48 protein-coding genes and 1 rRNA gene are annotated in these 51,287 nt (G+C 62.6%); 31 read left to right on the top strand and 18 right to left on the bottom strand.

The window, feature by feature from the left end:
• Both IAG25_RS38510 and IAG25_RS38505 read right to left on the bottom strand, forming a co-directional pair.
• Positions 1 to 106 (bottom strand): 16S ribosomal RNA (locus IAG25_RS38510); the annotation flags it as partial.
• A gap of 472 nt (positions 107 to 578) precedes the next feature.
• On the bottom strand, positions 579 to 1,355 hold the full coding sequence (locus IAG25_RS38505) for an enoyl-CoA hydratase (RefSeq protein WP_187609523.1): 777 nt from the start codon (positions 1,353 to 1,355) through the stop codon (positions 579 to 581).
• A 138-nt stretch (positions 1,356 to 1,493) separates the two neighbouring features.
• Between IAG25_RS38505 and paaN the strand changes: the two genes are divergently transcribed.
• The 4 genes from paaN (at position 1,494) to paaK (ending at position 5,974) form a co-directional block, all read left to right on the top strand.
• Entirely contained in the window at positions 1,494 to 3,203 is a 1,710-nt protein-coding gene (gene paaN, locus IAG25_RS38500) for a phenylacetic acid degradation protein PaaN (protein ID WP_187609522.1), read from the top strand.
• Between the two features lie 154 nt (positions 3,204 to 3,357).
• Positions 3,358 to 4,149, top strand: coding sequence for a 2-(1,2-epoxy-1,2-dihydrophenyl)acetyl-CoA isomerase PaaG (gene paaG, locus IAG25_RS38495; RefSeq protein ID WP_187609521.1), 792 nt, complete (start codon positions 3,358 to 3,360; stop codon positions 4,147 to 4,149).
• A gap of 64 nt (positions 4,150 to 4,213) precedes the next feature.
• Entirely contained in the window at positions 4,214 to 4,600 is a 387-nt protein-coding gene (gene paaI / locus IAG25_RS38490; RefSeq protein ID WP_255504303.1) for a hydroxyphenylacetyl-CoA thioesterase PaaI, read from the top strand.
• A 69-nt stretch (positions 4,601 to 4,669) separates the two neighbouring features.
• The gene (gene paaK, locus IAG25_RS38485; RefSeq protein WP_187609519.1) at positions 4,670 to 5,974 is read left to right on the top strand and encodes a phenylacetate--CoA ligase PaaK; all 1,305 of its coding nucleotides are present in this window, start codon (positions 4,670 to 4,672) and stop codon (positions 5,972 to 5,974) included.
• A 65-nt stretch (positions 5,975 to 6,039) separates the two neighbouring features.
• Here the strand turns inward: paaK and mltA are convergent, their stop codons facing one another.
• Together mltA and apaG are read right to left on the bottom strand one after the other, a co-directional pair.
• Complete coding sequence (gene mltA / locus IAG25_RS38480; protein ID WP_187609527.1) at positions 6,040 to 7,281, bottom strand: murein transglycosylase A; 1,242 nt, start codon at positions 7,279 to 7,281, stop codon at positions 6,040 to 6,042.
• A gap of 95 nt (positions 7,282 to 7,376) precedes the next feature.
• A complete protein-coding gene (gene apaG, locus IAG25_RS38475; protein ID WP_035510926.1) occupies positions 7,377 to 7,751 on the bottom strand; it encodes a Co2+/Mg2+ efflux protein ApaG in 375 nt (124 codons plus the stop codon).
• A 231-nt stretch (positions 7,752 to 7,982) separates the two neighbouring features.
• Here apaG and rpe point away from each other — a divergent pair, with 231 nt between their 5' ends.
• The 8 genes from rpe (at position 7,983) to IAG25_RS38435 (ending at position 15,159) form a co-directional block, all read left to right on the top strand.
• Positions 7,983 to 8,678: a ribulose-phosphate 3-epimerase gene (rpe, locus tag IAG25_RS38470; RefSeq protein WP_187609518.1), complete on the top strand. Its 696-nt coding sequence runs from the start codon at positions 7,983 to 7,985 to the stop codon at positions 8,676 to 8,678.
• On the top strand, positions 8,675 to 9,415 hold the full coding sequence (locus IAG25_RS38465; RefSeq protein ID WP_187609517.1) for a phosphoglycolate phosphatase: 741 nt from the start codon (positions 8,675 to 8,677) through the stop codon (positions 9,413 to 9,415). Before rpe ends, IAG25_RS38465 begins: the two co-directional genes overlap by 4 nt.
• Positions 9,416 to 9,786: 371 nt before the next feature.
• Positions 9,787 to 11,283 carry an anthranilate synthase component I gene (gene trpE, locus IAG25_RS38460; protein ID WP_187609516.1) on the top strand — a complete coding sequence of 499 codons (1,497 nt, stop codon included), beginning with the start codon at positions 9,787 to 9,789 and terminating at the stop codon, positions 11,281 to 11,283.
• Positions 11,284 to 11,295: 12 nt separating this feature from the next.
• Positions 11,296 to 11,880: an aminodeoxychorismate/anthranilate synthase component II gene (locus tag IAG25_RS38455; RefSeq protein WP_187609515.1), complete on the top strand. Its 585-nt coding sequence runs from the start codon at positions 11,296 to 11,298 to the stop codon at positions 11,878 to 11,880.
• 4 nt (positions 11,881 to 11,884) lie between these two features.
• Positions 11,885 to 12,919 carry an anthranilate phosphoribosyltransferase gene (trpD, locus tag IAG25_RS38450; RefSeq protein ID WP_187609514.1) on the top strand — a complete coding sequence of 345 codons (1,035 nt, stop codon included), beginning with the start codon at positions 11,885 to 11,887 and terminating at the stop codon, positions 12,917 to 12,919.
• A gap of 11 nt (positions 12,920 to 12,930) precedes the next feature.
• Entirely contained in the window at positions 12,931 to 13,716 is a 786-nt protein-coding gene (gene trpC, locus IAG25_RS38445) for an indole-3-glycerol phosphate synthase TrpC (protein ID WP_187609513.1), read from the top strand.
• A gap of 19 nt (positions 13,717 to 13,735) precedes the next feature.
• Complete coding sequence (locus IAG25_RS38440; protein ID WP_187609512.1) at positions 13,736 to 14,383, top strand: CYTH domain-containing protein; 648 nt, start codon at positions 13,736 to 13,738, stop codon at positions 14,381 to 14,383.
• Entirely contained in the window at positions 14,380 to 15,159 is a 780-nt protein-coding gene (locus IAG25_RS38435; RefSeq protein WP_187609511.1) for a uracil-DNA glycosylase, read from the top strand. Before IAG25_RS38440 ends, IAG25_RS38435 begins: the two co-directional genes overlap by 4 nt.
• A gap of 48 nt (positions 15,160 to 15,207) precedes the next feature.
• Here the strand turns inward: IAG25_RS38435 and IAG25_RS38430 are convergent, their stop codons facing one another.
• The 4 genes from IAG25_RS38430 to IAG25_RS38415 all read right to left on the bottom strand — a co-directional run bounded on the left by IAG25_RS38430 (position 15,208) and on the right by IAG25_RS38415 (position 19,868).
• Positions 15,208 to 15,804, bottom strand: coding sequence for an FMN-dependent NADH-azoreductase (locus IAG25_RS38430; RefSeq protein ID WP_187609510.1), 597 nt, complete (start codon positions 15,802 to 15,804; stop codon positions 15,208 to 15,210).
• A 145-nt stretch (positions 15,805 to 15,949) separates the two neighbouring features.
• The gene (locus tag IAG25_RS38425; protein WP_187609526.1) at positions 15,950 to 17,749 is read right to left on the bottom strand and encodes a M61 family metallopeptidase; all 1,800 of its coding nucleotides are present in this window, start codon (positions 17,747 to 17,749) and stop codon (positions 15,950 to 15,952) included.
• A 159-nt stretch (positions 17,750 to 17,908) separates the two neighbouring features.
• Positions 17,909 to 18,640: a DsbC family protein gene (locus tag IAG25_RS38420; protein ID WP_187609509.1), complete on the bottom strand. Its 732-nt coding sequence runs from the start codon at positions 18,638 to 18,640 to the stop codon at positions 17,909 to 17,911.
• A gap of 55 nt (positions 18,641 to 18,695) precedes the next feature.
• Entirely contained in the window at positions 18,696 to 19,868 is a 1,173-nt protein-coding gene (locus IAG25_RS38415; RefSeq protein ID WP_035510938.1) for a UbiH/UbiF family hydroxylase, read from the bottom strand.
• 200 nt (positions 19,869 to 20,068) lie between these two features.
• Here IAG25_RS38415 and ychF point away from each other — a divergent pair, with 200 nt between their 5' ends.
• The 4 genes from ychF to IAG25_RS38395 all read left to right on the top strand — a co-directional run bounded on the left by ychF (position 20,069) and on the right by IAG25_RS38395 (position 24,707).
• Complete coding sequence (ychF, locus tag IAG25_RS38410) at positions 20,069 to 21,163, top strand: redox-regulated ATPase YchF (protein ID WP_187609508.1); 1,095 nt, start codon at positions 20,069 to 20,071, stop codon at positions 21,161 to 21,163.
• Between the two features lie 135 nt (positions 21,164 to 21,298).
• A complete protein-coding gene (locus IAG25_RS38405) occupies positions 21,299 to 21,619 on the top strand; it encodes a DUF3761 domain-containing protein (protein ID WP_255504296.1) in 321 nt (106 codons plus the stop codon).
• Between the two features lie 144 nt (positions 21,620 to 21,763).
• Positions 21,764 to 23,431, top strand: coding sequence for an energy-dependent translational throttle protein EttA (ettA, locus tag IAG25_RS38400; protein WP_187609507.1), 1,668 nt, complete (start codon positions 21,764 to 21,766; stop codon positions 23,429 to 23,431).
• A 148-nt stretch (positions 23,432 to 23,579) separates the two neighbouring features.
• The gene (locus tag IAG25_RS38395; protein WP_187609506.1) at positions 23,580 to 24,707 is read left to right on the top strand and encodes a DUF748 domain-containing protein; all 1,128 of its coding nucleotides are present in this window, start codon (positions 23,580 to 23,582) and stop codon (positions 24,705 to 24,707) included.
• Between the two features lie 18 nt (positions 24,708 to 24,725).
• Here the strand turns inward: IAG25_RS38395 and IAG25_RS38390 are convergent, their stop codons facing one another.
• From IAG25_RS38390 to IAG25_RS38380, 3 genes are all read right to left on the bottom strand, one after another.
• Positions 24,726 to 25,349 carry an HAD family hydrolase gene (locus IAG25_RS38390; RefSeq protein ID WP_187609505.1) on the bottom strand — a complete coding sequence of 208 codons (624 nt, stop codon included), beginning with the start codon at positions 25,347 to 25,349 and terminating at the stop codon, positions 24,726 to 24,728.
• Between the two features lie 24 nt (positions 25,350 to 25,373).
• Positions 25,374 to 27,161 (bottom strand): aminopeptidase P family protein, encoded by a 1,788-nt coding sequence (locus tag IAG25_RS38385; RefSeq protein ID WP_255504302.1) that lies wholly within the window; start codon positions 27,159 to 27,161, stop codon positions 25,374 to 25,376.
• A gap of 127 nt (positions 27,162 to 27,288) precedes the next feature.
• A complete protein-coding gene (locus IAG25_RS38380; RefSeq protein ID WP_035509921.1) occupies positions 27,289 to 27,561 on the bottom strand; it encodes a hypothetical protein in 273 nt (90 codons plus the stop codon).
• 406 nt (positions 27,562 to 27,967) lie between these two features.
• Here IAG25_RS38380 and IAG25_RS38375 point away from each other — a divergent pair, with 406 nt between their 5' ends.
• The 7 genes from IAG25_RS38375 (at position 27,968) to IAG25_RS38345 (ending at position 34,178) form a co-directional block, all read left to right on the top strand.
• The gene (locus tag IAG25_RS38375) at positions 27,968 to 28,786 is read left to right on the top strand and encodes a galactosyltransferase-related protein (protein ID WP_187609503.1); all 819 of its coding nucleotides are present in this window, start codon (positions 27,968 to 27,970) and stop codon (positions 28,784 to 28,786) included.
• Positions 28,787 to 28,976: 190 nt separating this feature from the next.
• On the top strand, positions 28,977 to 30,272 hold the full coding sequence (gene hemA / locus IAG25_RS38370) for a glutamyl-tRNA reductase (RefSeq protein ID WP_187609502.1): 1,296 nt from the start codon (positions 28,977 to 28,979) through the stop codon (positions 30,270 to 30,272).
• Positions 30,273 to 30,372: 100 nt separating this feature from the next.
• Entirely contained in the window at positions 30,373 to 31,455 is a 1,083-nt protein-coding gene (gene prfA / locus IAG25_RS38365) for a peptide chain release factor 1 (RefSeq protein WP_187609501.1), read from the top strand.
• Positions 31,452 to 32,288 carry a peptide chain release factor N(5)-glutamine methyltransferase gene (gene prmC, locus IAG25_RS38360; RefSeq protein ID WP_187609500.1) on the top strand — a complete coding sequence of 279 codons (837 nt, stop codon included), beginning with the start codon at positions 31,452 to 31,454 and terminating at the stop codon, positions 32,286 to 32,288. Before prfA ends, prmC begins: the two co-directional genes overlap by 4 nt.
• An 84-nt stretch (positions 32,289 to 32,372) precedes the next feature.
• Positions 32,373 to 32,684, top strand: coding sequence for a Grx4 family monothiol glutaredoxin (gene grxD / locus IAG25_RS41830; RefSeq protein WP_035509911.1), 312 nt, complete (start codon positions 32,373 to 32,375; stop codon positions 32,682 to 32,684).
• A gap of 10 nt (positions 32,685 to 32,694) precedes the next feature.
• Positions 32,695 to 33,297, top strand: a complete 603-nt coding sequence (locus tag IAG25_RS38350) for a UbiX family flavin prenyltransferase (protein WP_187609499.1) — start codon at positions 32,695 to 32,697, stop codon at positions 33,295 to 33,297.
• 95 nt (positions 33,298 to 33,392) lie between these two features.
• Positions 33,393 to 34,178, top strand: coding sequence for a DODA-type extradiol aromatic ring-opening family dioxygenase (locus IAG25_RS38345; RefSeq protein WP_187609498.1), 786 nt, complete (start codon positions 33,393 to 33,395; stop codon positions 34,176 to 34,178).
• A 73-nt stretch (positions 34,179 to 34,251) separates the two neighbouring features.
• On the opposite strand, the gene IAG25_RS38340 is transcribed toward IAG25_RS38345, so the two are convergent.
• Complete coding sequence (locus tag IAG25_RS38340; RefSeq protein WP_187609497.1) at positions 34,252 to 35,844, bottom strand: APC family permease; 1,593 nt, start codon at positions 35,842 to 35,844, stop codon at positions 34,252 to 34,254.
• Positions 35,845 to 36,247: 403 nt separating this feature from the next.
• Between IAG25_RS38340 and IAG25_RS38335 the strand changes: the two genes are divergently transcribed.
• On the top strand, positions 36,248 to 36,451 hold the full coding sequence (locus IAG25_RS38335; RefSeq protein ID WP_007000074.1) for a cold-shock protein: 204 nt from the start codon (positions 36,248 to 36,250) through the stop codon (positions 36,449 to 36,451).
• 73 nt (positions 36,452 to 36,524) lie between these two features.
• Here IAG25_RS38335 and IAG25_RS38330 read toward each other — a convergent pair whose 3' ends face one another.
• A complete protein-coding gene (locus IAG25_RS38330) occupies positions 36,525 to 37,775 on the bottom strand; it encodes an Hsp70 family protein (RefSeq protein ID WP_187609524.1) in 1,251 nt (416 codons plus the stop codon).
• A gap of 204 nt (positions 37,776 to 37,979) precedes the next feature.
• On the opposite strand from IAG25_RS38330, the gene IAG25_RS38325 reads away from it, so the two are divergent.
• Positions 37,980 to 39,467, top strand: coding sequence for an MFS transporter (locus tag IAG25_RS38325; protein ID WP_187609496.1), 1,488 nt, complete (start codon positions 37,980 to 37,982; stop codon positions 39,465 to 39,467).
• Positions 39,468 to 39,473: 6 nt separating this feature from the next.
• Here the strand turns inward: IAG25_RS38325 and IAG25_RS38320 are convergent, their stop codons facing one another.
• Both IAG25_RS38320 and IAG25_RS38315 read right to left on the bottom strand, forming a co-directional pair.
• Positions 39,474 to 40,070, bottom strand: coding sequence for a nitroreductase family protein (locus tag IAG25_RS38320; protein ID WP_187609495.1), 597 nt, complete (start codon positions 40,068 to 40,070; stop codon positions 39,474 to 39,476).
• A gap of 103 nt (positions 40,071 to 40,173) precedes the next feature.
• Positions 40,174 to 41,457, bottom strand: coding sequence for an MFS transporter (locus IAG25_RS38315; RefSeq protein ID WP_187609494.1), 1,284 nt, complete (start codon positions 41,455 to 41,457; stop codon positions 40,174 to 40,176).
• Positions 41,458 to 41,579: 122 nt separating this feature from the next.
• Between IAG25_RS38315 and IAG25_RS38310 the strand changes: the two genes are divergently transcribed.
• Both IAG25_RS38310 and IAG25_RS38305 read left to right on the top strand, forming a co-directional pair.
• On the top strand, positions 41,580 to 42,230 hold the full coding sequence (locus tag IAG25_RS38310) for a TetR/AcrR family transcriptional regulator (RefSeq protein WP_187609493.1): 651 nt from the start codon (positions 41,580 to 41,582) through the stop codon (positions 42,228 to 42,230).
• Positions 42,223 to 42,780: a DUF1415 domain-containing protein gene (locus tag IAG25_RS38305; RefSeq protein WP_187609492.1), complete on the top strand. Its 558-nt coding sequence runs from the start codon at positions 42,223 to 42,225 to the stop codon at positions 42,778 to 42,780. The genes IAG25_RS38310 and IAG25_RS38305 overlap by 8 nt, the downstream gene beginning before the upstream one ends.
• Here IAG25_RS38305 and IAG25_RS38300 read toward each other — a convergent pair whose 3' ends face one another.
• The gene (locus tag IAG25_RS38300; RefSeq protein ID WP_051627222.1) at positions 42,781 to 43,656 is read right to left on the bottom strand and encodes a class I SAM-dependent methyltransferase; all 876 of its coding nucleotides are present in this window, start codon (positions 43,654 to 43,656) and stop codon (positions 42,781 to 42,783) included.
• A gap of 374 nt (positions 43,657 to 44,030) precedes the next feature.
• On the opposite strand from IAG25_RS38300, the gene IAG25_RS38295 reads away from it, so the two are divergent.
• The gene (locus tag IAG25_RS38295; RefSeq protein WP_035509889.1) at positions 44,031 to 44,351 is read left to right on the top strand and encodes a hypothetical protein; all 321 of its coding nucleotides are present in this window, start codon (positions 44,031 to 44,033) and stop codon (positions 44,349 to 44,351) included.
• Positions 44,352 to 44,399: 48 nt separating this feature from the next.
• On the opposite strand, the gene IAG25_RS38290 is transcribed toward IAG25_RS38295, so the two are convergent.
• On the bottom strand, positions 44,400 to 45,098 hold the full coding sequence (locus tag IAG25_RS38290) for a FadR/GntR family transcriptional regulator (RefSeq protein ID WP_187609491.1): 699 nt from the start codon (positions 45,096 to 45,098) through the stop codon (positions 44,400 to 44,402).
• A gap of 220 nt (positions 45,099 to 45,318) precedes the next feature.
• On the opposite strand from IAG25_RS38290, the gene IAG25_RS38285 reads away from it, so the two are divergent.
• From IAG25_RS38285 to IAG25_RS38275, 3 genes are all read left to right on the top strand, one after another.
• A complete protein-coding gene (locus tag IAG25_RS38285) occupies positions 45,319 to 46,443 on the top strand; it encodes a mannitol dehydrogenase family protein (protein WP_187609490.1) in 1,125 nt (374 codons plus the stop codon).
• A 94-nt stretch (positions 46,444 to 46,537) separates the two neighbouring features.
• Positions 46,538 to 47,824 carry an MFS transporter gene (locus IAG25_RS38280; protein ID WP_035509880.1) on the top strand — a complete coding sequence of 429 codons (1,287 nt, stop codon included), beginning with the start codon at positions 46,538 to 46,540 and terminating at the stop codon, positions 47,822 to 47,824.
• Positions 47,825 to 47,834: 10 nt separating this feature from the next.
• Positions 47,835 to 49,376, top strand: coding sequence for a UxaA family hydrolase (locus tag IAG25_RS38275; RefSeq protein ID WP_187609489.1), 1,542 nt, complete (start codon positions 47,835 to 47,837; stop codon positions 49,374 to 49,376).
• A gap of 56 nt (positions 49,377 to 49,432) precedes the next feature.
• Here the strand turns inward: IAG25_RS38275 and IAG25_RS38270 are convergent, their stop codons facing one another.
• On the bottom strand, positions 49,433 to 51,067 hold the full coding sequence (locus tag IAG25_RS38270) for an NAD(P)/FAD-dependent oxidoreductase (RefSeq protein ID WP_187609488.1): 1,635 nt from the start codon (positions 51,065 to 51,067) through the stop codon (positions 49,433 to 49,435).
• Between the last annotated feature and the right edge of the window lie 220 nt (positions 51,068 to 51,287).

The following is a 51,287-nucleotide window of genomic DNA, read 5'->3' as shown; positions in this document are numbered from 1 at the left end:
CCGTTCGCCACTCGCCACCAGGGTTGCCCCCGTGCTGCCGTTCGACTTGCATGTGTAAGGCATGCCGCCAGCGTTCAATCTGAGCCAGGATCAAACTCTTCAGTTCAAACCTGTTACTGTTTTCGGTTCCGTTAGAAACCGGTCGCTCACTCAACGTTCTGACGATGATTGTTCATCCAAAGATGAAAAACCTTCCTCTGATACTTCGTGTGAGACTCTTGATACTTTTGCTTGTTGTCTCAGCCCCAAAGGACTGAAACCGCACTCGCTATCAAGCGCCCACACTTATCGGCTGTTAGTTTTTAAAGAGCACATCGCAAGACATTCGCTACATCAACTTCTGTCTTGCGTCGCTGCATCAGCAGCAGAGAAACGAGATTATGAACAACGTTTCGGTTCGTGTCAACAAGATTCGAAGCGTTTTCTCTTCTTGCCAACCGCGCTCAGAACCTTCTACAACCCACCCCGAGCGCACCACCGATACCGCCTATTCCCGCTTCCTTCGCGTTCATCGAATCGCGAAGGAACGGAATTCTAGTGAGTGACATCGAGAAGTGCAAGCGCTTTCCCGAAGAAGGTCACCGATGCTTGAACGTTGGCTTCCGCTTTTCGACAAACGCCGCCATGCCTTCCTTCTGATCTTCGGTGGCAAACAGCGAATGGAACAAACGCCTTTCAAAATGCACACCCTCGGCAAGCGTCGTTTCGTAAGCGCGGTTGACTGCCTCCTTGGCCATCATCACGGCGGGAAGCGAGAATCCGGCGATGATCGTCGCGGCTTCGACGGCCTCATTGAGAAGGCGATCGGCCCCGACGACACGCGACACCAGCCCCGCACGCTCAGCCTCGCTCGCATCCATCATGCGGGCGGTCAGGCAGAGATCCATCGCCTTCGCTTTGGAGACCGCGCGCGGCAAGCGCTGAGTACCTCCCGCGCCGGGAATCACACCAAGCTTGATCTCGGGCTGGCCGAACCTGGCCGTATCGGCGGCGATGACGATATCGCACATCATCGCAAGTTCACACCCGCCGCCGAGCGCGAAGCCGGCAACCGCCGCAATGATCGGCTTGCGAATCGTGCGGATCGTTTCCCAATTGCGCGTGATGTAGTCGCCCTTGTAGACATCCATATAGGAATAGCTGGCCATCATGCCGATGTCGGCTCCGGCAGCGAACGCCTTCTCGCTGCCCGTCAGGACCATCGCGCCGATGTCCTCGTCGGCGTCGAAGGCCTTGAGGGCGGTGCCCAGTTCGTCCATCAGCGCGTCGTTCAACGCATTGAGCGCTTTCGGACGGTTCAGCGTGATCAGCCCAACCCGACCGCGCGTTTCGACCAGCAGATTCTCGTATGCCATTCGCTCCCTCCTTGGGATCCTCAGGTAAGCCCTAATGAAAAGACGTCGTCACATCATCTCGATAATGCTACCATTACCAACCAACCGGTCGGTTAATTATTCGGCCCGGCAACTTCCCCTCGTTCTCTTCTCGCGACCATGACACATCCGCTATTCACGAAGCACGAAGCGACGCTCGACAAAGCGCTCGCAGCCATCGAAACGCGCGGCTACTGGAGCCCGTTTGCCGAGATGCCGAGCCCCAAAGTGTACGGGGAAACGGCCAACGCCGATGGAGAGGCCGCGTTCAAAGCCCACTTCGGCAAGACCTTCGAACTCGATCAGCCTTCGACTGGCGAGACAATCGGCAAAGAGCGCTCGCCGTTCGGCCTTTCGCTCGACATCAGCTATCAAAAAGCCGACCCTGACACGCTCATTCGCGCCGCGGCCGACGCGCAAGCGAAATGGCGCGCCGCCGGCCCGCAAGCATGGGTCGGCGTGAGCCTCGAAATCCTGTCGCGCCTGAACCGCGCCAGCTTCGAAATTGCCTATAGCGTGATGCACACGACCGGCCAGGCGTTCATGATGGCTTTCCAGGCTGGCGGCCCGCACGCGCAAGACCGCGCGCTCGAAGCCGTCGTCTACGCGTGGGACCAGCTGCGCCGCATTCCTTCCGAAGCGCATTGGGAAAAACCGCAAGGCAAGAATCCGCCGCTCGCAATGCAAAAGCGCTTCTCCATCGTTCCGCGCGGCACGGGGCTCGTGCTCGGCTGCTGCACCTTCCCGACCTGGAACGGCTATCCCGGCATGTTCGCCGATCTCGCGACTGGCAACACCGTCATTGTCAAGCCGCACCCCGGCGCGATCCTGCCGCTCGCAATCACCGTGCGAATCGCGCGTGAAGTGCTTCGCGAGGCGGGATTCGATCCGAACGTAGTCACCCTGCTCGCCACCGAACCCAACGACGGCGCCCTGGTTCAGGAATTGGCCGTGCGTCCCGAAATCAAGCTGATCGATTTCACGGGCAGCACGCAAAACGGCACCTGGCTCGAACACAACGCGCATCAGGCGCAGGTGTACACCGAGAAGGCGGGCGTGAATCAGATCGTCATCGACTCCGTGGACGACATGAAGGCCGCCGCCCGCAACATCGCCTTCTCGCTCGCGCTCTACTCCGGCCAGATGTGCACAGCGCCGCAGAACATCTATGTTCCTCGCGATGGCATCCGTACTGCCGACGGCCAACTGAGCTTCGATGACGTCGCGAAAGCACTCGCGAGCGCCGTCGAAAAACTGGTATCCGATCCGGCACGCGCGGTCGAATTCATGGGCGCAATCCAGAACGAAGGCGTCGTGGAGCGCGTCGCCGAAGCTCGCAAACTCGGCGACGTTCTGCTCGACAGCCAATCACTCGCGCACCCGGCGTTTCCCGACGCGCGCGTGCACACCCCGCTCGTGCTCAAGCTCGACGCGCGCACGGACGAAGCCAAGTTCACAAAGGAATGGTTCGGTCCGATCTCGTTCATCGTCGCCACCGACTCGACCGCGCAGTCGCTCGAACTCGCCGGCTCGATCGCGCGCACGCACGGCGCGCTGACGTTGTCGGTCTACAGCACGGATGACAAAGTGATCGAAGCCGCGCACGAAGCAGCCATCGAAGGCGGTGTCGCGCTCTCGATCAATCTCACGGGCGGCGTGTTCGTCAATCAGACGGCTGCGTTCTCGGACTTCCACGGAACGGGCGCGAATCCGGCAGCCAACGCCGCGCTCTCCGACGCCGCTTTTGTCTCCAACCGCTTCCGCGTGGTGCAGAGCCGAATTCATGTTGCCCCGAAGGCCGCGCAAGCGGAAGTCGGCCAAACGGCATAAGCCAAATTACCGACGCGTAAAGGCCGAATCGCCGTGCAAACGGCTTATGCCATTCGGCCTAATGGAAAGCAGCGGGCCGCGCGGCTAGTATCGGCATGTAAGGAAACCGGTCAGCACAGCCGCCGCGGCCAGATTCGGCGACAGAGGAGAAGCAATGACAGAGAAGTCCGTGTTGTTCCACGTCGATGTCGAAACGCGCGTCGCGACGTTGACGCTCAATCGACCCGACAAGCTGAACAGCTTCACGCGCGAGATGCATCGCGAACTGAATCAGGCGCTCACTGAAATCGAGGCGGGCAACGCGCGCGCGCTGGTCATTACCGGCGCCGGCCGCGGATTTTGCGCGGGCCAGGATCTCGCGGATCTGGATTTCACGCCCGGTTCGATGTCGGATCTCGGCGATCTGATCGACGAGTACTTCAATCCGCTGGTGCGAAGACTGCAAGCCATGCCGCTGCCTGTCATCGCCGCTGTGAACGGCACGGCCGCGGGCGCGGGCGCGAATCTCGCGATGGCGTGCGACCTCGTCGTCGCGGCGCGATCGGCGAGCTTCATTCAGGCATTCGTGAAGATCGGCCTCGTGCCGGATTCGGGCGGAACATGGCTCCTGCCGCGCCGCGTAGGCGAAGCTCGCGCGCTCGGTCTCGCACTGACCGGCGAAAAGCTCAGCGCGGAAAAAGCAGAGGCCTGGGGCATCGTGTGGCGCGTCGTCGAAGACGCCGAGTTGCAACAAGCGGCAGCGCATCTGGCCGCGCAACTCGCGCAACAGCCGGCGCGTGCGGTCGTCGCAATTAAACAGGCGATCCGCGCGAGCGCGAACAAGACTTTCGACCAGCAGCTCGACCTCGAACGCGACCTGCAGCGCGAGCTGGGTGCTTCGCCCGACTACATCGAGGGTGTCGCCGCGTTCAAGGAGAAACGCGCGCCGCGCTTCGAAGGTCTGTGAGAATCGAATCAATCTGGAGACACCTGTGACGCCACAACAACTCGCGGAAGCCACGGCCAACGCCATGTACGAAGCGGACGCATGCACGCGCGCACTCGGCATCGAGCTGATCGAAGTGCGGCCAGGCTATGCGCGACTGCAAATGGACGTGCGGCCCGATTTTCTCAACGGTCATGCGATTTGCCACGGCGGCCTGATGTTCACGCTGGCGGACTCCGCGTTCGCCTTCGCCTGCAATTCGTACAACATCAGCACGGTCGCCGCAGGTTGCTCGATCGAGTTTCTCCGTCCCGTGCGCGGCGGTGATCGGTTGACTGCCGAGGCAATCGAGCAGACCTTGAGCGGCCGGACCGGAATCTACGATATCCGTGTCACGAATCGGGAAGGCGAAGCGGTCGCGATGTTTCGCGGCAAGTCGGCGCAGATCAAAGGCACCGTGATCCCCGCGTGACGGGACTCGTCCATATAACGGACGTGGCATGAAAAGCCGCGCCGCACTGTCAGCATCAAGGAGACAGCAATGACCACACCGCTGCCGCTCGATCCCATCGAGAAGGCGAGCCGCGACGAACTCGCGGCGCTGCAACTCGAGCGCCTCAAATGGTCGCTCAAACACGCCTACGAGAATTCGCCGGTCTATCGGCGCAAGTTCGACGAAGCCGGCGTGCATCCGGATGACGTCACTTCGCTTTCGGACCTCGCGCGATTCCCCTTCACGACCAAGAAGGACTTGCGCGACAACTATCCATTCGGCATGTTCGCCGTGCCTCAGGAACGCGTTTCGCGCATTCACGCGTCCTCCGGCACGACGGGCAAGCCGACAGTCGTAGGCTATACGGCGCAGGATCTCGACAACTGGGCGAACCTCGTCGCACGTTCGATTCGCGCGGCAGGCGCGCGCCGTGGCGACAAGGTTCACGTGAGCTACGGTTATGGACTCTTCACGGGCGGTCTCGGCGCGCATTACGGCGCGGAGCGCGCGGGCCTCACGGTGATCCCGTTCGGCGGTGGCCAGACCGAAAAGCAAGTGCAACTGATTCAGGACTTCCGTCCTGACATCATCATGGTCACGCCGAGCTACATGCTCTCGATCGCCGATGAACTCGAGCGCCAGGGCATCGAGCCGGCGACTTGCTCGCTGCGCATCGGCATCTTCGGAGCGGAGCCGTGGACGAACGACATGCGTCGCGCGATCGAGACGCGCATGGGCATCGATGCCGTCGATATTTACGGGCTCTCGGAAGTGATGGGGCCGGGCGTGGCGTCCGAATGTGCTGAGACCAAGGACGGTCCGACGATCTGGGAAGATCACTTTTATCCCGAAATCATCGATCCGGAAACCGGCGAAGTGCTGCCCGATGGCGAATTCGGTGAACTCGTGTTCACGTCGCTCACAAAAGAAGCGCTGCCGATCATTCGCTATCGCACGCGCGATCTGACGCGCCTCTTGCCCGGCACCGCTCGCACGATGCGTCGCATGGAGAAAATCACCGGTCGTTCCGACGACATGATGATCGTGCGCGGCGTGAACGTCTTTCCGACGCAGATTGAGGAGTTGCTGCTCAAGCGTCCGGTGCTCGCGCCGCACTATCAGATCGTGCTCACCAAGGAAGGCCCGCTCGATGTTTTCACGCTGAACGTGGAGCCTTGTCCGGAATCGGCACCGGATGCCGTGGCGCTCGACAGCGCGAGGGCCGCGCTCGCCTACGACATCAAGGCGCTGATCGGCGTGAGCGCCGTGGTGAACGTACTCGCGGTGAACGGCATCGAACGTTCGGTTGGAAAGGCGCGGCGCGTGATCGATCGCCGCAACATGACGTCATGACGTAAAAAAGCTCGCGAGCCATAAGAGCCGCGAGCTTTTTTTATCGCCCGGAAGGGACGCGGGAATCAGGAGTTCGGCAATAGCAGCCACATCCTGCCGCCCTGCTTCATGCGTCCGGCGAGATCGCCGGCATCGTCGCCGAGACCCCAGAAGTAATCCGCGCGCACGCCGCCCTTGATTGCCGTGCCGGTGTCCTGCGCGAAGACGAGACGGTTCATCGGCTGATTGCTGAGCGGACGCGTCGTCTGAAGAAAGACGGGCGTGCCGAGCGGGATGGCGGAGGGATCGACCGCGATCGAGCGTTCCGGCGTCAAGGGCACGCCGAGCGCGCCGACGGGTCCATCGCCCAGACTCGCGGGCATCGTTTCGTTCGCGGGCATTTCGCGGAAGAACACGAAGCGCGGATTCACGTCCAGCAGCGCGTCGACACGCGCCGGGTTCGCTTTCGCCCAGGCCTTGATGCCCTGCATCGTCGCCTGTGCGGGCGTGAGTTCGCCGCGATCGAGCAATTCCTTGCCGATCGATCGGTACGGCTGATTGTTCGTGCCACCAAAGCCGACGCGCATTACGCTGCCGTCTTCCATCGTGACGCGTCCGGAACCCTGCACCTGCAGAAAGAACACTTCGATTGGATCGTCGACCCACACCAGTTCGTTGCCGTTCAATACACCCGAACGTTCGAGTTGCGCACGCGCAGGCAATGCGGAACCGGGCTTGTAGCGATACGGCCAGCGATACAGCGGGTACTGATACGGCCCGTGACGCGTGCGCGAGCCGCGCAGCAGCGGCTCGTAGTAGCCGGTCACGAGACCATCGAGCGTGCCGTCGGTGTTGGCAAGCTGGAAAGGCGTGAAATAGGTTTCGAAGAAGCTGCGCGCCGCCGACATATCGAGGTCGTCGAGCCGAAGCGCCGCCGAGCACGCCTTCTGCCAGTTGGCCTGCCGCGAGAGCCGGCTGCAGTTCTGACGGAGCGCGGCTGTCGCGCCGATCAGCGAATCGTCCTGCCAGCCCGGCACCTGCTGCCAGCTCACCGCCGTGAGCCGCGATGCGGCGCGCGGTCCGGGGACGGTCGGCGTGCCGGTCGCCGTGCCCGGACCCGGCTTCACGTAGTTTCCGCCGCCGCACGAGGCGAGCAGGACAGCGGTTGCAATCGATGCGGCCCAGGCCGCTGCTCGCGCGGTCGGCCGCACGAAACGCATACAATGCTCGTTCTTGATGGGAACCGCCATGTCTGATCTGTTCGACGAATATCCAATGCTTATTTTTGCGCTCGAGTCGCTCGTGGCGCTCGCCTTGCTGATCTTCATCGTCGTGTGGACGGCTTCGGGCAAGAAGAAGAACCAGAATCGCTCGAACGATCCGGCGAAACGGCGCTGATACGCGCCGCGTGCCGCCGGGTTTCTCAATGGAGCGTGCGCGGCATATGCAATGCGAATTCCGCTACAGGCGCCTCGAAACGCTCGCCATCTTCGGCCACGCAGAAATACTCGCCGCGCATCGTGCCGACCGGCGTCGCGATCACTGCCCAGCTCGTGTACTCGAACTGCTCGCCCGGAGGCAGAAGCGGCTGATGTCCGACGACGCCGAGCCCCTTCACTTCCTGCACGTGATCGTTGCTGTCGGTGATGATCCAGTGTCGCGAAATCAATTGCGCCGCGACCTGGCCGGTGTTGCGGATCGTCAGCGTGTAGGCGAATGCATACTGCCGGCTATCCGGGTCGGACTGCTCGGGCAAATACCGCGTCTCCACTGAAACGCTGAATTCGTACTGGCTCATCGTCGCTCCAATTCCAGTTCAACTGCTCGCTGCGTCGCCGGACGAAAGCGCGGATAAAAGCGCGCGGACGCGCCGCCATTGGTCTGGCATTCTGCTTGATGCGAGCGGCGCCCGCAACACGATTGGCGCCCGAGCCCAGGTTCGCACGCCATCCGTTGGCCATTCGGACGAGGGACTTGAACGAAAACGCGGGTTAAAATCACCGCTTTAGGCCGCTACCCGCATACGTCCATGGCGCAATTCCACATCGCTCCCAGCATCCTTTCCGCCGACTTCTCCCGCCTTGGCGAGGAAGTCCGCAACGTCGTCGCCGCCGGCGCCGACTGGATCCACTTCGACGTCATGGACAACCACTACGTGCCGAATCTGACAATCGGTCCGCTGGTGTGCGAAGCCATCCGGCCACACGTGGACGTGCCCATCGACGTGCATCTGATGGTGCGCCCGGTCGACCGCATCGTGCCCGATTTCGCGAAAGCCGGCGCCAATGTGATCAGTTTTCACCCGGAAGGTTCGGATCACATCGACCGCACGCTGTCGCTGATCCGCGATCACGGCTGCAAGGCGGGCCTCGTGTTCAATCCTGCGACGCCGCTCAATTATCTCGACCACGTGATGGACAAGGTTGATCTCGTGCTGATCATGTCGGTGAATCCGGGATTCGGCGGGCAATCGTTCATCCCCGAGGCGCTCAACAAGGTGCGCGAGGCGCGTGCGCGCATCAATGCGTATCGCGATCGCACCGGCCGCGAGATCCATCTGGAAGTCGACGGCGGCGTGAAGATCGACAACATCGCGGAAATCGCCACGGCGGGCGCCGATTCGTTCGTCGCGGGCTCGGCCATTTTCGGCAAGCCCGACTACAAGCAGGTCATCGACGCGATGCGCGCCGAACTGGCCAAGGTCGAATCGGGAGCGAAGGCATGAGTGAAATCGCGGCGGCGCAGTCGCCTTTCGTGAACCGCCCGATCCGGGCGGCCATCATCGACCTCGACGGCACGATGGTCGACACAGCGGACGATTTCGTCGCCGCATTGAACGCGATGCTCGCGCGCATCGGCGTCGAACAGCCGGTCACGCGCGATGAAGTCACGGGCTACGTCGGCAAGGGCTCGGAGAATCTGATTCGCAGCGTGCTCGCGGTGCGCCTGTCGCCTTCGCAAGCGGTCGCGCAATTCGATGACGCGCTCGCGATCTATCAAAGCGAATACGCGAAGGTCAACGGCAAGCATTCGGCGCTCTTCCCGGAAGTGAAGGAAGGCCTCGAAGCGATGCGCGAAAGCGGCATCGCGCTCGCGTGCGTGACCAACAAGCCGCATCGGTTCGCGGTGGAGTTGCTCGCGCACTTCGGCATCGCGGATTTCTTCAAGGTGATTCTCGGCGGCGATTCCCTGCCCGCGAAGAAGCCCGATCCATTGCCGATGCTCACCGCATGCGAACGCCTGGACGTCCTGCCGCGCGAAACCGTAGCCGTCGGCGATTCGGAGAACGATGCGCTCGCAGGCCGTGCCGCCGGCCTCGCAACCCTTACCGTTCCGTACGGCTACAACCACGGGAAACCTGTGCAATCGGTGAAATCCGATGGTATAGTTTCCTCGCTGCGCACCGCAGCACTGGCGATTGCTGCCACCTTGGCGCCGCCAGATGCCACACTCACTGAATAAGTCCATCCATTCATGTTTCTCAACAGAAAACGGAGTCTGAGCAGCATCGACCGGGGAGCCTGGCCCTGGCGTCGCTGGTCGCGCTAACCTCGCCCGAGGTTCGCTGAAGCCATGTCGCGATTCGCTTCATCCGCTTCAGCATCCGTTTTTTGTTTCGCTGCGCATTCCCGCGCCGTCCCGCTGATTCGTCGTATATCGAGCCTCGCTCAGGCACGTCTGGTGTCGTGCTGCGCGAGTCGCCTTTTCCGCTTCGACAATTCGAAGCGGCGGGGTCGACGTATGCGATCATCACGAGATTCGACCGACCGCAGCGCCCTGCACTCCCCGATGCCGCGCCACCCTGAAAGCGCGCGTCGCTCAAGGATCGCAACATGACCGAACTCGAATTCCAATCGCTGGCGAACGAAGGCTACAACCGCATTCCGCTCATCGCCGAAGCCCTCGCCGACCTCGAAACGCCGCTCTCGCTCTACCTCAAGCTCGCGCAGACCGAGCGCAACGGCGCGAACTCGTTCCTGCTGGAATCCGTCGTGGGCGGCGAGCGCTTCGGGCGCTACTCGTTCATCGGGCTGCCGGCCCGCACGACCGTGAGCGTGCAGAACGGCAAGACGCAAGTCGTCACGGACGGCAACGTCGTCGAGACGGATGAAGGCGATCCGCTCGCGTTCATCGAGCAATATCAGAAGCGCTTCAAAGTCGCGACGCGTCCGGGCCTGCCGCGTTTCTGCGGCGGTCTCGCGGGCTACTTCGGTTATGACGCGGTGCGCTACATCGAGAAGAAGCTCGCGCACACCGCGCCGCCCGACGATCTCAACCTGCCCGACATTCAACTGCTGCTGACGGAAGAAGTCGCGGTCATCGACAACCTCGCGGGCAAGCTCTATCTGATCGTCTACGCCGATCCGACCCGGCCGGAAGCGTATGCCAAAGCGAAGCATCGTCTGCGCGAACTGCGCGCGCGTCTGCGTACGACGGTTCAACCGCCGGTGACGTCCGCGAGCGTGCGCACTGAAACCTTCCGCGAGTTCAAGAAGGACGACTATCTGAACGCCGTGCGCCGCGCGAAGGAATACATCGCGGCCGGCGAACTGATGCAGGTGCAGGTCGGCCAGCGCCTCATCAAGCCGTTCCGCGACAACCCGCTTTCGCTGTATCGCGCGCTGCGTTCGCTGAATCCATCGCCGTACATGTATTACTACAACTTCGGCGGCGAAATGCACGTGGTCGGCGCGTCGCCGGAAATTCTGGTGCGTCAGGAAAAACGCGCGGACGATCGCATCGTGACGATTCGTCCGCTCGCGGGCACGCGTCCGCGGGGAAACACGCCCGAACGCGATGCCGAACTCGCCACCGAACTGCTGAACGATCCGAAGGAAGTCGCCGAACACGTGATGCTGATCGACCTCGCGCGCAATGACGTCGGCCGCATTGCGCAGACGGGCTCGGTTTCCGTGACGGACAAGATGATCATCGAGAAGTATTCGCACGTGCAGCACATCGTGAGCTCGGTCGAAGGCAAGCTCAAGGACGGCATGAACAACTACGACGTGCTGCGCGCGACCTTCCCCGCCGGCACGCTGTCCGGCGCTCCGAAGGTCCGCGCGATGGAACTCATCGACGAACTGGAGCCGGTCAAGCGCGGTCTGTACGGCGGCGCAGTCGGTTATCTGTCGTTCAGCGGCGAAATGGATCTCGCGATCGCGATTCGCACCGGCCTGATCCACAAGGGCAATCTCTACGTTCAGGCGGCAGCGGGCGTCGTCGCCGATTCGGTGCCCGAATCCGAATGGCAGGAAACGGAGAACAAGGCGCGCGCCGTGCTCCGCGCCGCCGAGCAAGTGCAAGACGGCCTCGACAGCGACTTCTGAGGAGACAAGACCATGCTGCTGATGATCGACAACTACGATTCCTTCACCTACAACCTGGTCCAGTACTTCGGCGAACTCGGCGAGGACGTGCACACGTATCGGAACGACGAAATCACGCTCGATGAAATCGCGAAGCTCAGCCCGGAGCGCATCTGCCTTTCGCCGGGGCCGAGCAATCCGCAACACGCGGGCATCACGCTCGACGTGCTGCGCGAATTCTCCGGCAAGCTGCCGATTCTCGGCGTGTGCCTCGGCCATCAGGCGATCGGCGAGGCGTTCGGCGGGCGCGTCGTGCGCGCGCAGACCATCATGCACGGCAAGGTGAGCCAGATCGAGACGGACTGTAAAGGCGTGTTCGCCGACCTGCCCAAACACTTCAACGTGACGCGCTATCACTCGCTGGCAATCGAGCGCGAGTCTTTGCCCGACTGTCTGGAAGTGTCCGCATGGACGCCGGACGGCGAAATCATGGGCGTGCGTCACAGGGAACTCGAAGTGGAAGGCGTGCAGTTCCATCCGGAATCGATTCTTTCCGAGCACGGCCACGCGCTGCTGGAAAACTTCGTGAAGCACTCTTCATCCGGGAAGCGGGCCTAAGCATATGACCATCACCGCACAGGAAGCGCTGCAACGCACGATCGAGCATCGCGAGATCTTTCACGACGAAATGCTGCACCTCATGCGCCAGATCATGCGCGGCGAGATGTCGCCCGTCATGGCGGCCGCGATCATCACCGGCTTGCGCGTGAAGAAGGAAACCATCGGCGAGATCGCTGCGGCAGCGACCGTGATGCGCGAGTTCGCGAATCACGTCGAAGTCGAGGACAACTCGAATTTCGTCGATATCGTCGGCACCGGCGGCGACGGCTCGCACACGTTCAACATCTCCACCGCGTCGATGTTCGTGGCCGCCGCGGCGGGCGCGAAGGTCGCGAAGCACGGCAACCGCGGCGTGTCGAGCAAATCGGGCAGCGCGGACGTGCTCGAAGCGCTCGGCGTGAACATCGATCTGACACCGGAACAAGTGGCCGCGTCGATTGCCGAAACCGGCATGGGCTTCATGTTCGCGCCGAACCATCATCCGGCGATGAAGAACATCGCGCCCGTGCGCCGCGAACTCGGCGTGCGGACCATTTTCAATATTCTCGGGCCGCTGACGAATCCGGCCGGCGCGCCGAACCAGCTTCAGGGTGTGTTTCATGAAGACCTCGTCGGCATTCAGGTGCGCGTGATGCAGCGTCTCGGCGCGAAACACGTGCTGGTGGTGTACGGCAAGGACGGCATGGACGAAGTGTCGCTCGGCGCCGCGACGAAAGTCGGCGAACTGAAGAACGGTGAAGTGACCGAGTACGAGATTCATCCGGAGGATTTCGGCCTGCAGATGGTGTCGAATCGCTCGTTGAAAGTGCAGGACGCGCAGGAATCGAAGGCCATGCTGCTCGGCGCGCTGAACAACAAGGCGGGCGTCGCGCGCGAGATCGTCACATTGAATGCCGGCACGGCGCTCTATGCTGCGGATATCGTCGATTCGATCGCCGTCGGCATGGCCGCCGCCCGCGAAGCAATCGAAAGCGGCGCGGCGCGCGAGAAAATCGAAACGCTCGCGAAGTTCACGCAGCAGTTCGCGAAGAAATAACGGAAGCCAATATGAGTGACATTCTGGAACGCATCATCGCGGTCAAGCGCGAGGAAATTCGCGCCGCCGAACAGAGCGCGCCGCTCGAAGAGCTGAAGCTCGAAGCCAGTTCGCGCGATCTGCGCGATTTCGTCGGCGCGTTGCGGGCGAAGCATGCGGCGAATCAGGCGGCGGTCATTGCCGAAGTCAAGAAAGCGAGTCCGTCGAAAGGCGTGCTGCGCGAGAACTTCGTGCCCGCCGACATCGCGCGCTCGTACGAGCAAGGCGGCGCCGCGTGCCTTTCCGTGCTCACCGACGTGCAGTTCTTCAAGGGCAGCGTCGCGTATCTGCAGGAAGCGCGCGCCGCGTGCAGCCTGCCGGTGCTGCGCAAGGACTTCATCGTCGATCCGTATCAGATCATGGAAGCGCGCGCGATGGGCGCGGACTGCATCCTGCTGATCGCCGCCGCGCTCGAACTCTCGCACATGCAGGATCTCGAAGCCTACGCGCATTCGCTCGGGCTCGCGGTGCTGGTCGAAGTGCACGACGCCGACGAACTGCGCGACGCGCTCACGCTGAAGACGCCGCTCATCGGCATCAACAACCGCAATCTGCGCACGTTCGAGACGACGATCGACACGACCATCGGCATGCTGGAATCGGTGCCGGATGACCGCATCGTCGTGACGGAATCAGGCATTCTGTCGCGCCTCGATGTCGAACGGTTGCGCGCGATGCGTGTGCATACGTTCCTCGTCGGCGAAGCGTTCATGCGCGCCGACGACCCCGGCGCGGAACTCGCGCGCATGTTCTTCTGATTTCATCGACAGGAACCGCATGGGCATCGAACGGGAACTCAAACTCGCGCTCGCGCCGTCGCAACACGATGACGTCGCGCGCTTCTTCGACGAACGCACCGGCGCGGGCAAGCCGATCGAGCTTGCCAACGTCTATTTCGATACGCCGGACTGCGCGCTCGCGAAGGCGAAGTCCGCGCTGCGCCTGCGCCGCACGCCGGAGCAATGGCTGCAGACGTTCAAGACGCTCGGCAAATCGGTCGCGGGTTTGAGCAACCGTCACGAGTGGGAACTGCCCGTGAAAGGCGAAGCGCTCGAAATCGACGCGCTGATCGCCGCCTGCGACAACGACGCGGCACGCCAGGCGCTGGAACGCGCCGCGCCCGATCTGATCGCGCTCTTCAAGACCGACTTCAGGCGCATCGTGTGGGACATCGAGCGCGAGGGTTCGCAGATCGAAGTCGCGCTGGATCTCGGCCAGATCACCGCCGAAGTCGACGGCGAGACGCGTCGCGCGGACATTAGCGAGCTGGAGCTGGAACTGAAATCCGGCGAAGAAGGCGCGCTTTCGATGCTCGCCGCGGAACTACGCGGCGCGTTTCCCGAGATCGTCCCCGAGGATCTCAGCAAGGCCCAGCGCGGATATCTCCTGCGCGAGTCCGAAAAAACCCGCAACGCCCGAGCATGAGCCGACAGCCTTCCCTCTTTGCGGAAAACGAATCCGCGGCAGCATCGACTTTCACGACGCTCGAAAGTCAGTTCGAGGCGCTGCCCGCCGACTGGCGCCGCCATCTGAAGCCTTTCATCGACGGCAAGCATTACGCGGCGTTGTGCGCATTCGTCGATGCCGAGCGCGCCGCCGGCAAGACGGTTTATCCCGCCGATGTCTTCCGCGCGCTGCGCCTCACGAGTCCCGGCGACGTGAAGGTCGTGATTCTCGGGCAAGACCCGTATCACGGCGAGGACAAGGGCGCGCCGCAAGCGCACGGCCTGGCGTTCTCGGTGCCCGCGCCAGTACGCCCGCCGCCGTCGTTGCGCAACATCTTCAAGGAGATTCACGCGAGTCTCGGTTTTCCCGCGCCCGCGCACGGCTGTCTCGATTCATGGGCGAAGCAAGGCGTGCTGTTGCTCAACACGTCGCTGACCGTCGAGCGCGATAAGGCCGGCAGTCATGCGAAACGCGGCTGGGAGCAATGCACCGATACGCTGATCCACGAAATGGCGCAACGTCACGACGGGCTCGTTTTCATGCTTTGGGGCGCGCACGCGCAGGCGAAGCGCGGTTTGATCGAAGGCACGGGGAAAGCGCATTGCGTGCTGGAGTCGGCGCACCCTTCGCCGCTGTCGGCGTATCGCGGATTTTTCGGCTGCGGGCATTTCGCGCTCGCGAACGAATACCTGACGAAGCATGGACGCGACGCGATCGACTGGCGATTGCCCGCCGAGCCGGAATTGCTCGCCTGAAAACCAAAAACCCCGCATCAGCGGGGTTTTTTATCGAAGCGGAGACGCTTAAACAGCCGCAATCGCCTCACGCGCCGACGCCAGCGCCGCGCCAGCCACTTCGGGCCCCATGTTCAGGCCTTCGGCGTAAATGAAGCTCACGTCGGTCATGCCGAGGAAACCGAGGAACGTCGTGAGGAACGGCGTCTGCGAATCGTTCGGCGTGCCCGCATACTTGCCGCCGCGCGCCGAGACAACGTACACCTTCTTGCCCTTCACGAGGCCTTCCGGACCGTTCGCGGTATAGGTGAACGTGATGCCGGCACGCGCGATCCAGTCGAAATACGTCTTCAGTTGCGACGAGATGCCGAAGTTGTACAGCGGCGCTGCGATCACGACGATATCCGCCGCTTGCAGCTCGGCGATCAGCGCTTCGCTCTTCGCGTTGATCGCGGTTTGTTCCGCGCTGCGTTGATCGGCGGGCGTGAAGAACGCGCCGAGCGTGGCGTCGTCGAGATGCGGCAGGCTGTCGCCTAGCAGATTGCGCACGACCAACTTTGCGCCCGGGTTGCTTTGTTGCAGCTTCGCGGTCAGTTCGTCGGCGAGCAGCGTCGATTGAGCACCTTGCGAACGGGCGGCGGAGTTGATTTGCAGAATCGTCGTCATGATGGCTTCCTGTTCCTTGATCGGGTTTCGGGCACCGTCGGCACCCGGCTTAGGAAGCATTCTTCGTTTTTCGACGCCCGAGAAAAAGCCATCCAGTCATGACGGATTGTTGCATCGGTAGAACAATCCGCCACACTTTGCCGATTCAGCCCTTCAGCCAGCGCTCGCGCCATTGTTTCGATGGGCCGCGTCCGTCGATGGCCGTCAGCACGTAGCGCGCGATTTCCGGCCCGTCAAGCTTGACCTCGGTGCGGCGCAGTTCGTCGCGGCGGAACGCGTGCACGTCCACCTTCGCGCCCGGCAGATAGCGCGACAAAAGCGCGTCGAGATTGGAGCCGGTGACGCGCAGTCCGTCGATCGCGACGAGCACATCACCCGCCGACAATCCCGCCTTCTGCGCCGCGCTGCCTTCATGGACGACGGCGAGCGTGCAATCCGCGCCGCCCCGCACACGCGCGCCGAGCGAAGGCTTGACCGACGCGCCGTTGCCCGGCAAATCGGGCGTCATCGCGATGCCGAACGGCTCGAACAGCGCATCGAGCGGCAGATCGCGCGTGCCGCGCACGCCGTCGCGGAAGAGCGAACGCAGGTCCGCGCCGGTCGCTTCGGCGAAGAGCGCCTCGACGTCTTCCTCCAGAATGCCGCGCGCCCGGCCGTTGTAGAACTCGCGCCCGTAGCGCTGCCACAGGAGGCGCATCACATCGTCGAGCGATTTGCGGTTGTCGGTTTGCGCGCGAATCGACAAATCGAACGCCAGCGCGACGAGCGAGCCCTTCTGGTAATAGCTGACGATCGCGTTCGGCGCGTTTTCGTCGGCGCGGTAGTACTTCACCCACGCGTCGAACGAGCTTTGCGCGACGGACTGCTTGAGCCGCCCCGTGCCGCGCAGCACGCCGCCGATGGTCTTGCCGAGCAGATTGAAGTAGTCGCCCGCCGAAATGAGGCCGCTGCGCACGAGCAAAAGATCGTCGTAGTAGGACGTGAAGCCTTCGAAGAGCCACAGCAGCGTCGTGTAATTCTCCTGCGACAGATCGTACGGCGCGAACGCGGCCGGCTTGATGCGCTTCACGTTCCACGTATGGAAGTACTCGTGGCTGCACAGGCCGAGATACGTGCGATAGCCTTCGGTCGTTTCCGGGCGGCCCTGCACGGGGAGATCCGTGCGATTGCAGATCAGCGCCGTCGATGCGCGATGCTCCAGTCCGCCGTAACCATCGCTGACGGCGACGGTCATGAACACGTAGCGGTCCACCGGCGCCTTCTTCGTACGCGGCTCGAACAGCGCGATCTGCGCTTCGCACACGCGCTTCAGATCCGCGGCGAGCCGGTTCATGTCGAGATTGACGACGCGCCCCGAGATCACGATGTCGTGCTTCACGCCGTGCGCGGTAAAGCTGCCGAGCGCGAATTCGCCGAGTGTGACGGGTTGATCGACGAGTTCGTCGTAATTCGCCGCTTCATAGCTGCCGAAGCTATAGCGCTTCGTGCCGCGCGCTTCGGCAAGCGCCGTCGCGACGCGCCAGTTGCGATACGCGCCGCCCGGCGGCGGTTCGATATCGACGATGCACGGCGCCGCCGACTGCCCTTCCACGGCGAGGAACGTGCTCGTCCCGTTGAAGAAGCCGATCGTGTCGTCCAGATGCGCCGCGCGCACCGACATGTCCCACGCGTAGACCTCGTAGCGCAGCGTGATCGGTCCGTCGACCGGCGCGGCTTGCCACGCGTGCTTGTCGGTCTTTTCGATCGCGATCTTGCGACCCGCCGCGTTGAACGCCTGCAGCGTCACGATGTTGCGCGCGAACTCGCGAATCATGTAGCTGCCCGGAATCCAGACCGGCAACATGAACCGCTGGCCAGCGGGATCCGGCTCAGCAACGGTGAGCGTCACTTCGAAGAGATGCGCGGCGGGATTTTTCGGAACGATGCGGTAGCGGACGGGCTGCATCGCTTGCGTGAGCGTAGTCATCTCGATGTCCTTGTTCTTGTTCTGGGCGCGCCTGGCCACGCCCGGCGCCTTGCTTCATTACGCTGCGCTTTCGCAAAAGCAAGGCCGTAAAAACACAGGAGGCGCATCACGCGCCTCCCTTCTTCGTTCGAGCCGCGCTCAGTGCGTGGCTGACAGTTCCTTTTCGAGCCGGTCGGCGGGCACTGCGCCCGGCAGACGCCGGCCATCGGCGAGAAACACGGTCGGCGTGCCGGTGACGTTCATCGAGCGGCCGAGCTTCAGGTTCTTGTCGATGGCGGTCGTGTCGCACGACGCCGCCATGGTCGGCGTCTTGCGGTCGAGCATCCAGCCTTCCCACGCGTTCGCGCGATCCTGCGAGCACCAGATCGACTTCGACTTGGCCGTCGAATCCGGCGAAAGCACGGGGTACAGGAAGGTGTAGACCGTTACGTTGTCGATCGATTTCAGCGTCGATTCGAGCTGCTTGCAGTACGGACAGTTCGGATCGGAGAACACCGCGATCTTGCGCTTGCCGTTGCCCTTCACGACCTTCACCGCGTTCTCGAACGGCAGCTTCGCGAAGTCGATCTTGTTCGTTTCCGAGAGCCGCGCCTCGGTGAGGTTCTGGCTGCTGCGCGTATCGACGAGATCGCCGATCAGCACGTAGTTGCCGGTCGCATCGCTATAGACGATCTGCGAGCCGAGATTCACTTCGTAAAGTCCCGGCACGGGCGTCTTCTGAATGCTCTTGATGGTGGCGTCGCCCATGCGCGCTTCGAGCGTCGACTTGATCTTGTCGGTGGTTTCATCGGCCTGCGCCGAACAGCCGATGCTGAGCGTCACGGCGAGCGCGGCAGCCGTCGCGAGGGCGATACGAAAAGTGGTTTTCATGCGGTTTCCTGTGAGTCGCTTGAGCGTGGCGCCAATGGAGTATCGATAGACTGTTTCAACCAAGTGCCGCCGACACCAGCCAGCGCTTGATGAGCGGCTGCGCGCCGACGAACGCCATGCCGGTATTACGGACCGCGCGCGCGAGCGTGCCCGGCACGGAAAAGAGCCGCTGCAGGCCGTCGGTCGCGAACATGAGCTTTTGGATGTCTTCGCGGCGCGCGCGTTCGTAGCGGCGCAGCAGAATCGGATCGCCGAGATCACGGAACGACTCCTTATTCGCGATGACATCCGCGAGCGCGGCCACGTCGCGCAGGCCGAGGTTCATGCCCTGCCCCGCGAGCGGATGAATCAGATGCGCGGCATCGCCGACGAGCGCGACGCGCGGCGCGATCAGCTTGTCGACGGTCTGCAGCCCGAGCGGAAAACCCTGCGCGGGCGTCACGCAATCGAGCGTGCCGAGCATGTTTTGCGTCGCCTGTTCGACCTGAGCCGCGAGTTGGGCGGGATCGAGCGCGAGCAGTTCGTCGGCGTGTTCCGTGCGCGCCGACCAGACGAGCGAGACGTGATCGCCGGGCAACGGCAACAGCGCGATGATTTCCGTATCGCGGAACCATTGATACGCGGTTTCGCCGTGCGGCCGCTCGGTCCGAAAATTGGCGACGACACCCGTTTGCCGGTAATCGCGACGATTCATCTTCGCGCCCATCTGCGCGCGCACCCAGGAATGCGCGCCATCCGCGCCGACGATCAGATCCGTTTCGAGCATTTCGCCGCTCGCGAGCGCGACATGCGCGGCGTCGGTTTCGATCGTCATGCCCTGCGCGCGCGATTCGAACCACGAGAGGCTCGGCTGGAAGCGCAACGCGGCATCGAGCGACTGTTCGATCAGCGACGATTCCACGATCCACGCGAGCTGCGGCACCGACGCCTGGAACGCCGAAAAATGCAATTCCGCGTGGGCATCGCCGAAAACACGCATGTCGAGCACCGGACCGAGACGCGAGCGATCGAGCGCCTGCCAGACGCGCAGCCGCTCCAGCAGCGCCTGCGAGCTGGAAGACAGCGCGTAGATGCGCGAATCGAACGCCGCGCCCGGCGGCAGACCGGCGGCACGCGACGCGACGAGCGCGGTGCGCAGGCCGGATTGCGCGAGCGCGAGCGCGGCCGTCTTGCCGACGAGCCCGCCGCCGACGACGACAGCGTGAAATCTGAGGGGATGCGGAGTCATGCGGGCATTATAGCCGTGGGGTTCGAACGGGTTTGCGGGCCGAGGGCCGCGCTTGCGCGTGCCAGCGCGGCGTTACAATAGCGGTTTGCCCGGCCGTCTGACGCGGCCGCAGCGTGGCGGGCGGTTCTCGCCCGCTCTTTGCGCACCATTTTTGACGAAACCCGCGCGGCCCGCGCCGTCTCACCAGTTCGAAGGATCCCATGAGCCTCCAATGCGGCATCGTCGGCTTGCCCAACGTCGGTAAGTCCACACTTTTCAATGCTTTGACCAAGGCGGGCATCGCCGCCGAGAACTATCCGTTCTGCACGATCGAGCCGAATGTCGGCGTGGTCGAAGTGCCGGACGCGCGTCTGAACGCGCTCGCCGAGATCGTGAAGCCCGAGCGCATCCTGCCGGCGGTGGTCGAGTTCGTCGATATCGCGGGGCTCGTCGCGGGTGCGTCGAAGGGTGAAGGCCTCGGCAACCAGTTCCTCGCGAACATCCGCGAGACGGATGCGATCACGCATGTCGTGCGCTGCTTCGAGGACGAGAACGTGATCCACGTCGCGGGCAAGATCGACCCGATCGCGGATATCGAAGTCATCAACACCGAACTCGCGCTCGCCGATCTGGCGACGGTCGAAAAGGCGTTCACGCGTTATTCGAAGGCGGCGAAGTCGGGCAACGACAAGGAAGCGGCGAAGCTCGTCGCCGTGCTCGAAAAGGTTCGCGCGCAACTGGATCAGGCGAAGCCGGTGCGCGGTCTCTCGCTGACCGACGAAGAGCAGTTGACCATCAAGCCGCTGTGCCTGATCACGTCGAAGCCGACGATGTACGTCGCGAACGTGAAGGACGACGGTTTCGAGAACAACCCGTATCTCGACGCGGTGCGCAAGCACGCAGAAGCGGAGAACGCGCCGGTGGTCGCGGTGTGCGCGGCGATCGAAGCGGAAATCGCCGATCTCGAAGATGCCGACAAGATCGAATTCCTGGCTGACATGGGCATGGACGAGCCGGGCTTGAATCGCGTGATTCGCGCGGGGTTCAAACTGCTTGGGTTGCATACGTACTTCACGGCGGGCGTGAAGGAAGTGCGCGCGTGGACGATTCATATCGGCGATACGGCGCCGCAGGCCGCCGGGGCGATTCATACGGATTTCGAACGCGGCTTTATCCGCGCGCAGACGATTTCGTTCGATGACTACATCGCTTATAAGGGCGAGCAAGGTGCTAAAGAGGCTGGGAAGATGCGAGCGGAAGGGAAGGAGTACGTCGTGCATGACGGGGATGTCATGAACTTCCTGTTTAACGTGTAAAGCGTCAAGAACAGTCACAAGCTGCTTGCCTCGCGAAGCGGAGTACCCGATAAAGGGACTCCGCTTTTTTCTTGCGCGGATGAGAGGCAGCGCAGCGATGCGCAATAAATAACAACAACGAGAGAGAACAAGAAGATGAAGCGACATGCATCGATGAGCGTGCTGCGTGCGTTCGCGGTTACCGTGCTGATCGCGGCGAGCGTCGTGTGTACACCCAGCGCTTTCGCCTATCGCGGCAATCATTACCAGTATCAGCCGCAACCCGACGAATCCGACCTCGACAACCACGGCCACTACGTCAACCACGACGGCAACGTCATCCATTCACCCGCACACTCGCGCTCCGGCACCGTCCCCACGGGCGCAACGGCCCAATGCCGCGACGGCTCCTACGGCTTCAGCCAGCACCACAGCGGTACATGCTCCCGCCACGGCGGCGTGGCGAGCTGGGAGTGACGGAAACGCACCGCGAAGTACAATGCCATTTGATCCCGCCTGCGCCAAGCGCAGCGACGGGAACGCGCGAAACCGCGCGACCGGACATCCTCGCGCGCCGACTCGGACGCGCCGCTTTCATACCCTCAATCAATCACGGACAACATGGCCCAATACGTCTTCACCATGAACCGCGTCGGCAAGATCGTCCCGCCGAAGCGTCAGATCCTGAAAGACATCTCCCTCTCGTTCTTCCCCGGCGCGAAAATCGGTCTGCTCGGCCTGAACGGTTCCGGCAAGTCGACGCTCATCAGGATCATGGCGGGCGTCGATAAGGACATCGAAGGCGAAGCCACGCCGATGCCGAACCTGAACATCGGTTATCTGCCGCAGGAACCGCAACTGGATCCGCAGCAGACCGTGCGTCAGGCCGTCGAGGAAGGTCTCGGCGATGTCTTCCAGGCGCAAAAGAAGCTCGACGAAATCTACGCCGCCTACGCCGAGCCCGACGCCGACTTCGACGCGCTCGCCGCCGAACAGGCGAAGTACGAAGCGATTCTCTCGACGAGCGATGGCGGCAGCCCCGAACAACAGCTCGAAGTCGCCGCCGACGCGCTGCGCCTGCCGGCATGGGACGCCAAGATCGAACATCTGTCGGGCGGAGAAAAGCGCCGCGTCGCGCTGTGCAAGCTGCTGCTGCAAAAGCCCGACATGCTGCTGCTCGACGAGCCGACCAACCACCTCGACGCCGAATCCGTCGAATGGCTGGAGCAGTTCCTCACGCGCTATCCGGGCACCGTCGTCGCGGTGACGCACGATCGCTACTTCCTCGATAACGCCGCCGAATGGATTCTCGAACTCGACCGCGGCCACGGCATTCCGTGGAAGGGCAACTATTCGAGCTGGCTCGACCAGAAGGAAGACCGCCTGAAGCAGGAAGAAGCGAGCGAATCCGCGCGTCAGAAGGCGATCAAGAAGGAACTCGAATGGGTGCGCCAGAACCCGAAGGGCCGTCAGGCGAAATCGAAGGCGCGTATCGCGCGTTTCGAGGAACTCAACAGCCAGGAATACCAGAAGCGCAACGAAACGCAGGAAATCTTCATTCCGGTCGGCGATCGACTGGGCAATGAGGTCATCGAGTTCAAGAACGTCAGCAAGGCATATGGCGATCGTCTGCTCATCGACAATCTCAGCATGAAGATTCCGGCGGGCGCGATCGTCGGCATCATCGGACCGAACGGCGCCGGCAAGTCGACGCTCTTTCGCATGCTGACCGGCAAGGAGCAGCCGGATTCGGGCGAGATCGTCAAGGGACCGACCGTCAAGCTCGCCTATGTGGATCAAAGCCGCGACGCGCTCGCCGCCGATAAAACCGTGTTCGAGGAAATCTCCGGCGGCGCCGACGTGCTCACGGTCGGCAAGTACGAAACGCCGTCGCGCGCGTATATCGGCCGATTCAACTTCAAGGGCGGCGATCAGCAGAAGCTCGTCGGCAATCTGTCGGGCGGTGAACGCGGCCGTTTGCATCTGGCGAAGACGCTCATCGCCGGCGGCAACATGCTGCTGCTCGACGAACCGTCGAACGACCTCGACGTCGAAACGCTGCGCGCGCTCGAAGACGCGTTGCTGGAATTCGCCGGCTCGGTGATGGTGATCTCGCACGATCGCTGGTTCCTCGACCGCATCGCGACGCATATCCTCGCGTTCGAAGGCGATTCGCATGTCGAGTTCTTCGACGGCAACTACCAGGAATACGAAGCCGACAAGCGCACGCGTCTCGGCGAAGAAGCCGCGAAGCCGAAGCGTCTGCGCTACAAGCCGATCACGCGTTGAGCGCGTCAAACATCTGACGATTTACCGCGCGCCAATGCGGGCGCGCGCACCGACGTCAGGCATAAAAGTGGCGACTGTGTAGGACGCAGTCGCCACTTTCATTTTCGAGCGGCACTTTCCGAAAAGCCGACACGGGAGACACACGAAGATGGCGGGATCGAGCGCGAGGCGGGGGGCGCTTTGGGCAATCGGAATCGTCGTGGCGCTCGCCGTCGTGGCGGTCGGCGGCTGGCTGATCGCCGTGCATCAGATCAAAGAGCGCATCATCGAGACGCTCGGCCCGAACGGTTCGGTGGAAGAAATCGACGTCGGCTTCGGTCACGTGACGCTCTCGCGCGTGCGCCTGCGCGGCCCGAAAGACTGGCCGGCGAGCGACGCCATGCGCGCCGAACGCATCGTGCTCGATGTCGATATGCATTCGCTCATAACGAAGCCGATTCATCTGCGCAGCGTGAGCGTCGACAACTACTATCTGTCGATCGTCCGTTCCGCCGATGGCCGCGTGCGCATCCTGCCAGGGCTCAGGGAAACCGCGCAGGAAGCCAACGCCACGCCCGACAGCAAGGAGCGTGAGGAACATGCGCGCGAGGAAAAGCTCATCGATCGCGTGTCGTTCGAGCGTGGATCGATGGAGTTCTTCGACGGCTCCGTGCAGAACCCGCCGTACCGCGTGCTGATCGGCGATGCGCGTGCCACCGTCGATCACATTCATCTGCCCGCCCTCACCGACCGCACCGAGCTTTCGATGACCGGCTCGATCAAAGGCCCGTCGCATACGGGCAATGTGACGTGGGCGGGCTGGATGGTCATCGCGAACAAGGATTCTCAGACGCGCGTGACACTGCGCAACGTCGATGTCGCGACGCTCGATCCGTATCTGCTCAAGAAAGCCGGCGCAAAGGCGGCGGTAACGGGCGGCACCATCGATTTGTCGATCGATGCGACCGTGAAGGATTACCGCATTCACGCGCCCGGCACGCTCACGCTGAATCACTTGCAGATCAGCGACGCCGGCAATCCGCTCGACACCTTCCTCTCGATTCCGACCAAAGCCGCGATCGCCGCGCTGAAGGACCGCAAGGAGCAGATCAAGCTCGATTTCGTGCTCGACGGCGATTTGCGCGATCCGAAGTTTTCGCTGAGTGAGAGTCTGTCGAAGAAGCTCGCGGCGGGCTTCGCGAAAGTCCTCGGCGTGAGCGCGGAAGGCGTCGCGCGGGGCGCGGGCGATACGGTCCGGGGAATCGGCAACGCGCTGAAGAATCTGCTGGGGCAGTAGCGCGTTGCGTTTCCGTTTTCAGATCGGCAGATTCAGCGCGCGCAGCTTCGTTTCCGTATCCAGCGCGCCGGTGTAGTGAACACCGTGCCAGCCGAGCGCGGTCGCGGCTTGCGCGTTTTTCAGATTGTCGTCGATGAACACGAGCTCGTCCGGTCGAATGCCCGGCAACTGCTTTTCGATTTCCACGCGCATCAAATCGAAAATCTGCGGATCGGGCTTCACGAGACCGACGCGCCCCGACACGACGATCTCACGAAACTTCCGCAGCACATCGAAACGCTCCCACGCGTACGGAAAGGTTTCCGCCGACCAGTTCGTCAGGCCGAAAAGCGGCACGCCCGCCGCCTCCAGCCGGTCGACGAGCGCGACGCCCTCTTCCATCACGCCCGACACCATTTCCGGCCAGCGCGCGTAAAACGCGCGGATCAGCGCTTCGTGCTCGGGATAGAGCGCGATCAATTCGGCAGTGCCTTCCTCGATCGTCTGCCCGCCGTCCTGTTGCACGACCCATTCCATCTTGCAGACGTTATCCAGAAACCAGCGGCGCTCGGTATCGTCCGGAATCAGATGCCTGTAGAGATATTCGCGATTCCAGTCGATCAGCACGCCGCCGAAATCGAACACGACTGCCTTGATGGTCATCTCGCTGCGCTCCTGTCCTGTTCGTCAGATCGCCTTCGTCCGCGCTTCGAGCCATGCCAGCGCTTTCCCCGACACATGCGGCGACACGCGTGTGCGCACCGTCTCGTGATACGCGTTGAGCCACGCGCGTTCGTCTTCGCGCAACAGCGACAAGTCGATGCAGCGCGAATCGATCGGGCACAGCGTCAGCGTTTCGAATTCGAGGAAATCGCCGAACTCGGTCTTGGCGGCCGCGCGGTTCATCACGAGATTTTCGATGCGGATGCCCCACTTGCCCGGCCGATAAATCCCTGGCTCGATCGACGTGATCATGCCCTCTTCCATCGCCGTCCACGACTCGGCCGGCGCGTAGTGCGAGATCACCTGCGGGCCTTCGTGCACGTTCAGGAAGTAGCCGACGCCGTGTCCCGTGCCGTGACCGTAGTCCGCGCCCGCTTCCCAGATCGGCGCGCGGGCGATCGAATCGAGCATCGGCGAACGGATGCCGCGTGGAAAGCGCGCGCGGGAAAGCGCCATCGTGCCCTTCAGCACGGCGGTGAAATCGCGCCTGTGCTCGGCGCCGATTTCGCCGATCGGCACGACACGCGTGATGTCCGTCGTTCCGCTCAGATACTGGCCGCCCGAATCGATCAACAGCAGGCCGTTGCCTTCGATCACCGCATGCGAGGCTTCGGTCGCGCGGTAATGCGGCATCGCGCCGTTGGCGTTGAAGCCCGCGATCGTGCCGAAACTCAGCGTGACGAAACCCGGACGGCGCGCGCGGGCGGCGGTCAGCTTCTCGTCGATGGTCAGTTCCGTGATGCGTTCGCGGCCGAGCGCATCCTCGAACCACGCGAAGAATTCGGCGAGCGCGGCGCCGTCCTGTTCCATCGTCGCCCGGATGTGCTCCGCCTCCGCCGCGGTCTTGCGCGATTTGGCGAACGTCGACGGATTCACAGCCTCGACGATCGTCACCGTCGCGGGCACTTTCTCCAGCAAGCCGTGCGTGATGCGGCGCGGGTCGATCAGGAGCGTCGCACCCGCCGGCAACGAAGCGAGCGATTCCGGTGCCGCGGGATACGGCGCGACGCGCACGTTGTCGCGCGCGAGAGATGCGACGAGCGCGGCAGGAACCTTGCCGTCGGCGACGAAGATCGTCGCGTCATCGAGACCGATCAGCGCGTGCGCGACGAAGACCGGGTTATAGCTCACATCGCCGCCGCGCAGATTGAAGATCCACGCGAGATCGTCGAGCGTGGAAACGAAGTGCCATTGCGCGCCTTTCGCCTGCATCGTGGCGCGCACTTGCGCGAGTTTTTCCGCGCGGGAGACGCTCGCATGCGGCGCGGCGTGCTCGTAGACGGCCGCCTCCGGCAAACCAGGACGCGCGGGCCACACCGAATCCAGCAGATCGAGATCCGTGCGCAGCACGATGCCGCGCGCGGTCAGCGCTTCGGACAACGCGCGCGCCGCCGCAACGCCGAGCACGGTGCCATCGACGGCGACGGTCGCGCCCGGAGGCACGTGTTCCGCGAGCCATTCGACGTGCGGCGCGGTCTGCTGGCCGCCCATCATCTTCATGAGCACGATGCCGGTGCCGGCGAGTTGAGCTTCGGCCTGCGTCCAGTAGCGGCTATCGACCCAGACGCCCGCGAAATCCGCCGTCACCACGAGCGTGCCCACCGATCCGGTGAAGCCCGAGAGCCATTGACGTCCCTGCCAGCGCTCCGGCAGATATTCGGAAAGATGCGGATCGGCCGACGGAATAAGCACGGCGGCGAGCTTTTCGAGCGCCATCTGGCCGCGCAACGCCTCGATGCGTTTCGCGAACATGGCGGGCTCTGGAATGGCTGAATCTGCAATGCGATCGTTCATGAAGTCACCTGCTTGAAAGCCCGCGTAGGGCGCGAAGAGCACGGCGCGCGGCGAGGATCACCCGTCGCACGTCAGAAAATTTGGATCAGCGGCGCGCCGCCAGCCCGACGGTCATCGTCACGACGAAGAGCGCGAACACGGCGCACGCCAGCCATTCGAGCGTATCGCCGTCGTGATACACGTCGACGATATTGCCCAGCATGCGCGCGACGACCGTCGCCAGTATGCCAGCGCCGATGGCCGTCCAGATGCGTCCCGCCGGACCGCGCGCGCCGCGTCCCGCACGCCGCAGCGGATGCAGCCACCAGCCCGCCGCGCCGATCACCGCGCCAAGAAAAATCAGTCCGATCCAGCCCATCAGCGGCAATGCTCCGCAGGTAGCGATCTGGTGGGAAGTGAAGCGTTTCGAATGACAGGCATGGTTTGGACAATTCACGGCGGACGCAGCGGTTGAGTTTAGGGGCCGGACGAAGCCTGTGCAAGGCTCCGGATCCACCCGGACGCGCGCTGCGGATGCGTCTCGTATGACCCATGGAATATGAAACGATCGCTCTTCCGCCTGAGAAGTCTCTGTGAATTTTCCGAGTTTTTTCGGTTTGGCCGAATGCTATGATTTGTATTAAATCGCGCTCGCATCAATTCAGAATTTTCCGATTAACCGCACTGAAAGCGGACTTCGGCTTCGAGTGGTGCTCGCGAGTTACGAATTAAATCATTTCGATTATCGACACTGCGAAATTGCGATTCTAAAAGGTATTTATCTCATGACGGAAACCAGTCTGATTTCCCTGCGCGGCCTGGAACTGATTATTACGTATCGCGGCGCTAGCCAGGAGAGGCAAGACAATCTGCGGGGCGTCCTGCGTCACTTGAACCGTACCTACTCGGACTATCAGATCTGGCTGATCGAGGCGGACGCCGCGCCCACGTTCAGTTGGTCCGAATTCGGCGACCCGAAGATCAAACATGTGTTCATACACGATATCGGCCCTTTCCCGAAGGCGCGACTGGTCAATCTCGGCGCACTCATGGCAAAGAGCGAGATTATCTGCCTCCATGACGCCGATATGATCGCGAACCCGTACTATATGAAAGGCGCGTTGGACGCGCTGATGGACCAAAATAGCAGCGATGTGCTTTGTCCTTTCACACGCGTATTGAATGTTTCTGGCAATCGCCGGCAATCGTTTATCGAATCGGGTAATTTCGACGAATTCGCGCCGTTTTTAGCAAGTGATTTGCCGGACGACATGAGTTTGCTGTACGTCAGTACGCCGGGTGCGATCAATTTCTTCAGGCGCGCGGAATTCATCCGCGTCGGGGGGCTGAATCCCGGCTTCATCGGCTGGGGAGGAGAGGACGACGAATTATTCGTCCGCGCCGCGCGACTCGGCGTGCGGTGGCATTCGTTCTCGAATCTCCAGGCGACGCTGTTTCACCTCAATCACGACTCTGCCTCGCGCACTCAGTTGTTTGACGAGGAGCTCACCGCCAGAAACCGGCAGATGGCGTTCCACACCGACGATATCCCCATGGAAGAACTCGAAGCGCGCGCGGCCGAACTGGCAAAGTATTTTCGCTGAGCCGCACGCCGTGGCGTTCTGTCACACTCGTCCTGCGGCGGACGTTCAGCGCCTGCCGTATGGGCGTGGGCGGCATTTGACCGTGGTCGCGCCCCAAATGCCACCTATAAATGAAGAAATACGCAAAAGGCTATAATATTGGGCTATCTGAAAGGCCATCGGCTTAGGCCCAAAGCATCAGCTCAATACAATGCAGCTCCTCACGATCGGAATCAACCACCACACTGCGCCTGTCGCCCTGCGCGAACGCGTGGCGTTTCCGCTCGAACAGCTCAAGCCCGCGCTGGGCGCGCTGAAGGACATCTGGCTGGGACCGCTCGCGAAGGCATCGCCCGAAGCGGCCATCCTCTCGACCTGCAACCGCACCGAACTCTATTGCGCCACTGACGACGCCGCCGCCCGCGAAGCCGCGATCCAGTGGCTCTCGAAGTATCACAGCATCCCCGTTCCCGAACTCGCGCCGCACGTCTATGCGCTGCCGCAGTCGGAAGCCGTGCGCCACGCGTTTCGCGTCGCATCCGGGCTCGATTCGATGGTGCTTGGCGAGACGCAAATCGTCGGACAGATGAAGGATGCCGTACGTACGGCGTCCGAAGCCGGCGCGCTCGGCACGTATCTCAACCAGTTGTTCCAGCGCACGTTCGCGGTCGCGAAGGAAGTGCGCACGACGACGGAAATCGGCGCGCAATCGGTATCGATGGCCGCCGCCGCCGTGCGTCTCGCGCAGCGCATCTTCGAGAACATTTCGAGCCAGCGCGTGCTGTTCATCGGCGCGGGCGAAATGATCGAGTTGTGCGCGACGCACTTCGCCGCGCAGAATCCGCGCGAACTGGTTGTCGCGAACCGCACGGCGGAGCGCGGCGAAAAGCTCGCCGGACGCTTCAATGGCCGCGCGATTCCGCTCTCCGAACTGCCTGCGCGCATGCACGAATTCGACATCATCGTGTCGTGCACGGCGTCGACGCTGCCGATCATCGGTCTGGGCGCGGTCGAGCGTGCAGTGCGCGCGCGCCGCCATCGGCCGATTTTCATGGTCGATCTCGCCGTGCCGCGCGATATCGAGCCCGAGGTCGGCAATCTCCACGACGTCTTCCTCTACACCGTCGACGATCTCGGCGCGATCGTGCGCGAAGGCAACGCGTCGCGTCAGGCGGCGGTCGCGCAGGCCGAGGCGATCATCGAGACGCGTGTCGCGAATTTCATGCAGTGGCTCGATGCGCGCAGCATCGTGCCCGTCATCCGCCACATGCACACGCAGGCGGACACGCTGCGCCGCGCCGAACTCGAGCGCGCGCGCAAGATGCTCGCGCGCGGCGACGATCCCGCCGCCGTGCTCGAGGCGCTGTCGCAATCGCTCACGAACAAGCTGATCCACGGCCCGACGCACGCGCTCAACCGCGCGAGCCGTGAGGAGCGCGACCAGCTCATCGACCTGATGAGCGGTTTCTACCGCCACGGTCCGTCGTCCGATTCGTCGGAACGTTAGCGGCTTCCTCTTTGCTATTCTCAAATGCTCCGCGCGGCTAGCAAGCGCGGCGCTCCCCGATCGCAGTATTTCCTGGCGCTGACCGCGCCGATTCCGCCCGATGAAAACGAGCATGCAAAGCAAGCTCGACCAGCTTGCAAAACGGCAGGTCGATCTCAACGAATTGTTGAGCCGCGAAGACGTGACGGCCGACATGGACCAGTATCGCAAGCTCACGCGCGAGCACGCGGAAATCAGCCCGATCGTCGATCAATACGCGCTCTGGCGTCAGGCGCTGACCGACGAAGCCACCGCGCAGGAACTGCTCTCCGATCCGTCGATGCGCGATTTCGCCGAAGAGGAAATCGGCGAGGCGCGCGAGCGCATGGTGAAGATCGAAGGCGACTTGCAGACGATGCTCTTGCCGAAGGATCCGAACGATGACCGCAACATCTTCATCGAAATCCGCGCGGGCACGGGCGGCGACGAATCCGCGCTGTTCGCGGGCGATTTGCTGCGCATGTATCTGCGTTACGCGGAACGCAACCGCTGGACCGCCGAAACGATGTCGGAGAGCGTGTCGGATCTCGGCGGCTACAAGGAAGTGATCGTGCGCATCGCGGGACAAGGCGCGTATTCGCGGCTCAAGTTCGAATCGGGCGGGCATCGCGTGCAGCGTGTCCCGGCGACGGAAACGCAAGGGCGCATCCACACGTCCGCGTGCACGGTCGCGGTGATGCCGGAAGCCGATGAAATCAGCGAAGTCGTCATCAATCCGGCCGATTTGCGTATCGACACGTTCCGCGCGTCGGGAGCGGGCGGGCAGCACATCAACAAGACCGACTCCGCCGTGCGCGTCACGCACTTGCCGACGGGCATCGTCGTCGAATGTCAGGACGACCGCTCGCAGCACAAGAACAAGGATCGCGCGTTGAAGGTGCTCGCCGCGCGCATCAAGGACAAGCAGTATCACGAGCAGCACGCGAAGGAAGCAGCGACGCGCAAGAGCCTGATCGGCTCGGGCGACCGCTCGGAGCGCATCCGCACGTACAACTTCCCGCAGGGGCGCATGACGGATCACCGCATCAATCTGACGCTCTACAAGCTCGAATACATCATGGACGGCGATCTCGATGAAATGATCGCCTCGCTTGTTTCCGAGCATCAGGCCGAGCTGCTCGCCGCGCTCGGGGAAACCGAGTGAGCACAGCGGCCGACCTGCTGCGCGCTGCCGGACTGCCGCTGCTCGAAGCGCGCATTCTGCTGATGCACGTGCTCGGCTGGCGGCGCACCGAACTCATCACGCGTGATCGTGAATCGCTCGATCCGGACGCGGTCGCGCTTTTCGAAGCGCTCGCGAAGCGGCGTCTGAACGGCGAGCCCATCGCGCAACTGACCGGCAAGCGTGAATTCTTCGGGCTCGATTTCGACGTGACGCCGGACGTGCTGATCCCGCGTCCGGAAACCGAATTGCTCGTGGAACTCGCGCTCGATTCCATCGCCGATGTGCCGAACCCGCGCGTGCTCGATCTCGGCACCGGGACCGGTGCGATCGCGATTTCGATCGCTCATGCCCGGCCCGACGCGCGCGTATGGGCCGTCGACCGATCGACCGCCGCGCTCGACGTCGCGCGAGGCAACGCGCACGCGCTGCTCGATGCGACGCGCGCAGGCGGCCCGGTCACATTCGTCGAAAGCGACTGGGCCGCGAATATCGATCCGTCGCTGCTCTTCGAGACGATCGTCAGCAACCCGCCGTATATCGCGAGCGACGATCCGCATCTCGCGCAAGGCGACTTGCGCTTCGAACCGCGCGGCGCGCTCACCGACGACGCCGACGGTTTGTCCGCGATCCGCACGATCATCGGGACTGCGCCGTTTCTACTCACGACGAACGGCGCCTTGTGGATGGAGCACGGCTACGATCAGGCGGAATCCGTGCGCGAGCTGCTAAAGGCACGCGGCTTTACCAACGTCCGCTCGATGCGCGATCTCGCCGGCATCGAGCGTTGCTCCGGCGGTCTCTTCACGGCCTGAGCGACTGGCCGTCGTCAGCCCTCGAAACCGAAATCCGCTATCATTTCAACCATCATTCCACCGACTTCAAAGCGCAGGAACGCCATGGACACGCAAGAACGCATCAAGCAGATCGTCGATCAAAACCCGGTCGTCCTTTTCATGAAGGGCACGGCGCAATTCCCGATGTGCGGTTTCTCCGGCCGCGCGATCCAGGTGCTGAAGGCATGCGGCGCCGATCAGATCATGACCGTGAACGTTCTCGAAGACGACGCGATCCGCCAGGGCATCAAGGAATTCTCCAACTGGCCGACCATTCCGCAGCTCTACGTGAAGGGCGAGTTCATCGGCGGCTCGGACATCATGATGGAGATGTATCAATCGGGCGAACTACAGCAACTCTTCGCCGCAGCCTGACCTTCCGCAAGTGAGCGCGCCCGCCGCCGAAAAGCGACGTCTTATCGTCGCGATTACCGGCGCAACGGGCGCCATCTACGGCGTACGTCTGCTAGAGACACTGCGCAAGCTAGGCGGTGTCGAAACGCATTTGCTCGTTTCCAGCGCCGGCTGGCTGAATATTCAGCACGAACTCGATCTCGACAAGGCCGCCGTTCACGCGCTCGCCGATGTCGTCCATAGCGTGCGCGATGTCGGCGCAACCATTGCATCGGGCTCCTTCGCGACCGGCGGCATGGTCGTCGCGCCGTGTTCGATGCGCACGCTGGCAAGCATCGCGCACGGTCTCTCCGACAATCTCATCACCCGCGCCGCCGATGTCGTGCTGAAAGAGCGCCGCCGCCTCGTGCTGCTCGTGCGCGAGACGCCGCTCAATCTCGCGCATCTGCGCAACATGACGGCCGTCACCGAAATGGGCGGCGTGATCTTTCCGCCCTTGCCCGCGTTCTATCAAAAACCCGCGACCATCGACGAAATGGTGGATCACACGGTCGCGCGGGTCATCGATCTGTTCGGCTTCGGTCAGCCGGTCGCGCCCGCCTGGCGAGGTCTGCGAGACGAAGCATCGGATTAACAACGGCGACGACACAATTCGTTGCCATTCGAGCCGTTTATCAACAGGGCTCGCGGCCCTACATTGACGTCAAGACCCCACAGGAATTTGCCGCCATGAGCCGACTGCCTACCGTTTTTATTTCCCACGGCGCACCGACGTTGCCGATCGATCCGTCGATGCCGTCCGCCGAATTCGCTTCGCTCGGTCAAACGCTGCCGCGCCCGCGCGCCATTTTGATGTTGTCCGCCCATTGGGGCACCGCGCAGCCGGTGGTCAGCACGGCCGAACGCCCGGAAACGATCCACGATTTCTATGGCTTTCCGCGAGCGCTCTACGAATTGCGCTATCCGGCGCCCGGCGCGCCCGAACTGGCGAAACACGCCGCCGCGTTGCTCGGCAAGCTAGACATACCCGCGGCGACCGCGGATCGCGGGCTCGATCACGGCGCGTGGGTGCCCATGCTCCTGATGTTTCCGGATGCCGACGTCCCGGTTGCGCAGCTATCAATTCAGCCGCATCTCGACGCCGCGCACCATTTCCGCATCGGCCGGGCGTTGCGCGATTTGCGCGATGACGGCGTGATGATCATCGGTTCCGGGCAGATCACGCACAATCTGCGCATGGCCGATTTCAGCGCGCGACCGGAAGACGCCGATCCGCGCGTCGTAGAGTTCACCGACTGGTTCGAAAGCCGCATGGCCGCGCGCGATATCGACGCCCTGCTCGACTATCGTGCTCGCGCGCCGCACGCCGCGCTGATGCATCCGACCGATGAGCATCTGCTGCCCGTGTTCAGCGCGCTCGGCGCGGCGGCGGACGATTACCGGCTCGGCATCCAGTCGCTCGGCACGTTCCAGCGCGCGCTCGCGATGACCAACTACGTTTTCACCGACGAGTGACGTCGAATCTGCGCTGAAATGAAAAAAACCCGCCTGATCACTCGGGCGGGTTTTGTCGTGAAGCGGAGGAGCTTTAGGCGCCGATTTCGTGAAGAATGTCGTCGCGGCTTTCGCGCTCGTCGAGATACTTCGTGCGATATCCCGTGTGCACGCCCCAGTAGTAGAAGATCAGCGCGAGCACGGTGACCGCAGCCATGTCCCAGCCGTACGGCAGAAGTCCGCTGCCGCCGAAATCCTTGCTGCCGATCAGCGACATCACCGCCATCGACGGCAAATAGGTCACGAGCCACCACGCCGCCTTCAGATCGCGTCCCCAGCCCGAAAAGCCCGTCCTGCTCTGAAAGTAGAAGTAGACGGGAAGCGCGACCACCATCAGCAGGATGATTTCGCCGGTGAGCGGCCACTTCGCCCAGAACAGCACGAGCGACGCACACACGAACGCGAACGGCGCGATCACGCCCATCATCGGCAACTTGAGCGGGCGATCGAGATCGGTAGCCGAGCGGCGCAGCGCCATCAGGCTGACCGGGCCGGTGAGATACGAGATGACGGTCGCGACCGAAATCACCGCCGCCAGCGAACTCCAGCCGCGGAAGAAGAACAGGAAGATGAACGCGACGATCAGGTTGAACCACATCGCCGGACGCGGCACGCCGTAGAACGGATGCACGAGTCCGAAAATCTTCGGCATCGTGTTATTGCGCTGCATCGCGTAGATCATGCGCGTGGTCGTCGCCATGTAGGTCGTGCCGGTGCCGCTGGGGCTGACGAACGCATCGACATAAAGCAGGAACGCGAGCCAGTTCAGGTTCAGCGCGAGCGCCAGTTCAGCGAACGGCGACGCAAAGTTGAAATGCGACCAGCCCTTCATCGCGTCGGCGGGATTCACCGCGCCGATATACGCGATTTGCAGCAGCACGTAGATCACGAGCGCGAGCAGAATCGAGCCGATCACGGCGAATGGCACGCTGCGCGCCGGATTTCGCGCCTCGCCGGCGAGATTCACGGGGCTCTGAAACCCGTTGAAGCTGAAAACGATGCCGCTCGTCGCCACCGCCGTCAGCACCGCGGGCCAGCCGTACGGCGCGAAGCTCGACGTCGTGCCGAAATTCTCCGAATGAAATCCGGTGAAGATCAGGCCCGCGATGGTGGCGCCCGGAATCAGGAACTTGAAGATCGTGATCGCGGAGTTCGCACGCGCGAACACTTTCACGCCCCAGTAGTTCAGCATGAAGTAGACGATCACGAGCAGCGCCGACAGCACGAGGCCCATCGGCGTGAGCGACTCGTTGACGAAGAGCGCATGCGCCCAGTCGTACGGCCAGGTGCTCATATATTGAATCGACGCTTCGGCTTCGATCGGGATCACGGACACAATCGCGATCCAGTTCGCCCACGCGCTGATGAAACCGACGAGCGCGCCGTGCGAGTACCGCGCGTAGCGCACCATGCCGCCCGACTCGGGAAACATCGCGCCGAGTTCGGCATACGTCAGCGCGATCGCCAGAATGACGACCGCGCCGATCACCCATGCCGCGATCGCTGCCGGCCCGGCGATCTTGGCGGCTTTCCACGCGCCGAACAGCCAGCCTGAACCGATGATGGACCCGAGGCCGGTCAGCAACAGTGCCATCGGGCCGATATTTCTCTGTATCGAACTCTTCAACTTTATCTCCAGTGTCTCGCGCCGCGCGCGCATCGCCCCCACTCCGACGATGTGGGTGCAACCGTAGAAAGGCGCGTAGTTTAACGGTTGCACCTTTCGAATGCAGTGCATACTGGAAAGAAATTGCCCCAAAGTGGGGTTTTCGAAGGGCGATCCGGCCCGGAATTACACGTTCTGTAATTTTTGCCTGCTTGTCTCGAAAAAAGCCCTTCAGAGTTGTCGGATATTAATTGACCGCGAAATCGTTTCGCCGTATAAACCTTCTTGCAGGATTTCAAGTGGCGAGTGAATTGGTTCTTTCGAGTTCGCCATCACGGTACTCCGGTTGGTCCCATTGCCCCTTCCTTGATTTTCCGCACCCTTGGGCTTCGGCCTTATTCATCAATTTTTTGGAATACGTAACATGGAAACCGGTACCGTCAAGTGGTTCAATGACGCAAAGGGCTTTGGCTTCATCACTCCGGATGGCGGCGGCGAAGATCTGTTCGCACACTTCTCGGAAATCCGCATCGAAGGCTTCAAGACGCTTCAGGAAAACCAAAAGGTTTCCTACGAAGTGAAGACTGGCCCGAAGGGCAAGCAAGCAGCGAACATCAAGCCGGTCTAACGTACCGCTGGAATTCGTAAGAAACCCCGCTTCGGCGGGGTTTTTCTTTTTTCGCGCAGGTTTGTACGCGGCCTCAGGCGAAGATGCGCTGCGCATAGATGCCCAGCCCCTTTGCCACGCTGGCGAGGCGGTCGCCGAACACGGGCTGCGCGGCCGGAAATGCCGCCGAAAGCGCTTCCGACAGAAACCGCAGCCCGGTCGTGCCGCCTGTGAAATAGACGGCGTTCACGTCGGCGGGAGCCACGCCGGCCCGTTTGAGCGTTTCGTGCGCCGCCTCGACGATCCGCCGCGTTTCGTCGGCGCCGGCCGCGATCAGTTGCGACTCGTCGAACGCGACGCGCAGCGCTTCTTCCACCTCTTCCATGTCGATTTCGGTCGTACCGCCCGCCGCGACATCGATCTTCGCTTCCTCGGCGTGCGCCGTCAGCGCGTGACCGAGCCGCCGATACACGACGCGCATCAACCGGTCGTGATGGCGCACGTCGGTATAGAGATGGCGCATCAGTTGCAATTCGCTCACGCGCTTCGGCGTATAGACCGTGTTGATCAGATGCCAGGTCGCGAGATCGAAGTACACGGGACTCGGCAATTCGCGTCCCTTGGTATCGAGCGACTGGTAACCGAGTTCGCGCAGCACGGTGACGAGTTCCACGCGCCGATCGAAATCCGTCCCGGCGACGTGCACGCCATGATGCGCGAGCACATCGCCCTTGCGTTCCAGATGACGCGCGCGCTCCGGACCGACGCGCACGAGCGAGAAGTCCGACGTACCGCCGCCGATATCCGCGACCAGCACGAGCCCTTCTTTCGTCAGGCCCGCTTCGTAATCGAACGCCGCGGCGATCGGCTCGTACTGGAAGTGGATTTCGCGCAAGCCGATCGAATGCGCGCAGGCTTCGAGCTGTTTCTGTGCGAGGTGATCGGCCCGCGGATCGTCGTCGACGAAAAAGACCGGGCGGCCGAGCACCGCGCGTGTCAGCGGCTCTGCGGCGAGCAGTTGCGCCTTCTGCTTCAGATGTTGCAGAAAGAGCGTGATGACGTCGGTGTATTTGATTGCGGAACCGTCGCCGAGATCGGTGCTGTTGTCCGCGAGCGGCGAGCCGAGAATGCTTTTCATCGAACGCATCAGGCGGCCATCGAAACCGTCTATGTACGCTTCGAGCGCCGCGCGGCCGTAGGTCTGGTTATTCTCGTCGGTGTTGAAGAAAACGGCGGTGGGCAGCGTCGTCGCGTCGCCTTCCACGGGCGCCAGCCGGATCGACAATCCGTCAGGCACAGCGACGGCGGAATTCGACGTGCCGAAATCGATCGCGCAATAAGTCATGGGCATCGGCGGCGTCGGGTGAGGACGTCGCATTCAAACATGGACGGCGTTTTTAACACGTTCCGCGCAACGCATCAACCGCATTTCGGCTATTTTTAAACCACCAAGTTTATTCGACAAAAGCGGAATGCAACTTGCGTACTTCGCGGCAATTTGTTCGCTTTTTTGCGTGCCGACTCGCAGCGAAAAGCACGCCTCCGACGCATGAACGAAGCCGCCGCGCCACAGGAGAACCGTTTGACCGATAAAGCCAGCGACAGTCCGGCCATCATCGAAACCGATTTGCCCGGGCGCCTCGATCGTCTGCCGTGGGGCCGCTTTCACACGCTGATCGTGCTTGCGCTCGGCATCACGTGGCTGCTCGACGGACTCGAAGTGACGCTCGCGGGCGCGGTCGCGAGCGCGCTCAAGTCGAGCCCCACGCTGCAATTTTCGAATGCCGATGTCGGCATCGCGGGCAGCGCGTATATCGCGGGCGCGGTGCTCGGCGCGCTAGGCTTCGGCTGGCTCACGGACCGGCTCGGCCGGCGCAAGCTGTTCTTCATCACGCTCTTTCTCTACGTCGCCGCCACCGCCGCGACCGCGTTCTCGTGGAATCTCGCGACCTTCGTGCTGTTCCGCTTTCTGACGGGCGCGGGCATCGGCGGCGAATACACCGCGATCAATTCGACGATTCAGGAATTCACGCCTGCCCGCCTGCGCGGCTGGACGGACCTCGCGATCAACGGCACGTTCTGGGTTGGCGCGGGCATCGGCGCGGCGGGTTCCATCGTGCTGCTCGATCCCGGCCTGCTTCCGCTCGATTGGGGATGGCGCGCGTGTTTTCTGATCGGCGCGGTGCTTGGACTCACGATCCTTTTCATGCGGATGTGGGTGCCGGAAAGCCCACGCTGGCTCATTACGCACAATCGCGAGAAGGAAGCGCAAGAAGTCGTCGAGGAAATCGAGGCGCATTTCCGGCAGCACGGCGTCGAGATTCCCGATACGCCCATCAAGCCGTTGCGCCTGCACGCGCGCGAGGGGACGCGGTTGCGCGAAGTCGTGCATACGCTTTTCAACGCGCATCGCAGCCGATCGCTGGTCGGACTCACATTGATGACAGCGCAGGCGTTTTTCTACAACGCGATCTTTTTCACGTACGCGCTCGTGCTGACCGACTTCTATCACGTGCCGGGCGATCACATCGGCTGGTACGTGCTGCCGTTCGCGGCGGGGAATTTCCTCGGTCCGGTTCTGCTCGGCAAGCTCTTCGACGTACTCGGCCGACGCAAGATGATCGCGTTCACGTATGCGATGTCAGGCGTGCTGCTGACCATCAGCGGCTGGATGTTCATGCGCGGGATGCTGACCGTGACGACGCAGACCATCGCGTGGATGGTGATTTTCTTCTTTGCGTCTGCGGCGGCGAGTTCGGCGTATCTGACCGTGAGCGAGACGTTTCCGCTGGAGATTCGCGCGCTCGCCATCGCGGTGTTCTATGCGTTCGGGACGGCGCTCGGCGGCATCATCGGGCCGACGCTTTTTGGCCAATTGATCGATACCCACGAGCGCGGCGCCGTATTCGTGGGCTATCTGATCGGATCGCTGCTGATGATCGCGGCGGCGGTCGTCGCGGGCATCTGGGGCGTCGCGGCGGAGCGCAGATCGCTCGAGGATGTCGCTCGTCCGCTTTCCGCGGCGGACGAGCATTGAGCGCAGTTACTTGAACGCCTTGTCCCACGCGCCTTCGAACGCCGTTTCCGCCAGGGTCTTGCGCGCGCGCGGCGCCGCTTCGCGCTCACGCAGCGTTTCGTCGAGCTGGCTCGCGTCGCCGTGATGACCGATCGCGATCATCGCGATGACCTCCACGTCCGCCGGAATCGAAAGCGCCTGACGGAACGCGTCGCGATCGAAACCGCCCATCTGATGCGTCGCCAGCCCGAGCGCGTGCGCCTGGAGCACGAGCGCCATCGCGGCCGCGCCGGTGTCGTACGTCGCGGTGCGGTTCGCGTCGCCCTTCGGCGTGAGTGACGAAGCCGTCACGCAGACGAGCAGCGGCACGGTCACATTCCACTTCTGATTGCCGGGCATGAGGGTATCGAACGCGCGCTTGAACGCGGCTTCGTCGCGATGACGGTCGAACACGATAAAGCGCCACGGCTGCAAATTATTCGACGACGGCGCCCAGCGCGCCGCTTCCAGCAGACGATGCAACTGCGCGCGCTCGACGGGCGCGCTGGAAAACGCGCGCGGGCTCCAACGGCCGGCGATCAGTTCGTGGATGTCGATATCGGTCGGAGCGGGCTTCGTAGTCATGTTCGATCCTCGTTGGCGTGATGAAAAGCAAAAGGCGCGCATCGGCAAAGATGCGCGCCGTCAGGCGACAAGGATAAACAAGCTCGCGCGCGCGTGCAGATCGTCAGGTCGCGGCGACGCCCACCGACCGGCCGGCGCGATTGATGCGCAGAACGGTCACGGCCGCGACGAGGCACAGGCCGCCGGAGATCATCGTCGCGATGGTGTAACTGCCAAGGCTCGAACGCAGCATGCCGCCGCCGAGCGCCGCGAATGCCGCGCCGAGCTGATGGCCCGCAACGATCCAGCCGAACACGATCGGCGCCGAATCCTTGCCGTAGACATCGGTGGCGAGGCGCACGGTCGGCGGCACGGTGGCGATCCAGTCGAGACCGTAAAAGACGGCGAAGAGCGGCAGGCCGAAGAAATCGATGCCGAACGCGTAGGGCAAGTAAATCAGCGACAGTCCGCGCAGGCCGTAGTACCAGAACAGCAGCAGGCGGGCGTTGAACCGGTCGGAAAGCCAGCCGGAGAGCGTCGTGCCGAACAGATCGAAGATGCCCATCGCGGCGAGCAGGGTTGCGCCTTGGACTTGCGTCATGCCGTAATCGGAGCACATCGCGATCAGGTGCGTGCCGACGTAACCGTTCGTGCTCGCGCCGCAGACGAAGAAGCTGAAGAAAAGCAGCCAGAAATCGCGCGTCTTGCTGGCCGATGCGAGCGTGCCGAATGCGACCTTGATCGGATTTTTCGGCGGCGAGATCGCGGCGGGCGGCACATTCGCCGCTTCGCCGACGGGCCGCAGCGAAAGATCCGCCGGGCGCTCGGGCAGCAACCACGCGACGAGCGGCAACACGACCGCCGCCGCCGCCGCGACGACGAACACGACCGGCCGCCAGCCGAAGCGCTCCGAAATCGATGCGAGGAACGGCAGGAACACGAGCTGGCCGGTCGCGGAGCTGGCGGTGAGAATACCCATCGCGAGGCCGCGATGCGTGGTGAACCAGCGGTTCACGATCGTCGCCGACAGCGTGAGCGCCGCGACGCCCGTCGCGCTGCCGACCATCACGCCCCACACGAGCACCATTTGCCACGGCTCGGTCATCATCGACGAGATGCCGACGCCCGCCGCAAGCGTCGCGATCGCGGCGAGCACCGTCGGGCGCACGCCGAAGCGCTGCATCGCGGCCGCGGCGAACGGGCCCGCGAGGCCGTAAAGCGCGAGATTGATCGAAATCGCGAGCGAAATCGTGCCGCGCGACCAGCCGAACTGCTTTTCGAGCGGCAACATCATCACACTCGGCGTCGCGCGCGTACCGGCCGCCGCGAGCAGCACGAAAAACACGACGCCCACCGCGACCCAGCCGTAATGTATCCGGCCGTTCAGCCGTCTCGCTACCCAGTTCATCGCTGCTCCGTTACGTTGATTTTTGCCCTGCGACGTTACCGCTCTGTCACATCAGAGTTGCGAGCTTAGTTACCGATCGGTAACATGTCAAGCATGCAGCAGAATTCTTCGAGGAACCGACTGTGACACGATCAACCGCCGACCAGCCGAAAGCCCCCGCCCGCCGAAGTGTCCGCACGGACGGTGCGACCGCGCAGGAGCAATTGCTCGACGCCGCGCAGGAGCTGTTTTATCGCGACGGCATCCGCGCAATCGGTGTCGATGCCGTCGTGGAACGCGCGGGCGTCAACAAGATGAGCCTGTATCGGCGTTTCGCGTCGAAGGACGAACTCGTCGTCGCGTATCTGGAACGCATGGACGAGGGCTTTCGGCGGCGCTTCGAGGCGAGCGTCGCGAAACATCCCGGCGAACCGGCAAAACAGATGATTCAGGCGCTCGAGGATCTGGTGAAACGGGCGTCTTCGCCGGATTATCGCGGCTGCCCGTTCGTGAACATCGCGTGTGAATTCGGCGATCCGTCGCATCCCGCGCGGCAGTCGGTTGAGCGCAACAAAAATTACCTGATGACGCGTCTGGTCGAGATTTGCACGGCAGCCGAGGCGGATAATCCCGCTGAACTGGCGGAATCGCTCGCGTTGCTCGTCGACGGCATCTACGCGACCAGCCAGACGTACGGACCCGGCTCGGGCCCGCTGCTCGCCGCGCCGCGCATCGCGCGCACGCTGATCGCGGCGGCGTGTCCCGCGTATCGCAAACAGGATTCTCATGACTGACGGCAGCACCCGCGACGATGTGATCGCGGCGACTCGACACTGGCTCACCCGCGCGGTGATCGGACTCAATCTGTGCCCGTTCGCGAAGAGCGTGCATGTCAAAGAGCAGATTCGCTACGTGGTGAGCGAGGCGCGCGGCGTGGACGATCTCGTCGTAGAACTGACGGATGAGCTTCGTCTTTTGCACGATACGGATCCCGAGGCCATCGACACGACGCTTTTCATTACACCGCACGCGTTCGCGGATTTCGCCGATTACAACGACGCGCTCTATTTCGCCGAGAATCTGCTCGTCCAGCTTGGACTCGCGGGCGAACTGCAGATTGCGAGCTTCCATCCGGACTACCGGTTCGAAGGCACCGGGCCCGACGATATCGACAACTACACGAATCGCGCGCCGTATCCGACGTTCCATCTGATTCGCGAAGCGAGCATCGATCGCGCCGTCGCGGCGTTTCCCGATGCATCCGACATCTACGAGCGCAATATCGAAACGCTGCGCCGTCTGGGACATGACGGCTTCGACGCGTGGATGAAAGACAAATCCTGATCAGTGCGCGGGGGAAAAAAATCGCTCGCGCAGTTCGTCCAGCCCGAGCGTTTCGAGCACGTCCGAAAGCCTTTGCGCAGGCCGGCCACGCGGCAAGTCCTTGAACTGCGCGACGATGAGCTCGTTCTTCATCGAATGTTCCCATCCGACGAGTTCCGTCACGCTCACCTGATATCCGTGCGATTCGAGTTGCAGGCAGCGCAGCACGTTCGTGATCTGGCTCCCAAATTCGCGGGTATGCAGCGGATGCCGCCACATTTCCGTCAGCACGTTCTTCGAGAGCGCGTGCCCCTTGTTCTTTCGGAGCACTGAAGCCACCTCGGCCTGACAGCACGGCACCACGACGATGTACTTCGCATTCTTCTGCAGAGCGAACTGGATGGCGTCGTCGGTGGCGGTGTTGCACGCATGCAGTGCGGTGACGATATCGATCGAATCGGGCAGACGATCCGAATCAATTGATTCGGCCACCGACAGATTCAGAAACGACATCCCTGTAAACCCGAGGCGCTGCGCCAATTCCTCGGATTTTTTTACCAGCTCCTCACGCGTCTCGATTCCAAAGATGTGTGACCGATCGCGCAGAGTCTTGAAGAAGAGATCGTAGAGAATAAACCCGAGATAGGATTTTCCCGCGCCGTGGTCGACGAGTGATACGGCCCCTTGGCGCGCGTGCACGTCGGCAAGAAGCGGTTCGATGAACTGATAGAGGTGATAGACCTGTTTCAGTTTGCGGCGGCTGTCCTGGTTCATCTTGCCGTCGCGCGTGAGGATATGGAGTTCCTTCAGCAGTTCGATCGACTGGCCTGGACGAATCTCGTGTTTGGTGGAGGGGTCGGGTGTGCCCGGAGCCGACGCGGAGGCTTTCCTGGTCATCGTAAAAGGTTCGATCAATAAAAAAGCGGAGCATGTTCGCGCCGAATGTGCGCTAACCGCTGGTTCTGTTGTCTCAAAAGAGGAAGTTTACTCAAAAGCGCGAAGACGCTCTCGTTCCAGTCATCGGCAAAGGCCAATGCGTGGCAGCAAGGCTGCATGGAACAGATTGTGCATCGTCCGGCAATGAGGCCATTGGAAAAGACGACACAGCGTGGCCTTTCGGCCGCGTACCGATGCAGCAGAAGCAACAAGCTGGTAACAGGCCGCGTCTCGACACGCGAAGCGTCGTCACCCGCGCCCGGCCTTGTTACGTAACACCTAACGCACAGCGCGGCGAATGCGACTCGCGGCGCCATGAACATGAGAGGACGGCGATGGATGCGATCCCCGACAAGAAAGCAGAGAAGCAGTTTCAGGAGATGCTCGCGGCACTGACCGCGATGCCCGCGTGGAGTGAAAAGCAGCAGCTCGAACTGGAAATGGCCCGAGAGATTTCCGTGGAAATGTTGCGCCTCGCCGAGTCGATGCGCGACGGCTCCACCGACATCGAGTCGTGCCTGACCATGCTGAAGTACGCCAAAGTGATGGATTTCGTCCTGACCACGCTCGCCTCACGCCGGGAGATTGCGCCGCAAACGCTGCGCGTCATCTTCAAGCTGGCGGGTCTGAAGGTCGATGAAGCCTATCCTGGCTGACGCGGTCACGTTTTCGCCATCGGTGCGCGCTTCCCGCGCGCGCCGGCGTCAGCTTTTGCGTTTAGTCATCAGACGCGCCGCGGACTGACGCATGTGCCGCTGCATCGCGGCCTGCGCCTGTATTGCATCGCGTGCCTCCAGCGCTTCCAGAATTTCCCGATGCTCGCCCAGCGCGGCCGCCCACGTTTCCTCCCCTTCGAAATGCCCACGCAGCGTCGACGATAGCGGACTGTGCCGCTCGTCGTACAAACTGCCGACCGTTCGCACGAGGACATCGTTGCCCGTCATCTGCGCGATCGCGATGTGAAACGCACGATCGGCGGCCATCGGCACTTGCCCGTTGCCGACTTCGCGAGCCATCGTCTCGTACACGGTGCGCAGCGCCTTCAATTCCTTCGGTTTCGCGAACGGCGCGACGCTCGCCGCGATCGCGCCTTCGATCACGCTGCGCGCGGTCATGATCTCGATCGGGCTTTCACCCAGTTCCGCTTCGGTCGTCGGCGGCTTGTTCGCGGGCGTCGCGACGATATAGACGCCCGATCCCATGCGTATCTCGACGCGCCCTTCCAGTTCGAGCGCGACGAGCGCCTCGCGCACGGATGGCCGCGACACGCCGAGCGTCAGCGCCAGTTCGCGCTCCGACGGCAGACGGCCGTTCGGGGCGAAATCCTGCTGCTCGATCAGTCCGCGCAGCTTGTCGGCGATCTGTAGATACAGGCGTCGCGTCTCGGCTGGTTTCACGCTCACGTGCTGGCTCCTGCTTTTCGTCTCGGGGAAAACGTGGATTGTAATCAGCGGAAGGGCCGACGCACCGCGTGGCGGGCATTCGCCGTTCTCAGACCGCTTACAAGTGGCTTGACCAATTCTGTTTCAAGACACTAGTATGCAATCCGGTAAGGCCAGGTGGCCAATTTTTTTATGGCGATCTGGAACCGTTCCCACTCGACTAATTCCCCAGCTCCCGACGATGAGCAATCCGATTCTTCAATTCGGCACGAGCCGTTTCCTGCAGGCGCACGTCGACTTTTTCGTCAGCGAGGCGGCGCGCCGCGATCCGGCGAAAGCGCTCGGCAAGATCACCGTCGTTCAGACTACGTCCAGCGCCGACAGCCGCGCGCGCGTCGAGGCGTTGCGCGCGGCCGGACGCTATCCGGTCCGCATTCGCGGCCGTCGAAGCGACGAAACCATCGATACGACCGTCGAATGCGATTCGATCACCGAAGCGCTGCACGCGAACGACGACTGGCCTTTGCTGATCGAGCGCGTGAAGCACGACGTGAACGTGATCGTCTCGAACACGGCAGATGCCGGCTACGCACTCTTCGACGAAGACTCCGCCGATCTGCTCGACGGCCAGCGCACGCCGCGCGGCTTCGCAGCCAAGCTCGCGGTGCTGCTCCACGCGCGATACCAGGCCGGCGCCGCAGCGATCACGCTCCTGCCGTGCGAACTGGTTTCGCGCAACGGCGACACGCTGCGCGATCTGGTGATCGGCATCGCGCGCGGCTGGAACGTCGACGAGGCGTTCATCGGCTATCTCGCGAAAGACTGCGTGTGGGTGAATTCGCTCGTGGACCGTATCGTGTCGGAGCCGATTCAGCCGGTCGGCGCGATCGCGGAGCCGTACGCGCTGTGGGCGATCGAGCGGCAGGCCGGCATGGTGCTGCCGTGCGAGCACGAGGACATCGTCGTGACCGACGATCTCGCGCACTACGAACGCCTGAAGCTGCTGATGCTGAATCTCGGCCACACGATGCTCGCCGAAATCTGGCGCACGCACGAAGGCTCGCCCGACATGACCGTGCTCGACGCGATGCGCGATCCCGCGTATCGCGAGCCGCTCGAAGCGACGTGGCGCGACGAAGTGCTGCCCGTGTTCGCGGCGCTCGGCAAGCGCGATGTCGCTGCGGAATATCTGTCGAGCGTGCGCGACCGGTTCGAGAATCCGTTTCTCGTGCATCGGCTCGCGGACATCGCGCGCAATCACGACGAGAAGAAAGTCCGGCGCTTCCAGCCCGTCATCGAGCTCGCGCGCGAATTGAATCTCGACATCGAGCAGAAACGTCTGCACGACGCGCTCGAATCCGCCTGAAGAACGGTCCCCAGCTTTCGAATCACGGCTCACCGCGCCGGCATCGCGGATCGGGCCGGAACACATGAAGTGCCGCCCTTTGAGGAGACAAACGATGCGCAAAATGCGTTGGGTAGTGATATTTCTGGCTTTTCTGGCAATCGCGATCAATTACATCGATCGCGCGAACCTCGCGGTCGCCGCGCCGCAGATCGAAAAAGCGCTCGGCATCGGCCCCGCTGAAATGGGCTTCATCCTGAGCGGCTTCTTCTGGAGCTACGCGCTCATGCAGATGCCCTTCGGCTGGTTCGTCGATCGCGTCGGCGCGCGTATTGCGTTGCCGCTCGCGGTGGGCTGGTGGTCGGTATTCACGGCGCTTACCGCCGTCGCGACGAGCGTCGTCGGCATGTTCGGCTGCCGTCTGATGCTGGGCATCGGCGAAGCGGGCGCGTATCCATCCTGCGCGAAGCTCGTGTCGCAATGGTTCAAGAAGGAGCAGCGCGCGTTCGCGACCAGCATCTTCGATAGCGGCTCGCGCGTGGGTTCGGCGCTCTCGATTCCCGTGGTCGCGCTCATCATCAGCTCGTTCGGCTGGGAAGCGTCGTTCGTCATCACTGGCGTGATCGGCTTCGTGTGGATTCTCGGCTGGTTCCTGATCTACCGTAACAAGTCCACGGGCGACCTGACGGGCGAGGTGGACGCCGCGCCGGTGCAACCGGTCGCGCCGAAGACCAAGGTGTCGTGGGCGTCGCTGTTCAAGTACCGCACGCTGTGGGGCATGATGCTCGGCTTCTTCTGCCTGAACTTCGTCATCTACTTCTTCATCACCTGGTTCCCGAGCTATCTCGTGCAGGCGCATGGCTTCTCGCTGAAATCGCTCGGCACGCTCGGCACGATTCCCGCGCTGATGTCGATTCCGGGCGGCTGGTTCGGCGGCTGGGTGTCGGACGCGCTCTTCAAACGCGGCTGGAGCCTCACCGCCGCGCGCAAGACCTGCATGGTCGGCGGCATGCTGCTTTCGTCGGTCATCACGCTGTGCGCGTTCGTGACCAACATTTATCTGATGCTCGCGTTCTTCGGCATCGCTTACGCCAGCCTCGCGTTCGCGGCCGCCAGCATCTGGTCGCTGCCGAGCGACGTCGCGCCGACGCCGGATCACGTCGCATCGATCGGCGGCATCCAGAACTTCGCGTCGAACCTTGCTGGCATCGTCATCACGACCTTCACCGGCGTGATGCTCGCGATCACCAAGGGCTCGTTCGTGATTCCGCTGTGTGTCGCGGGCGGCTTCTGCTTCCTCGGCGCATTCAGCTATCTTGTAATCGTCGGCAAGATCGAACCGCTGAATCGCGCCGAAGAAGAGCAAGCGCGGCTCGACAACCGCGCACCTTCCACGGTCTGAGAACAAAACCATGTCCACCACATCCACCGACCATGCGGTCATCCGGCTGCATCCTAACGACGACGTCGTGATCGCGACGCGTCAGTTGCTCTCCGGCGCGCGCATCGCGTCGGAGGATCTCGTCGTCGCGGGGCTGATTCCGCCGGGACACAAGATCGCGACCCGCGACATCGCCGCGGGCGCGCCCGTGAAGCGCTACAACCAGATCATCGGCGTGGCGCGCGAGGCGATTTCGCGCGGACAGCACGTGCACACGCATAATCTGTCGATGGCCGATTTCGCGCGCGAGCACGAGTTCGGCGTCGATCAGCACCCTACGCCGTTCGTCGACAAGCCCGCGACGTTCATGGGCATCCGCCGCGAGGACGGCCGCGTGGCGACGCGCAATTTCGTCGGCGTGCTGACGAGCGTGAACTGCTCGGCCACGGTTGCGCGCGCCATCGCCGATCACTTCCGGCGCGATGTGCATCCGGAAGCGCTCGCGGATTATCCGAACGTCGATGGCGTGATCGCGCTCACTCACGGACTCGGATGCGGCATCGACATGCAGGGCGAAGGCCTCGGCATTCTGCGCCGCACGCTTGCGGGTTACGCCATCCATCCGAACTTTCATTCCGTGCTGTTCGTCGGATTGGGATGCGAGACGAACCAGATTTCTGGCGTGCTCGAATCGAGTGGCCTGAAGGACGGCGCCAAGCTGCGCAGTTTCACGATTCAGGACAGCGGCGGCACGCGGAAGACGATCGAGCGTGGTATCGCGATGATCGAGGAAATGCTCGTCGATGCGAATCGCGTGCAGCGCGAGCCGGTTCCGGCAGCGCATTTGGTCGTCGGATTACAGTGCGGTGGATCGGATGGTTATTCAGGCATTTCGGCGAACCCTGCATTGGGCGCCGCGGTCGATAAGCTCGTCGCGCACGGCGGCACGGCGATTCTCTCCGAGACGCCCGAAGTTTACGGCGCGGAGCATCTGCTGACGCGCCGCGCGGTGAGCCGCGAAGTCGGCGAAAAGCTGCTCGCGCGCATCAAGTGGTGGGAAGAGTACTGCGCGCGCAACGGCGCGGCGATGGACAACAATCCGTCGGCCGGCAACAAGGTCGGCGGTCTCACGACGATTCTTGAAAAATCGCTCGGCGCGGTCGCGAAGGGCGGGACGACGAACCTCGTCGAAGTGTATGAGTACGCGCAGCGTATCGATGCGAAGGGCTTCGTCTTCATGGATTCCCCCGGATACGATCCGATGTCCGCGACGGGACAGGTTGCGTCGGGCGCGAATCTGATCTGCTTCACGACGGGCCGCGGTTCCGCTTATGGATGCGCGCCCTCGCCTTCGCTCAAGCTCGCGACGAACACGGCGTTGTGGGAGCGGCAGGAAGAGGACATGGACATCAATTGCGGCGGCGTGATCGACGGTTCGGCGACAATCGAGCAACTCGGCGAACAGATCTTCCAGATGATGCTCGACTGCGCGTCAGGCGTGGCGTCGAAGAGCGAACTGCACGGGTATGGGCAGAGTGAATTCGTGCCCTGGCAAGTGGGCGTGGTGACCTGAGCTTGCCGCAGTTTTAGTTACGAAGAGCGCAGCGGATCGACCGATGCGCTCTTTTTTTATACCGCGGCCGCGTGCTGCGCCATCATCTGCAACGCGACGGCTTCCGCGACTTCGATGCCATCGATCGCCGCTGAGTAAATACCGCCAGCGTAGCCTGCGCCCTCTCCCGCCGGGTATAGACCGTCGACATTGACGCTCTGATAATCGTCCTTGCGACGCACGCGAATCGGCGAGGATGTACGCGTCTCGACGCCGGTCAACACGGCGTCGTGCATCGCGAACCCTTTGATCTTTTTGTCGAGTTCGGGCAAGGCTTCGCGGATTGCTTCGATCACGTAATCGGGCAGCGCGGTGCTCAGGTCGGTGGGCTTCACGCCCGGCTTGTACGAAGGATTGACCGAACCAAGCGAAGTCGACGCGCGCCCCGCGATGAAGTCGCCGACGAGTTGCCCCGGCGCGGAATAGTCGCCGCCGCCCAGTTCGAACGCCCGCTCTTCCCACTTACGTTGAAAAGCGATGCCAGCAAGCGGGCCACCCGGAAAGTCCTCCGGCGTAATGCCCACGACGATGCCCGCATTCGCGTTGCGCTCATTGCGTGAATACTGACTCATGCCGTTCGTCACGACGCGCCCGGGCTCCGACGCTGCCGCGACGACCGTGCCGCCCGGGCACATGCAGAAGCTGTACACCGCGCGGCCGTTGCTGCAATGGTGGACCACTTTGTAGTCGGCCGCGCCCAGCTTTTCGTGACCGGCGAATTTGCCGAAGCGACTTCTATCGATCACGCCTTGCGGATGCTCGATGCGAAAACCCAGCGAGAATGGCTTGGCTTCCATGTACACGCCGCGATCGTGCAGCATCTCGAAGGTGTCGCGCGCGCTGTGCCCCACGGCGAGCACCACATGTTCGCAGTGCAGCGTTTCGCCGGTCGAAAGCTTGAGTCCGCGGACCTTTCCGTTATCGATGTCGATGTCTTCGACCCGCTGCTGGAATCGCACTTCACCGCCGAGTTGGTGGATCTGTGCGCGCATCTTCTCGACCATGCTCACGAGCCGGAACGTGCCGATGTGCGGGCGGCTCAAGTACAGGATGTCTTCCGGCGCGCCGGCTTTGACGAATTCGTCGAGTACTTTGCGACCGTAGTGCTTGGGATCCTTGATCTGGCTGTAGAGCTTTCCATCGGAAAACGTGCCGGCACCGCCCTCGCCGAACTGCACGTTCGACTCCGGGTTGAGCTCGTTGCGTCGCCAGAGGCCCCACGTGTCTTTCGTGCGTTCGCGCACGGCCTTGCCGCGCTCGAGGATGATCGGGCGGAAGCCCATCTGCGCGAGGATCAAGCCTGCAAACAGCCCGCAAGGCCCCATACCGATGACGACCGGACGCGGCAACGTCGAATGCGCCGGCGCTTTTGCCACGAAGCGATACGCCATGTCGGGCGTAACGTTGCAATGCGGATGGGGATGCGCGTCGAGACGCTTCAACACCGATGCTTCGTCTTGCAGTTCGACATCGATGATGTAGGTGAGCTTGATGTCGGAGCGCTTGCGGGCGTCGTGCGCACGGCGAAATACGTGGAAGCGGATGAGCTCGTTCGCCGTTACGCCGATCTCCGCGAGACGAGCGAGCACCGCTGATTCGATAGCCGATTCGGGATGATCGAGCGGGAGCTTGATTTCGCTTAGACGTAGCATGGGGACATCGACGGCGCTGGCCGTGCCTTTCGAAAATACGTAGAGGGATTTTAGCGCTTGGGGGTGCGACTTTTGCCCCTTCTCCGTTGCGCGTTGCCCAACGCAAAAACCCCACCTTTTCGGGGTGGGGTTTTTGTTTTCGGCATGAGGAGCCTGACGATTACCTACTTTCACACGGGCGATCCGCACTATCATCGGCGTGGAGTCGTTTCACGGTCCT

Source organism: Caballeronia sp. EK (genome assembly GCF_014384845.1).
GTDB lineage: Bacteria > Pseudomonadota > Gammaproteobacteria > Burkholderiales > Burkholderiaceae > Caballeronia > Caballeronia jiangsuensis.
Note: the sequence above shows the minus strand (reverse complement) of the source record. Positions and strands in the feature narration are given on the sequence as shown.

Bases quoted from the DNA above. Each gene is read 5' to 3' on its own strand.
- IAG25_RS38505 (WP_187609523.1), bottom strand. From the start codon at position 1,355: ATGGCATACGAGAATCTGCTGGTCGAAACGCGCGGTCGGGTTGGGCTG.
- paaN (WP_187609522.1), top strand. From the start codon at position 1,494: ATGACACATCCGCTATTCACGAAGCACGAAGCGACGCTCGACAAAGCG.
- paaG (WP_187609521.1), top strand. From the start codon at position 3,358: ATGACAGAGAAGTCCGTGTTGTTCCACGTCGATGTCGAAACGCGCGTC.
- paaI (WP_255504303.1), top strand. From the start codon at position 4,214: ATGTACGAAGCGGACGCATGCACGCGCGCACTCGGCATCGAGCTGATC.
- paaK (WP_187609519.1), top strand. From the start codon at position 4,670: ATGACCACACCGCTGCCGCTCGATCCCATCGAGAAGGCGAGCCGCGAC.
- mltA (WP_187609527.1), bottom strand. From the start codon at position 7,281: ATGAAGATCAGCAAGGCGAGCGCCACGAGCGACTCGAGCGCAAAAATA.
- apaG (WP_035510926.1), bottom strand. From the start codon at position 7,751: ATGAGCCAGTACGAATTCAGCGTTTCAGTGGAGACGCGGTATTTGCCC.
- rpe (WP_187609518.1), top strand. From the start codon at position 7,983: ATGGCGCAATTCCACATCGCTCCCAGCATCCTTTCCGCCGACTTCTCC.
- IAG25_RS38465 (WP_187609517.1), top strand. From the start codon at position 8,675: ATGAGTGAAATCGCGGCGGCGCAGTCGCCTTTCGTGAACCGCCCGATC.
- trpE (WP_187609516.1), top strand. From the start codon at position 9,787: ATGACCGAACTCGAATTCCAATCGCTGGCGAACGAAGGCTACAACCGC.
- IAG25_RS38455 (WP_187609515.1), top strand. From the start codon at position 11,296: ATGCTGCTGATGATCGACAACTACGATTCCTTCACCTACAACCTGGTC.
- trpD (WP_187609514.1), top strand. From the start codon at position 11,885: ATGACCATCACCGCACAGGAAGCGCTGCAACGCACGATCGAGCATCGC.
- trpC (WP_187609513.1), top strand. From the start codon at position 12,931: ATGAGTGACATTCTGGAACGCATCATCGCGGTCAAGCGCGAGGAAATT.
- IAG25_RS38440 (WP_187609512.1), top strand. From the start codon at position 13,736: ATGGGCATCGAACGGGAACTCAAACTCGCGCTCGCGCCGTCGCAACAC.
- IAG25_RS38435 (WP_187609511.1), top strand. From the start codon at position 14,380: ATGAGCCGACAGCCTTCCCTCTTTGCGGAAAACGAATCCGCGGCAGCA.
- IAG25_RS38430 (WP_187609510.1), bottom strand. From the start codon at position 15,804: ATGACGACGATTCTGCAAATCAACTCCGCCGCCCGTTCGCAAGGTGCT.
- IAG25_RS38425 (WP_187609526.1), bottom strand. From the start codon at position 17,749: ATGCAGCCCGTCCGCTACCGCATCGTTCCGAAAAATCCCGCCGCGCAT.
- IAG25_RS38420 (WP_187609509.1), bottom strand. From the start codon at position 18,640: ATGAAAACCACTTTTCGTATCGCCCTCGCGACGGCTGCCGCGCTCGCC.
- IAG25_RS38415 (WP_035510938.1), bottom strand. From the start codon at position 19,868: ATGACTCCGCATCCCCTCAGATTTCACGCTGTCGTCGTCGGCGGCGGG.
- ychF (WP_187609508.1), top strand. From the start codon at position 20,069: ATGAGCCTCCAATGCGGCATCGTCGGCTTGCCCAACGTCGGTAAGTCC.
- IAG25_RS38405 (WP_255504296.1), top strand. From the start codon at position 21,299: ATGAAGCGACATGCATCGATGAGCGTGCTGCGTGCGTTCGCGGTTACC.
- ettA (WP_187609507.1), top strand. From the start codon at position 21,764: ATGGCCCAATACGTCTTCACCATGAACCGCGTCGGCAAGATCGTCCCG.
- IAG25_RS38395 (WP_187609506.1), top strand. From the start codon at position 23,580: ATGGCGGGATCGAGCGCGAGGCGGGGGGCGCTTTGGGCAATCGGAATC.
- IAG25_RS38390 (WP_187609505.1), bottom strand. From the start codon at position 25,349: ATGACCATCAAGGCAGTCGTGTTCGATTTCGGCGGCGTGCTGATCGAC.
- IAG25_RS38385 (WP_255504302.1), bottom strand. From the start codon at position 27,161: ATGTTCGCGAAACGCATCGAGGCGTTGCGCGGCCAGATGGCGCTCGAA.
- IAG25_RS38380 (WP_035509921.1), bottom strand. From the start codon at position 27,561: ATGGGCTGGATCGGACTGATTTTTCTTGGCGCGGTGATCGGCGCGGCG.
- IAG25_RS38375 (WP_187609503.1), top strand. From the start codon at position 27,968: ATGACGGAAACCAGTCTGATTTCCCTGCGCGGCCTGGAACTGATTATT.
- hemA (WP_187609502.1), top strand. From the start codon at position 28,977: ATGCAGCTCCTCACGATCGGAATCAACCACCACACTGCGCCTGTCGCC.
- prfA (WP_187609501.1), top strand. From the start codon at position 30,373: ATGAAAACGAGCATGCAAAGCAAGCTCGACCAGCTTGCAAAACGGCAG.
- grxD (WP_035509911.1), top strand. From the start codon at position 32,373: ATGGACACGCAAGAACGCATCAAGCAGATCGTCGATCAAAACCCGGTC.
- IAG25_RS38345 (WP_187609498.1), top strand. From the start codon at position 33,393: ATGAGCCGACTGCCTACCGTTTTTATTTCCCACGGCGCACCGACGTTG.
- IAG25_RS38335 (WP_007000074.1), top strand. From the start codon at position 36,248: ATGGAAACCGGTACCGTCAAGTGGTTCAATGACGCAAAGGGCTTTGGC.
- IAG25_RS38330 (WP_187609524.1), bottom strand. From the start codon at position 37,775: ATGACTTATTGCGCGATCGATTTCGGCACGTCGAATTCCGCCGTCGCT.
- IAG25_RS38325 (WP_187609496.1), top strand. From the start codon at position 37,980: ATGAACGAAGCCGCCGCGCCACAGGAGAACCGTTTGACCGATAAAGCC.
- IAG25_RS38320 (WP_187609495.1), bottom strand. From the start codon at position 40,070: ATGACTACGAAGCCCGCTCCGACCGATATCGACATCCACGAACTGATC.
- IAG25_RS38315 (WP_187609494.1), bottom strand. From the start codon at position 41,457: ATGAACTGGGTAGCGAGACGGCTGAACGGCCGGATACATTACGGCTGG.
- IAG25_RS38305 (WP_187609492.1), top strand. From the start codon at position 42,223: ATGACTGACGGCAGCACCCGCGACGATGTGATCGCGGCGACTCGACAC.
- IAG25_RS38300 (WP_051627222.1), bottom strand. From the start codon at position 43,656: ATGACCAGGAAAGCCTCCGCGTCGGCTCCGGGCACACCCGACCCCTCC.
- IAG25_RS38295 (WP_035509889.1), top strand. From the start codon at position 44,031: ATGGATGCGATCCCCGACAAGAAAGCAGAGAAGCAGTTTCAGGAGATG.
- IAG25_RS38285 (WP_187609490.1), top strand. From the start codon at position 45,319: ATGAGCAATCCGATTCTTCAATTCGGCACGAGCCGTTTCCTGCAGGCG.
- IAG25_RS38280 (WP_035509880.1), top strand. From the start codon at position 46,538: ATGCGCAAAATGCGTTGGGTAGTGATATTTCTGGCTTTTCTGGCAATC.
- IAG25_RS38275 (WP_187609489.1), top strand. From the start codon at position 47,835: ATGTCCACCACATCCACCGACCATGCGGTCATCCGGCTGCATCCTAAC.
- IAG25_RS38270 (WP_187609488.1), bottom strand. From the start codon at position 51,067: ATGCTACGTCTAAGCGAAATCAAGCTCCCGCTCGATCATCCCGAATCG.